General features: G+C 40.5%; 51 protein-coding genes, 1 tRNA gene and 1 other annotated feature (1 of these 53 running past the window's edge). Of the genes, 39 read left to right on the forward strand and 13 right to left on the reverse strand.

The window, feature by feature from the left end; translation table 11 throughout:
• Window positions 1-46 precede the first annotated feature (46 nt).
• The 3 genes from BLS24_RS11780 to BLS24_RS11790 all read right to left on the reverse strand — a co-directional run bounded on the left by BLS24_RS11780 (window position 47) and on the right by BLS24_RS11790 (window position 1,389).
• Complete coding sequence (locus tag BLS24_RS11780) at window positions 47-556, reverse strand: hypothetical protein (RefSeq protein ID WP_091759327.1); 510 nt, start codon at window positions 554-556, stop codon at window positions 47-49.
• A gap of 214 nt (window positions 557-770) precedes the next feature.
• Window positions 771-1,148: a type II toxin-antitoxin system HicB family antitoxin gene (locus tag BLS24_RS11785; RefSeq protein ID WP_071177351.1), complete on the reverse strand. Its 378-nt coding sequence runs from the start codon at window positions 1,146-1,148 to the stop codon at window positions 771-773.
• Window positions 1,132-1,389, reverse strand: coding sequence for a type II toxin-antitoxin system HicA family toxin (locus BLS24_RS11790; protein WP_091759330.1), 258 nt, complete (start codon window positions 1,387-1,389; stop codon window positions 1,132-1,134). Before BLS24_RS11790 ends, BLS24_RS11785 begins: the two co-directional genes overlap by 17 nt.
• A gap of 162 nt (window positions 1,390-1,551) precedes the next feature.
• Between BLS24_RS11790 and BLS24_RS11795 the strand changes: the two genes are divergently transcribed.
• On the forward strand, window positions 1,552-1,890 hold the full coding sequence (locus BLS24_RS11795) for a helix-turn-helix domain-containing protein (protein ID WP_091759332.1): 339 nt from the start codon (window positions 1,552-1,554) through the stop codon (window positions 1,888-1,890).
• 387 nt (window positions 1,891-2,277) lie between these two features.
• On the opposite strand, the gene BLS24_RS11805 is transcribed toward BLS24_RS11795, so the two are convergent.
• A tRNA-Arg gene (locus BLS24_RS11805) sits at window positions 2,278-2,351 on the reverse strand.
• Window positions 2,352-2,536: 185 nt separating this feature from the next.
• Between BLS24_RS11805 and BLS24_RS11810 the strand changes: the two genes are divergently transcribed.
• The 8 genes from BLS24_RS11810 (at window position 2,537) to BLS24_RS11845 (ending at window position 12,104) form a co-directional block, all read left to right on the forward strand.
• Window positions 2,537-2,962, forward strand: a complete 426-nt coding sequence (locus tag BLS24_RS11810; RefSeq protein ID WP_091759338.1) for a helix-turn-helix transcriptional regulator — start codon at window positions 2,537-2,539, stop codon at window positions 2,960-2,962.
• A gap of 154 nt (window positions 2,963-3,116) precedes the next feature.
• Window positions 3,117-3,461: a phenylpyruvate tautomerase MIF-related protein gene (locus tag BLS24_RS11815; RefSeq protein ID WP_071177347.1), complete on the forward strand. Its 345-nt coding sequence runs from the start codon at window positions 3,117-3,119 to the stop codon at window positions 3,459-3,461.
• A gap of 2 nt (window positions 3,462-3,463) precedes the next feature.
• Entirely contained in the window at window positions 3,464-4,507 is a 1,044-nt protein-coding gene (locus BLS24_RS11820) for an extracellular solute-binding protein (protein WP_091759478.1), read from the forward strand.
• Window positions 4,508-4,509: 2 nt separating this feature from the next.
• On the forward strand, window positions 4,510-6,237 hold the full coding sequence (locus BLS24_RS11825) for a sensor histidine kinase (protein ID WP_091759341.1): 1,728 nt from the start codon (window positions 4,510-4,512) through the stop codon (window positions 6,235-6,237).
• The gene (locus BLS24_RS11830; protein ID WP_091759344.1) at window positions 6,234-6,998 is read left to right on the forward strand and encodes a response regulator transcription factor; all 765 of its coding nucleotides are present in this window, start codon (window positions 6,234-6,236) and stop codon (window positions 6,996-6,998) included. Before BLS24_RS11825 ends, BLS24_RS11830 begins: the two co-directional genes overlap by 4 nt.
• A gap of 150 nt (window positions 6,999-7,148) precedes the next feature.
• On the forward strand, window positions 7,149-8,564 hold the full coding sequence (locus tag BLS24_RS11835) for a hypothetical protein (RefSeq protein WP_091759348.1): 1,416 nt from the start codon (window positions 7,149-7,151) through the stop codon (window positions 8,562-8,564).
• 61 nt (window positions 8,565-8,625) lie between these two features.
• Complete coding sequence (locus BLS24_RS11840) at window positions 8,626-10,452, forward strand: ABC transporter permease (protein WP_072704127.1); 1,827 nt, start codon at window positions 8,626-8,628, stop codon at window positions 10,450-10,452.
• A 2-nt stretch (window positions 10,453-10,454) separates the two neighbouring features.
• Window positions 10,455-12,104, forward strand: coding sequence for an ABC transporter ATP-binding protein (locus tag BLS24_RS11845; RefSeq protein ID WP_091759354.1), 1,650 nt, complete (start codon window positions 10,455-10,457; stop codon window positions 12,102-12,104).
• Here the strand turns inward: BLS24_RS11845 and BLS24_RS11850 are convergent, their stop codons facing one another.
• Entirely contained in the window at window positions 12,105-12,977 is an 873-nt protein-coding gene (locus BLS24_RS11850; RefSeq protein WP_176764431.1) for an AraC family transcriptional regulator, read from the reverse strand. It lies immediately after the preceding gene.
• A 282-nt stretch (window positions 12,978-13,259) separates the two neighbouring features.
• On the opposite strand from BLS24_RS11850, the gene BLS24_RS11855 reads away from it, so the two are divergent.
• The 6 genes from BLS24_RS11855 to BLS24_RS11880 all read left to right on the forward strand — a co-directional run bounded on the left by BLS24_RS11855 (window position 13,260) and on the right by BLS24_RS11880 (window position 20,290).
• Window positions 13,260-14,165, forward strand: coding sequence for an ABC transporter permease (locus tag BLS24_RS11855; RefSeq protein ID WP_091759359.1), 906 nt, complete (start codon window positions 13,260-13,262; stop codon window positions 14,163-14,165).
• A gap of 16 nt (window positions 14,166-14,181) precedes the next feature.
• The gene (locus BLS24_RS11860) at window positions 14,182-15,051 is read left to right on the forward strand and encodes a carbohydrate ABC transporter permease (RefSeq protein ID WP_091759362.1); all 870 of its coding nucleotides are present in this window, start codon (window positions 14,182-14,184) and stop codon (window positions 15,049-15,051) included.
• A 62-nt stretch (window positions 15,052-15,113) separates the two neighbouring features.
• On the forward strand, window positions 15,114-16,775 hold the full coding sequence (locus BLS24_RS11865) for an extracellular solute-binding protein (protein WP_091759365.1): 1,662 nt from the start codon (window positions 15,114-15,116) through the stop codon (window positions 16,773-16,775).
• A gap of 62 nt (window positions 16,776-16,837) precedes the next feature.
• Window positions 16,838-17,923 (forward strand): Gfo/Idh/MocA family protein, encoded by a 1,086-nt coding sequence (locus BLS24_RS11870; protein ID WP_091759368.1) that lies wholly within the window; start codon window positions 16,838-16,840, stop codon window positions 17,921-17,923.
• A 9-nt stretch (window positions 17,924-17,932) separates the two neighbouring features.
• Entirely contained in the window at window positions 17,933-19,099 is a 1,167-nt protein-coding gene (locus BLS24_RS11875; RefSeq protein WP_091759371.1) for a Gfo/Idh/MocA family protein, read from the forward strand.
• Window positions 19,100-19,108: 9 nt separating this feature from the next.
• The gene (locus BLS24_RS11880; RefSeq protein WP_091759374.1) at window positions 19,109-20,290 is read left to right on the forward strand and encodes a Gfo/Idh/MocA family protein; all 1,182 of its coding nucleotides are present in this window, start codon (window positions 19,109-19,111) and stop codon (window positions 20,288-20,290) included.
• On the opposite strand, the gene BLS24_RS11885 is transcribed toward BLS24_RS11880, so the two are convergent.
• A complete protein-coding gene (locus tag BLS24_RS11885) occupies window positions 20,281-21,150 on the reverse strand; it encodes a sensor domain-containing diguanylate cyclase (RefSeq protein WP_091759377.1) in 870 nt (289 codons plus the stop codon). The two genes, BLS24_RS11880 and BLS24_RS11885, sit on opposite strands and share 10 nt — an antisense overlap.
• 205 nt (window positions 21,151-21,355) lie before the next feature.
• Between BLS24_RS11885 and BLS24_RS11890 the strand changes: the two genes are divergently transcribed.
• From BLS24_RS11890 to BLS24_RS11905, 4 genes are all read left to right on the forward strand, one after another.
• The gene (locus BLS24_RS11890; RefSeq protein WP_091759379.1) at window positions 21,356-22,483 is read left to right on the forward strand and encodes an aldo/keto reductase; all 1,128 of its coding nucleotides are present in this window, start codon (window positions 21,356-21,358) and stop codon (window positions 22,481-22,483) included.
• Window positions 22,484-22,502: 19 nt separating this feature from the next.
• Entirely contained in the window at window positions 22,503-23,534 is a 1,032-nt protein-coding gene (locus tag BLS24_RS11895; RefSeq protein ID WP_091759381.1) for a glycoside hydrolase family 43 protein, read from the forward strand.
• A 7-nt stretch (window positions 23,535-23,541) separates the two neighbouring features.
• Window positions 23,542-25,299 (forward strand): glycoside hydrolase, encoded by a 1,758-nt coding sequence (locus BLS24_RS11900; protein WP_242872288.1) that lies wholly within the window; start codon window positions 23,542-23,544, stop codon window positions 25,297-25,299.
• Between the two features lie 171 nt (window positions 25,300-25,470).
• Window positions 25,471-27,093 (forward strand): HD-GYP domain-containing protein, encoded by a 1,623-nt coding sequence (locus tag BLS24_RS11905; protein ID WP_242872289.1) that lies wholly within the window; start codon window positions 25,471-25,473, stop codon window positions 27,091-27,093.
• A gap of 79 nt (window positions 27,094-27,172) precedes the next feature.
• On the opposite strand, the gene BLS24_RS11910 is transcribed toward BLS24_RS11905, so the two are convergent.
• Entirely contained in the window at window positions 27,173-27,421 is a 249-nt protein-coding gene (locus BLS24_RS11910; protein WP_242872290.1) for a GlsB/YeaQ/YmgE family stress response membrane protein, read from the reverse strand.
• 60 nt (window positions 27,422-27,481) lie between these two features.
• Complete coding sequence (locus BLS24_RS11915; protein WP_091759387.1) at window positions 27,482-29,923, reverse strand: clostripain-related cysteine peptidase; 2,442 nt, start codon at window positions 29,921-29,923, stop codon at window positions 27,482-27,484.
• 130 nt (window positions 29,924-30,053) lie between these two features.
• Here BLS24_RS11915 and BLS24_RS11920 point away from each other — a divergent pair, with 130 nt between their 5' ends.
• Both BLS24_RS11920 and BLS24_RS11925 read left to right on the forward strand, forming a co-directional pair.
• Window positions 30,054-30,569: an NUDIX hydrolase gene (locus tag BLS24_RS11920; RefSeq protein ID WP_091759389.1), complete on the forward strand. Its 516-nt coding sequence runs from the start codon at window positions 30,054-30,056 to the stop codon at window positions 30,567-30,569.
• A gap of 2 nt (window positions 30,570-30,571) precedes the next feature.
• Entirely contained in the window at window positions 30,572-31,381 is an 810-nt protein-coding gene (locus tag BLS24_RS11925; protein WP_091759392.1) for a YlmH/Sll1252 family protein, read from the forward strand.
• Window positions 31,382-31,387: 6 nt separating this feature from the next.
• Here BLS24_RS11925 and BLS24_RS11930 read toward each other — a convergent pair whose 3' ends face one another.
• The gene (locus tag BLS24_RS11930) at window positions 31,388-31,930 is read right to left on the reverse strand and encodes a glutathione peroxidase (RefSeq protein WP_091759395.1); all 543 of its coding nucleotides are present in this window, start codon (window positions 31,928-31,930) and stop codon (window positions 31,388-31,390) included.
• Window positions 31,931-32,085: 155 nt separating this feature from the next.
• Here BLS24_RS11930 and BLS24_RS11935 point away from each other — a divergent pair, with 155 nt between their 5' ends.
• Window positions 32,086-32,913, forward strand: a complete 828-nt coding sequence (locus BLS24_RS11935; RefSeq protein ID WP_091759397.1) for an alpha/beta hydrolase — start codon at window positions 32,086-32,088, stop codon at window positions 32,911-32,913.
• 15 nt (window positions 32,914-32,928) lie between these two features.
• Complete coding sequence (locus tag BLS24_RS11940; RefSeq protein WP_091759399.1) at window positions 32,929-33,867, forward strand: 3'-5' exonuclease; 939 nt, start codon at window positions 32,929-32,931, stop codon at window positions 33,865-33,867.
• A gap of 15 nt (window positions 33,868-33,882) precedes the next feature.
• Here the strand turns inward: BLS24_RS11940 and BLS24_RS11945 are convergent, their stop codons facing one another.
• Window positions 33,883-35,334 carry a D-alanyl-D-alanine carboxypeptidase family protein gene (locus tag BLS24_RS11945; RefSeq protein ID WP_091759401.1) on the reverse strand — a complete coding sequence of 484 codons (1,452 nt, stop codon included), beginning with the start codon at window positions 35,332-35,334 and terminating at the stop codon, window positions 33,883-33,885.
• Between the two features lie 92 nt (window positions 35,335-35,426).
• On the opposite strand from BLS24_RS11945, the gene trmB reads away from it, so the two are divergent.
• From trmB to BLS24_RS11960, 3 genes are read left to right on the forward strand one after another with little or no spacing between them, the layout of a single operon-like run.
• Window positions 35,427-36,080: a tRNA (guanosine(46)-N7)-methyltransferase TrmB gene (gene trmB / locus BLS24_RS11950; RefSeq protein WP_091759404.1), complete on the forward strand. Its 654-nt coding sequence runs from the start codon at window positions 35,427-35,429 to the stop codon at window positions 36,078-36,080.
• Window positions 36,080-36,400, forward strand: coding sequence for a thioredoxin (gene trxA / locus BLS24_RS11955; RefSeq protein ID WP_071177323.1), 321 nt, complete (start codon window positions 36,080-36,082; stop codon window positions 36,398-36,400). The genes trmB and trxA overlap by 1 nt, the downstream gene beginning before the upstream one ends.
• Before the next feature lie 43 nt (window positions 36,401-36,443).
• A complete protein-coding gene (locus tag BLS24_RS11960; RefSeq protein ID WP_091759407.1) occupies window positions 36,444-37,091 on the forward strand; it encodes an SH3 domain-containing protein in 648 nt (215 codons plus the stop codon).
• A 1-nt stretch (window position 37,092) separates the two neighbouring features.
• Here the strand turns inward: BLS24_RS11960 and BLS24_RS11965 are convergent, their stop codons facing one another.
• Window positions 37,093-37,542 carry a hypothetical protein gene (locus BLS24_RS11965; RefSeq protein ID WP_091759410.1) on the reverse strand — a complete coding sequence of 150 codons (450 nt, stop codon included), beginning with the start codon at window positions 37,540-37,542 and terminating at the stop codon, window positions 37,093-37,095.
• A 30-nt stretch (window positions 37,543-37,572) separates the two neighbouring features.
• Here BLS24_RS11965 and murI point away from each other — a divergent pair, with 30 nt between their 5' ends.
• The 4 genes from murI to proS all read left to right on the forward strand — a co-directional run bounded on the left by murI (window position 37,573) and on the right by proS (window position 43,378).
• Window positions 37,573-38,391 (forward strand): glutamate racemase, encoded by an 819-nt coding sequence (murI, locus tag BLS24_RS11970; protein WP_091759413.1) that lies wholly within the window; start codon window positions 37,573-37,575, stop codon window positions 38,389-38,391.
• Window positions 38,392-38,510: 119 nt separating this feature from the next.
• A complete protein-coding gene (gene nrdD, locus BLS24_RS11975) occupies window positions 38,511-40,742 on the forward strand; it encodes an anaerobic ribonucleoside-triphosphate reductase (RefSeq protein ID WP_091759416.1) in 2,232 nt (743 codons plus the stop codon).
• A gap of 89 nt (window positions 40,743-40,831) precedes the next feature.
• On the forward strand, window positions 40,832-41,383 hold the full coding sequence (gene nrdG, locus BLS24_RS11980; protein ID WP_091759419.1) for an anaerobic ribonucleoside-triphosphate reductase activating protein: 552 nt from the start codon (window positions 40,832-40,834) through the stop codon (window positions 41,381-41,383).
• Window positions 41,384-41,645: 262 nt separating this feature from the next.
• Window positions 41,646-41,871, forward strand: a binding site (T-box leader).
• 73 nt (window positions 41,872-41,944) lie between these two features.
• Window positions 41,945-43,378 carry a proline--tRNA ligase gene (gene proS / locus BLS24_RS11985; RefSeq protein ID WP_091759422.1) on the forward strand — a complete coding sequence of 478 codons (1,434 nt, stop codon included), beginning with the start codon at window positions 41,945-41,947 and terminating at the stop codon, window positions 43,376-43,378.
• Between the two features lie 6 nt (window positions 43,379-43,384).
• On the opposite strand, the gene BLS24_RS11990 is transcribed toward proS, so the two are convergent.
• Both BLS24_RS11990 and BLS24_RS11995 read right to left on the reverse strand, forming a co-directional pair.
• Complete coding sequence (locus BLS24_RS11990; protein ID WP_176764432.1) at window positions 43,385-45,070, reverse strand: GGDEF domain-containing protein; 1,686 nt, start codon at window positions 45,068-45,070, stop codon at window positions 43,385-43,387.
• Window positions 45,063-46,781 (reverse strand): GGDEF domain-containing protein, encoded by a 1,719-nt coding sequence (locus BLS24_RS11995; RefSeq protein WP_091759428.1) that lies wholly within the window; start codon window positions 46,779-46,781, stop codon window positions 45,063-45,065. Before BLS24_RS11995 ends, BLS24_RS11990 begins: the two co-directional genes overlap by 8 nt.
• A gap of 78 nt (window positions 46,782-46,859) precedes the next feature.
• On the opposite strand from BLS24_RS11995, the gene BLS24_RS12000 reads away from it, so the two are divergent.
• The 9 genes from BLS24_RS12000 to fba all read left to right on the forward strand — a co-directional run.
• On the forward strand, window positions 46,860-48,218 hold the full coding sequence (locus BLS24_RS12000) for a CCA tRNA nucleotidyltransferase (protein WP_091759488.1): 1,359 nt from the start codon (window positions 46,860-46,862) through the stop codon (window positions 48,216-48,218).
• 3 nt (window positions 48,219-48,221) lie between these two features.
• On the forward strand, window positions 48,222-49,925 hold the full coding sequence (locus tag BLS24_RS12005; protein WP_091759430.1) for a PEGA domain-containing protein: 1,704 nt from the start codon (window positions 48,222-48,224) through the stop codon (window positions 49,923-49,925).
• Complete coding sequence (locus BLS24_RS12010) at window positions 49,926-50,165, forward strand: RNA-binding S4 domain-containing protein (protein ID WP_071177312.1); 240 nt, start codon at window positions 49,926-49,928, stop codon at window positions 50,163-50,165.
• A 67-nt stretch (window positions 50,166-50,232) separates the two neighbouring features.
• On the forward strand, window positions 50,233-50,544 hold the full coding sequence (locus BLS24_RS12015) for an FtsB family cell division protein (RefSeq protein ID WP_091759433.1): 312 nt from the start codon (window positions 50,233-50,235) through the stop codon (window positions 50,542-50,544).
• Between the two features lie 62 nt (window positions 50,545-50,606).
• Entirely contained in the window at window positions 50,607-52,019 is a 1,413-nt protein-coding gene (gene tilS / locus BLS24_RS12020) for a tRNA lysidine(34) synthetase TilS (protein WP_091759436.1), read from the forward strand.
• Window positions 52,020-52,023: 4 nt separating this feature from the next.
• Window positions 52,024-52,548: a hypoxanthine phosphoribosyltransferase gene (gene hpt, locus BLS24_RS12025; protein ID WP_071177309.1), complete on the forward strand. Its 525-nt coding sequence runs from the start codon at window positions 52,024-52,026 to the stop codon at window positions 52,546-52,548.
• 24 nt (window positions 52,549-52,572) lie between these two features.
• Window positions 52,573-54,432: an ATP-dependent zinc metalloprotease FtsH gene (gene ftsH, locus BLS24_RS12030; protein ID WP_091759439.1), complete on the forward strand. Its 1,860-nt coding sequence runs from the start codon at window positions 52,573-52,575 to the stop codon at window positions 54,430-54,432.
• Window positions 54,433-54,633: 201 nt separating this feature from the next.
• Window positions 54,634-56,727 carry an alpha-glycosidase gene (locus BLS24_RS12035; RefSeq protein ID WP_091759442.1) on the forward strand — a complete coding sequence of 698 codons (2,094 nt, stop codon included), beginning with the start codon at window positions 54,634-54,636 and terminating at the stop codon, window positions 56,725-56,727.
• 87 nt (window positions 56,728-56,814) lie between these two features.
• Window positions 56,815-57,671, forward strand: the 5' portion of a protein-coding gene (gene fba / locus BLS24_RS12040; RefSeq protein WP_071177306.1) for a class II fructose-1,6-bisphosphate aldolase. It continues 7 nt past the right edge of the window; 857 of the gene's 864 nt are visible here — the first part of the coding sequence; the start codon lies at window positions 56,815-56,817; its stop codon lies off the right edge, out of view.

The raw sequence follows: 57,671 nt of genomic DNA on the forward strand, positions 1-57,671 counted from the left end.
TTGTGCTCGCAAAGCCAGTAATATCAAGGATTTGCGGTAGTAACTGTTAACGCTTTATACCAGAGCCTTGGTATAATTTCGCGGGAGCGCAGGTTTTAGTTAAGAAAAATGAATAGTATTCTGGATGGCTAAGCCACAAATCCTTTAATTTTTTATGACATTTTTCCTGATTGACAATACCAAATATTAAACAATAATCGATTTTTAATGAGTGGGAACTCTCCGAACTTAATAAAGGAGCAAGGTAAGCTGTATAAAAATGTCGATCGACGTTAGAAAGATTATTATTAGAAAGAAAGCCTTCTATTTTATTTGCTGTAGCTAAATCAAACAAATTTATGATAGTTTTCTCATCAAGAGATACACTGTGGAATTGGTTGTCAAAAGAACTGACTTTATTATACTTATCAAGTTCGTCCATTTTACCGGAATCGATAATCCAACTAATAAATGCATCTCTAGTTTCTGGTAAAGATAAAATCTTTCTAATGAATTCTTTCTTACCAGAGACGTTATAATCTAAACCTTTATATATTATTTTTTCTTTTAAATTCATATTAATTCCTCTAGTTTTATTATTCCTCTTAAAACGTAGTAATGTGGATAAAAAACGAAATGTTTAAGAAAACAAGAAACAACTCTAGAATTGTTTAGAACCACGAGACGTTATTATAGATAAATCATTTTGGAATGTCAACGATTTTTTTATTACAAAAAAAGGAGCCTGAATTTTCAGACTCCTTAGAAAAGTATCAAATTAGTAGTGATAATTATTGGTAAGAACTAGGAGTATTTAATGCATCCCAACGAGAGAGAAGATAAACACAGTACTGATTCATGCTGATACCTTCTCGTTTAGAATTTTCTGCAAGTGATCTATGAAGACTTTTGGGAAGTCTTAATTTAAATTGACCAGAATATTTTTCTGAAACTAAGGGCTCACTAATGTCGATGTTTTCTTCTAAAGCAGCTTCAAACCAGGTTCTTTTTGCGTCAGAAGCATTCTTTATGGCTTCTTCTATTGTGTCACCTATAGTGATGCATCCTGGTAGTTCTGGAAAAGAAACAACGAATCCCCCTTCATCAGGGTCTTCAACTATTTCCATTTTGTATGGAAGTTTCATATAATCATCAATTGTTTTTTTCATCGATATCACCTTCTTCCAATACGACTTTCTTGACCATTTCGACGTAGATCTTTTTAATTGGTTTATGAACAGGAATAGTAATAGGGTTTTTACCAGGTTTCCTGAAAGTACAGTGACTACTGCCTTTTCTAGGAATGCTCATTACATATCCGTAAAATTCTAATACCTTTTGTAATTCTTCAAATCTTAAATCGGAAGATAAAGAAAGAATTTGATTTATTAGTTTGTCCCATTTAGACATGTATCCATCTCCATTTTAATTGGTGTCATATTTGGTGTCAAATACTAAGATAAGCATCATCTTTTTTGTAGCTTGCGCGCAATGTAGAAATGTAGTATTGTATAACCAATGGTTATTAAAGGATAAACTAACCAACGGTTATTGTCAAGAAGGGATTATAAAATGAGTTTTGATCCGAAAAGACTGATAATGGTTCGAGAAAAACTTGGAATAAATAAGGCAGAAGCTGCAAAAAGATTGAATATGTCAGCAATGGGATATGGAAGATATGAGAACGGACAACGCAATCCTTCATATCAGACTATCTGTTATATTGCGCAGGTATTTCATACTACGCCAGAGTATCTTTGTGGAGAGAGCAAAGAAGCATTTTCAGATATAGTCACTTTTAGAAAAAGTGATAATTCAGAGATGTATGCAATGATTGAATCAATGAGTAAGAATGAGAATTTAGCTGAGAAAATCATAGCTTATTATAAAAAACTGATGGAAAAAGAATAGGAATTTAACTACTTAAATTCACGCCCTTTTCCATGCATAAGTCATCATATCGATACCGGGCTCATTATTACGAAGTTTTTTTACTTCATCTATGCAGAAGCTTATTGTTTCTTCTATGTATTCGTCGGCCATTTCTTTTGTAAAAAAGAAGATGGGTTCTTCTTCAACAGGTTGGAAAAATGAGAGCATATCCTGCATAAGTCTATCTGTATCAAAAGAACTTACTTGATTTAGGGCTTCGTCCTTAAAGCCATTAGGCACAGTATTTAAAAAGCATTTTTCACCTTCCCCATTTCCTATATTTCAACTATCAAAATGGACCACTAACCCCGTCCCCTAGGTCCATTAAAATAAAAGGAGCCTGAATTTCAGACTCCTCAAAATCAATGTTCCCGATGCGATTCGAACGCACGACCTTCCGCTTAGGAGGCGGACGCTCTATCCTGCTGAGCTACGGAAACATGCAATCAGTATATTAGCATAAAGTATATGGTAAATCAAGAAAGTGCAATATCTTATTCCCTGAGATAAAGGTATAATATAAAGAAAAACTAGGAAAATTCGGAAGTAAACCAAAAGTAGAGTGACTTTTTATGGGGAATTATATACGCTAATCGTAAGACAGAACTTTATAGGAGGGAAAGCTATGAACGAAAAAGTAGGGGAAGTAATAAAGCGAAGACGTATTGAGTTGGGAATGACACAAAAAGAATTAGCAAGTAGCTTGTACGTTACAGACAAGGCGGTATCAAAATGGGAAAGAGGGATTTGTTATCCTGATGTTGAATTATTGCAAAGTATAGCGGATGCGTTAAAAATTTCTATCGAAGAGCTAACGGCTGCTAGATATCCCATTTTTGATTCAAGGAAAAAAACTAAGATGATGTTTAGAAAAGCAGTTATGCTACTTGTCCTGTACATCGCTATTGTAGTATTTGGCTACATATTTTTCTTTAGTGATCCAAGAGTATTATTTAACGTAAAGCGTTCAATTATATACGCAGCTATTATTGCATTTAATGTATTGTTTGTTTTTCTTTTTAGACTTCTGATGAAAAGAGAAATGGAATAATTATATACTTCCTATCCTATAAAAGCGTAGCGCGGAGGACTTAATTAAAGTCGTCCGTGCTTTTTTATGTAATGAATTTACCATCGGCAGACCTCTGTGATACACTATATTAAATACTTTAAATAGTGAAAAAAGTTATGGTGGGAGGAGCATTATGCCATTTATTAATTCAAAGATAAGCGTAAAGATTACAGAAGATCAGGAGAGAAAGCTAAAAGAAAAGCTTGGAAAAGCAATTGAGATAATTCCTGGAAAGAGCGAAAGCTGGCTCATGACAGGCTTCGAAGATGGATATCATCTGTATTTTAGAGGAGATAATTCTCAGCCAACAGCTTTCGTAGAAGTTATGGTATTTGGCGGGGCTAATCCAAGTGCGTTTGATAAGCTTACAGGAGAGATCACAAATATCTTTGGTGATGTTCTAGGAATTGCACCAGATCATATTTATGTTAAGTACACTCCAGCTGATAATTGGGGCTGGAATGGAAGTAATTTTTGATCATGGCGGGGGTTATAAAAAAACTAGGTTCGATCTTTTTAGCAGGAGCATTAGTGCTCCTGCTTTCGTCATGCCAAAATAGTCCAAGACAGGAAGAAATAGAAAACATTTCTCAGAAATATGCGGTACCCGAGGAAAATCAGCTCATTGTCTATACATCTCACAAAGAGGAAGTTTATCTTCCAATAATCAGAGAGTTCGAGAATAGGACAGGAATCTGGGTAGACGTTCACGCAGGCGGAACCGCGGAGATGATGCAGAAGGCAAAAGAGGCATCGGAAAACAGCCAGTGCGACATTATGTTTGGCGGCGGAATCGAAAGCTATGAAGCTCACAGTGACATGTTCCTTAGATATGTCTCAAGTGAAAAAGAGTATCTTGATGAAAATTACGTTTCCAAGGAAGGCTCATGGACTGCGTTTACAGAGCTTCCAATAGTCTTCATCTATAACAAAAAGCTAGTTTCTTCTTCAGAAGTGCCACGAACCTGGAAAAGTCTTTTTGACAGCAAATGGAAAGGCGAGATAGCCTTTGCAGATATGAGAAATTCAGGAACCAGCTACACCATAGTATCTACAATGGAGCAGTTATTTGGCGAGTCATATGAGACTCTTTTACCAAGGCTGTATGATCAGCTTGGAGGCGAGATATTAGATTCTTCAGGAGATGTAATTCCGGCAGTATCAGATGGAACCTACCTCATTGGCATTACCCTTGAGGAAACAGCCAAGAAGTATATAGCTAAAGGCTACAACATTTCTCTCATATATCCAAACGACGGCACCAGCGCAGTTCCAGATGGCGTTGCCATGTTAAAAAATGCGCCACATTCCTACAACGCAGGTAAATTCATAGATTTTGTGGTGGGCTATGATACCCAGAAATACGCAATGGAGAACTTCTACAGAAGACCAGTAAGGACTGATGTGGATCTTTTGCCAGCATATGGAAGCACCAAGCTCATTGATTTCGATGTCAAAAAGTCAGCCAGAGAAGAGGAAAAGATGCTCCTTCTTTGGGACGAGCTTAGAAAGACGGAGGACTAACTATGGGAATCATCAGACAGTCCTTCAAAAGGCAGCTCTTTGCAATCTTTCTGACAGTAACACTGATCCTTGTCATCATAGGCGGTGTCTTTACCATTCAGGGATTCCAGGCAAGACTCAAATACGACTATGAGAAAAAAGATATCGAGCAGAACACAGCTATTAATTCTCTTTTGCAGCGTGATATAGAGCTATCAGAAGAGACGCTGGACCTCATATCAAAAAGCGATATCATAAAAAATGCCCTTACACAGAGTAAGAATAGCTCACTTACTATCTACTCAGAGCTTTACAACGTATCAAGAAGAATAAGAGACTTTGCAACAGTGGATATCTATCAGGGTGACAGATGCGTGTTTAGTACCAGCACTAAATCCTTGTCCAATAAATTGCCACTCTATTATTCAGTTCTTGAAGAAGCCAAGAACAGCAAAGGCGAAGTCATCTATGCTCTAGATCCTACAGAGTCAACCAAGACTGGTGCAGATCTTTTGATAGCAAAACAGATAGTAGATGGAAATGTTCCAGCCTTTGCCATCGTCAGGATAGAGCAGACTGAAATAGAAAACCGACTTCGAAGCAACATAAATGCCAAAGATGGATTCATGTTAACAGACCAGTTCCTTAGGCCATTCTGCCTAATCGGAACGGCTGAAAATGGCAGTGAACTTAAAAGCATCCGTAGAAATCTCTTTGACGGACAAGCCTATAATTACAACATAGAAAACAATGTCTACATGAATGAGATAGGAAAGACTGGGCTTTTGAGCATATACGTTACGCCGCCAGCTCTGGGAGAATCCGCAGTTAAGGTTGGCTATCAGATCCTTACATTAGAAGCTCTTTTTAGTGTTATTGTCTGTCTCATCGTAGCTTCAAGACTAAGCGCATATTTTTCAAAGCCCATAAATACCATGGCCAGCGGAATGAAGCGCTTCAGAAAAGGTGACTTTGATGCCAAGATAGAACTCTCAAGAGAAGACGAGTTCGAACAGCTGGCAGTTGGCTTTAACAAGATGACAAGCCAGCTCAAGCAGACCATGGAAGAGCGAGTTGAGGCAGAGCGAACCATCAATGAGACCAGAATTGAAATGATGCAGGCCCAGCTCAATCCACACTTCCTGTACAACACACTAGATACCATTAAGTGGGTAGCTAAGGCTAATCACGTGCCAGAAGTTGCCACCATGTCAGCGTCCCTTGCAGGAATTCTTAGGACCAGTATTTCCGAGAGGCAGTTTTGCCCTTTGTCAAAAGAGCTAGAGCTTGTCCAGAACTACTGCGAGATCCAGAAGATCAGATTTGATGACAAGTTCGACCTTACAATAGATGTGCCAACTGAAGTAATGGACGCAGTTATTCCAAAGCTCATACTTCAGCCAATAGTAGAAAACGCCATCATTCACGGGATGGATGAAACCGAAAACGGTCATATCTATATAGCCGCTTGTAGAGATAATTCCGGAGAAAAAGACCTTTTGAAGATATCCGTTCAGGATGACGGTAAAGGCATAAGCGATGAAATGATGTTGGCGTTAAATAATGATGACGTTGAGACCTTAAAGGGACACCTGGGCCTTAACAACGTCAACACTATCATCAGACTTTATTATGGAAAAGAGTATGGAGTCATGGCATTTAGACCATCTCAGGGCGGAACAGTCATGATCATTACACTTCCATATTCAGAAAAAGAGCCAAAAAAGAAAGAAGAACGAGGGGAACAATGACTACTGTAATGATAGTAGACGATGAAAAATATGTACGGCTAGGTATTAAGGGAGAGACCGACTGGTCCCTTATAGGATGCGAAGTCGTGGGGGAAGCTTCAAACGGAGAAGAGGCTTTGGAGCTTGCAGATAAAGTAAGACCAGACCTTGTGATCTCCGACATCAGAATGCCCAAGATGGACGGAATAGAGCTTGCAGAGCAGCTTCGAGACAAGTACCCAAATACAAAAGTCATATTCCTTACTGCCTACAATGAATTTGAATATGCCAGAAAAGCCATAAGACTTGGGGTTTCAGATTATATCTTAAAGCCTTTCCAGGATGGTGAGCTCGAAGGCGTAATCCAAAGGCTTTTGCACCTTCATCCCAATGGAACTGCCCAGGAAGCAGAGCTAGAAAATGAGCTGATTCCAATCAAGAAAAAAGATGAAGTTTCAAACCGCTACGTTCAGGCAGCAATTGAATATATTGAAAACCACTATTCGGATGTGGACTTCAGCGTAGGAAATTTAGCAGAGGCTCTGAGCGTAAGTGAAGGTCATATCAGCAGACTTTTTAAATCAGAGACAGATAGCAGTATCAACAACTACCTTACTAAGTACAGGATCAAAAAAGCCTTGGATTACCTCAAGGATATGAATGTAAAAGTGTATGAAGTAGCAGATAAAGTAGGCTATCAGGACATTGCCTATTTCTCAAATACTTTCAAAAAGCTTGTGGGAAGAACGCCATCAGAATATCAAAATAAGGGACTTGAGTAATAAATTGTCAAAAAATTACAAATAATATCAGATTTGTCTTCTCAAAAAAATTATAAAAGAAATCTAAAATGAAACCATAAAGCAAAGAACTGCTTGTGGTTTCTTTTTTATGGGAAAAGGGCACAAGCTAATGTAAAAGGAGGATAAAAGGTGAAAAAGAAAGTATTATCAACAATCTTAACATTCACAATGGTTGTATCCGCTCTTGCAGGTTGCGGAAGCGCAGCTTCTAACCAGGGTGCAGGAACAGATGCGCAGCCAGCTGGCACAGATAATGCAGCACAGACAACAGAGAAGGCTGAAACTGAAGAGGCTGCTCCAGCAGCTGAGCTTACAGGAATCGATGCTATCATTGCTGAAGCTGAGACAATGTCAATGGAAGAGCTTGCTAAGAAGGCTATCGAAGAGTCAAACGGCAAGACATTCTACGGCGTAGGTAATAGTAGCCGTGGTAAGTCAGCACTTCCATTATTCATCGAGTACTTACAGACAATCGATCCATCTTACACAATGGAATTTGAGTGGCAGCAGCCAAAGAACAACAAGATCTTTGAGCAGCTCACATCTGATTCACTTAAGAGCGAAGGCACATTTGCTATGACTCTTATCCAGGATGGTAACCAGATCCAGACAAAGATGGTAGATACAGACATCTTAAAGACATACGTACCTAAGGAATGGGCAGAAGCAAACGGAACAACACCTGATGCTTACACAGGATTCCTTCCACTTCAGACACTTAATAAAGTTTTCATGTACAACAATACAGGCAGCGCAGAGTTTAACAACTGCTGGGATTTCGTATATGAAGGATCACATCCTCTTTTCATGGGTGTTGACTCTGAGATCGTAGGAAAGAACTTCCTCATGATGCTCACAGAAGATAAGTATGCTACATGGCTCAAGGAAGCTTATGACAAGCTTGATGATACCAAGAAAGCATATTTTGAGCCTGTGATCAAAGAGATGCAGACAGATGCAAACGACCTTGGTCTTGGCGCAAACGGTGCTTACGCACTTGCATGGATCAAGCTTTGGGTTAACAACTACAACGAGCAGACAGACGATGGCCCTATCTGCAACACACTTGTAGATGCATCTGCAACAGATCAATCAGGTCTTTTAGTATACAGTAAGCTTCGTTCAGTAGAAGAGTCAGCTTCTGTATCAGTTAACAACATCAACGTAGCAGCATATCAGGATGGCTACACAGGAATCGGTGGATATGGATATTGCCATTACCTCTTCCTTACCAAGAACAGCCCACTTCCTTGGACAGCATGCGCATTCATCGCTTTCATGACATGCACAGAGCAGGGATTTGAAGCTTGGGGTAAAGACATGGGTGGCTACTCAGCAAATCCTAACGTTGCAAAAGAGATTGAGGACACATTCCATCACTCACAGGGTGGCGGAGATGAGTTCCCAGCAAAGAACGACAGAGGATATGACTGGTGGACAACAGATGGTGAGCTAGTACTTGAAGATCCTGCATACTGCTCAGAAGTATCATTCACAGTTGGTAGCTGGATCGACGTTCTTGATCACTATGCTCCAGGAGAATAATTAACAACACTTCGGATGCCGCCTGCGGGCGGCATCCTTTAAAAAAGGGGACGAAACTAAAATGAATGCAATCGCAAAACCAGACAAAAGTGCGATTTTCAAAAATAAGGTAAAGACATGGTTTTCCCAACCTCAGAATATAATACTTTTGCTGTTTGGGATTGTTTTAACCTTTAGTACAGTCGCACCTATCGTAGCTATAGTAAAAGATACTTTTGCTATACATCCAGGTACAATCGACCAGCACTTAACTGGAAGAGTAAATGGTTATTCAGTAGTAAACTACACAGATCTTTTCACAAGTAAGTTAGCAAAGACCAATCTTTGGACACCGCTTCTTAATACTGTGATCTTATCTGTGCTTACATGCTTTATATCAATTCTTTTTGGTGGTCTGTTCGCATTTCTTGTAACAAGAACAGACATGAAGTTTAAGAAATACTTAAGTTCTATCTTCATTTTTCCTTATATCATGCCACAGTGGACATTAGCCGTTGTTTGGCAGCATATGTTTTATTCAAACAAAGTGACAGGAACTTCAGATGGACTTCTTGCAGCAATATTTAACATCTATTTTCCTCACTGGTGGTGCCAGGGAGTATTCCCAAGTGCGGTAGTTCTGGGACTTCACTATGCACCATTTGCTTACATCCTCATTGGAGGAATCTTCAAGAATATGGACGCTAACCTCGAGGAGGCAGCCACAATTCTTGATACACCAAAGTGGAAGATAATGTTCAAGGTAACACTTCCTATGATCAAGCCAGCGATCCTTTCAACAATCCTTTTGGTATTTGGATCAGCTATGGGAAGCTACCCAGTACCACATTATCTGAATCTCACAACTCTTTCTACCAAGTACATTTCAATGAACAGTAAGTACACTGGTGAAGCTAGTATATTGGCGATCATCATGATGGTATTTGGCGTACTGATCCTTGGAATGAACCAGATGAGTTTAAAGAGCCGCAAGAACTATACAACGGTTACTGGTAAATCAGGACAGCTCACAAAGCTCTCAATTGGTAAGGTAGGCAAGTATCTTGTAGGAATCATCTTCATGATCATCACATTCTTTACAAGTATCTGGCCAATTCTCCTCTTTGCATTAGAGACATTCCTTCCAAACCCAGGAGATTACAGCTTCCTTTATTCAGGAAATCTTGCTCATCTCACAACAAAATGGTGGGTTACAAACGAAAACATTACAGAAAACGGAATGTATGGACAGGCCGGAATCCTGTACAACAAGACCATTTGGCATGCCTTCTTTGGAACATTGTTCCTGGCAGTTGTCTGTGCGCTGATAGCTGGAACCATTGGTACACTTATCGGATACGCAGTTGCTAAAAAGAGAAGGAATAAGTGGGCAAACTATGTAAACAACGTAGCATTCCTTCCTTACCTCATGCCATCAATCGCAGTTGGAGCAGCATTCTTTATCCTCTTCTCCAACGAGCATATCAATCTGTTTAATACATATACACTTCTGATAATCGCAGGTGTAGTAAAATACATACCTTTCGCTTCAAGAAGTTCACTAAATTCAATGCTTCAGATCAGTAACGAGCTTGAAGAAGCAGCAATTATCATGAATACATCATGGGTAAAGAGAATGACAAGGATCATTATTCCAATCCAGAAGTCATCAATCATAAGTGGATATCTTCTTCCATTTATGACCTGCCTTAGAGAATTATCATTGTTCCTTCTTCTCTGTACACAGGGCTTTATCCTTTCAACAACACTTGACTACTTCGATGAGATGGGACTTTACGCATTCTCAAGTGCTATCAACCTCATCCTCATCGTAACAATTCTTGTATTTAATACTTTGGTAAACAAGCTCACAGGCGCAAGCCTTGACAGCGGCATAGGAGGAAAGTAATCATGCCTGAAATTATTTTAGAGAACATAACTAAACGTTGGGGAAAGTTTTTTGGTGTAGATAATGTTAGCCTTAACATCCCAAATAACTCATTTATTACACTTCTTGGACCTTCAGGCTGTGGTAAGACAACAATCCTTAGAATGATCGCAGGCCTTGAGACTCCAACAGAAGGAAAGATCACAATTGGAGACAAAGTAGTATTTGATTCAAATGCAGGAATCAACGTTCCGGCCAACAAGCGTAAGGTTGGCTTCCTTTTCCAGAACTACGCACTTTGGCCAAACATGACAGTTTATGAGAACATCTCTTTTGGTCTTAAAAATATCCACGAAGAGATGCCAGTACTTGATCCAGAGGCAAAGCAGACAGGGGATATCGTAAGAGCCCTTGCCAATGGAACCAAGATAAAAGAGATAGTAGAAGAGTGCCGTGACAAGAATGGTAAGCTCGATGAGAATAAGGCTCACATCAAACTCATCGACAACTACAATCTTTCAATCTATTCAGCAAAAGAGCTGTTTAACTTAGGTATTCATTCTTCTTCTGATCCAGACAAGGTTGCAAAGGCAAAGCTTGCTGAGTACGAAGAAAAGCTTGCAGGAATCAAGGAAAAGTACGCGAGAGAAGGAAAAGAACTTAGCAGCAAGTACCATGTACTTAAAAATGGTAACGAAATACTTGAAACAAGAAAGCTCACAAAGGAAGAGATTGATTCAAGAGTCAGAGCATGTTCAAGAATAGTTAAGATCGGAATGTTCATGGATAGGTATCCAGCAGAGCTTTCTGGTGGACAGCAGCAGAGAGTAGCTATTGCCAGAACTCTTGCTCCAGAGCCACAGGTTCTTTTCATGGACGAACCATTGTCAAACCTTGATGCCAAGCTCAGACTTGAGATGAGATACGAGCTTCAGAGACTCCACGTTGAGACTGGAAGCACATTTGTATATGTAACACATGATCAGATGGAAGCTATGACACTGGCTACAAGAATCTGTCTTGTAAACAACGGTGTTCTTCAGCAGTACGCAGCTCCACTTGATGTTTATTCAAGACCAGCAAACCTTTTCGTTGCTGACTTTGTAGGTAATCCATCTATGAACTTTGTGGATGCTAAGGGAGCACAGGCAGCAGACGGCAGTGTTGAGCTTAATATCCTTGATGGCGTAAAGGCAAAGTTTGTGCCAAACGAGCCACTTAAGATCTCAGAGTGGAGAGCAGAAAGAGACAAGGAAGAAGCTGACAAGAAAGAATTTGAGCGCCAGAGACTTATGAAGAAAGGCGCAGTAGAAAAGAGTAACAAGGACGAAGTGTTCAAATACCACGTTCAGAAGGTTGAGGAACAGGATGAAAGCCTTATGGATGAGCCTGTTATCACAGATGCAGATTTCGTTCTTGGTATCAGACCAGAAGCTATCGACATCGAGCCAGCTGGCAAGATAAACACCAAGATCTACGGCGCAATGCCTACTGGTATGGAGTCAACACTTAAGCTTAAGGTTGGAGAATTCCTCCTTACCAGCGTAATCTTTGGTAATTCAATCTACCTCATTGGCCAGGACGCCAACATCGATATCAAGGGAAAAGATATTCTGCTCTTTGATAGACGTTCAGGTAAGCTGATCTCAGGTGGTACATTAGAGATTCAGTAATTACTTGATATCACGGGTTGCCATTTGAAGCTGCTTTGGAGACTTTCCGACCTGTTTGGAAAAAGTTCTCGAAAAATTGGAGTAGTTGTTGAACCCGGACATATAGCAAACATCACTAGGTGAATAGCCCTCCTGCAATAACCTGCAGGCTAGGGCTATTTTTTTTGCGATTATATACTGCTGAATAGAAAGACCAGAAAACTTTTTTACACATCTGGAAATGTAGGTTCCGTTGTGATGAATCGCCTTCTCTAAAACAGATAGGCTAAGATCCTCAGTTAAGTGGGCATCAATATATTCAAAGGTTCTGCTGACGATATCAGGAAGAACGTCAGGGGAGTCAACAAGTGGGGAGTCGGCATATTTTGAAGTGATCTTTACCATTATGAGCTTTAGGTAGGCATCAACTAGAATATCAGAGCCCACCACAGGATGTTCAATATTCTTTTGCAGTTCTACTGCGTATTTATGGATGGTCTCAATGTCGTCATCTTCAAGATGAATCGTGTGAAGGGACTTATCATCTTCGTCGTAGGGCTCAAAGCACTGACTAAGATCCATCTTCTTGGAGGAAGCCTTTTTAAGGATCTCATCAGATACATTTATGACTATACGGTCATACTTGTCAGCGGTAATGATGTCAGCTGTATGAAAAAGATATCGTGGAATAAAGCCCACATCACCTCTTTTTATGACCTTTCCAGAAAACTCTGTATAAAGACTAAGCTCACCGTCTAGCATGATCAGGATTTCATGGATAAAGTGGTTGTGCATATCATCAGTATAGTCAAAGGGTGCGTCTATAGATTTGACTTCACATTGAATCTCTCTGTTAATGGCCAAGTGTTTTTTACAAACCTGATGTCCGGTCATACGAATTCTCCTTATCACAATTATAGATATAGAATACGTCTTAATCCCATCAAACACAATATGTATACATTGCACAAAATGACCTCGCTTTTTTGTTGAAAATAGAGATTTACGCAATAAAAACCTAAAAAATAAGAAATATGGGCAATAACACATAAACGTTTAAGTCATTTGACGCAAAAAAATTATACGGACAAGTGTAAGAAACGTAATTTCGTCAGTGCTATAGTTTTTCCAACAGGGATCCTTACAGCAAGAAACAAAAATGGGGTGGCACAAAAAATGAGGAAAACACTTAAGAAGGTATGGAACTATAAGTGGATATACGTGATGTTAGTACCAGTAATTACGTACTACATACTGTTTAAGTATATCCCGATGTACGGAATCACTATTGCGTTCAAGGACTACAACGTGTTTAAGGGGATCACAGCAAGTCCATGGTGCGGATTTGAAGTCTTTCAAAAGATCTTCAAGAGCAAGAATTTCTGGAATGCTATCAGAAATACATTAGTCCTGAACTTTGCAACACTCTTTGTAAGCTTTCCGCTTACGATAATAGTTTCTCTGATGCTCAATGAAGTCAGGAACAAGCATTTTAAGAGAATCACGCAATCAGTTCTCTATCTGCCACACTTTATTTCATGGGTAGTAGTTGCTGGAATAGCAACAAATCTCTTTTCCATGACAAACGGAAGTATTAACAGAGCCATAGAGAACATGGGAGGAAGTCCAATACCATTTATGAGCGATCATATCTGGTGGATCTTCACATACGTGGTATGTAACGTATGGAAAGAGATTGGATGGGGAACGATCATCTATCTAGCAGCCCTTACAGGTGTTGATGAAACCCTTTATGAAGCTGCTTATCTGGATGGAGCTACTGAGTTCCAGCGTCTTATCTACATCACACTTCCTGCGATCAAATCAGTAATAGTTACAATGCTGATCCTTCAGATATCCAAGATGATGTCTATTGGACTTGATGCACCGCTTCTACTTGGAAACAAAAAGGTATTAGAGGTATCTGAAGTTGTAAGTACCTATACTTACAGGATAGGTATTGAGAAAGCTAAGTACAGCGATTCAACAGCTATTGGTCTATTCCAGTCTGTGATCAACATCATTATCCTTTTTGTCGCTGATAAGTTCGCCAAGGCGATAGGCGAAGACGGAATTATTTAACGGGAGGACAGATTAGATGAAGACAAAAAAGATAACAGCGGGACTTATAGTAAATGACATTCTGTTAGCGCTCCTAGCTTTCATATGTATTTACCCATTTCTTAATGTACTTGCATATTCAGTCAGTGGCTACAATGCAGTGCTTTCAGGAAGAGTAACTTTTTATCCAATTGATTTTAATATTGATGCCTACAAACAGATCCTTGGTAAGACTCAGATCTGGATGGCAATGAGAAATACAGTATTTATCACTGTTGCAGGAACAGCACTTAGCCTTGTTCTTACTATACTTGCAGCCTTTTCACTTTCAAGAAAAGACCTGCCTGGAAGAAGTTTTTTTACAGCCTTCATCCTTTTTACCATGTACTTTAGTGGTGGAATGATACCTACATTCCTTACAGTAAAGAGCCTCGGGCTTTTTGATACATCCTTTGCGCTGTTTGTACCACAGTCGATCAACGTATTTAACTTCATTGTAATGAGGACGTTTTTTAAGAATATCCCAGAAAGTTTGGAAGAGGCAGCAAGAATTGATGGTGCTTCTTACATGAAGGTACTAAATAAGATCATTCTTCCTTTGTCAGTACCTATCATTGCAACCATGGGACTCTTTTATGCAGTAGGTTACTGGAACACCTACTTCGATGCACTTATCTATATTCAGAAGCCAGAGCTATATACATTGCAGCTCAGATTACGAAGCCTTCTGTTTGGTGAAGAGCTTAATAACTCAAATGCCAATGCAGAGGGTATCGGAACTCAGGTAATGAGCCAGTCCCTCAAGATGGCAACAGTAGCAGTATCAACAATACCAATCCTTATCATCTACCCATGGCTTCAGAAGTACTTCGTCAAAGGTGTAATGGTGGGTTCGGTTAAAGGCTAAGAGCAGAACATCCTAATAAAGGGAGTTCATATAAAAAATTTTCTTATCTTAAGGAGGAAAATATGAAGAAGAGGGTTATTTCAATTCTTATGGCAGCAGCAACAACAGTTTCGCTGCTTGCAGGTTGTGGTAGTACGCAGCCAGCAGATTCTGGCGCAACACAGGATGCACAGAAAGAAGAAACACAGTCAGCTGACAGTGGGGATGCAGCTGAGGCCACATCTGATCAGCCAAGTAAGTATCAGACAACTTATGGATCAAAGCAGTTCGATAATGTAACGATCACAGTTGAACTCTTTGACAGAAGTAATGCACCAGATGGCTCAACAATTACAGACAACAAGTGGACCAAGTATGTAAATGAGCAGATGAACAAGGTTGGTATCAATGTTGAGTTTGTTCCAGTTCCAAGATGGGATGAAGTAACAAAGATGCAGGCTATGGTGGCTTCTCAGACAGCACCAGATCTCACACTTACTTATACATATGCTTACGCTGAAGATTACTTTAATCAGGGCGGAACATGGGATCTTTCAGAGTTTGTAGATGGAGCAGATCAGGCTCTTAATATGAAGAAATATCTTGGCACAGATGTAATTGATATTGGAAGAAAAGAAAGTGGTGAGCTCTACGGTATCGTAGCAAAGAGAGCTACAACAGCAAAGAGTAACTACTTCATCAGAAAAGACTGGCTTGATAAGCTTGGTCTTGGTATTCCTACAAACCCAGATGAGCTCTACACAGCTCTTGATAAGATGGTTCATGAGAATCCAGACGGAATGAAAGGTGTTTCAGGCGCTATTATCTGGAACGGTTGGAATTTAAAGCAGGTATTTTCAAAGATCGCAAATGATCCTGTAAAGGTTAATATCTGTGGCGGTGGAGAAGATGTTATTCAGGATTACTATGATCCAGGTATGTATGACTACTATCAGTACCTCAACAAGCTCTATAACGCAGGAATCCTTCATCAGGAGTACTACAACCTTGCTGAGGATGATTTCAAGAGTGAGATCGTAACAGGTAACCTTGGATTCTGCGAATACAGTGTAAATGGTAACGTTGATGTACTTCGTGGATCTCTTTTAAAAACCCTTAAAGAGAATGTGAGTGATGCAGATTTCGTTTCTATTCCTCAGTTCAAGAATGTGAACGATGGAAATGTTTATTCAGCAGCATATGGAGCAGGTGGACTTATCGCATTCTGCCCTAAGACAGCAAGCGAAGAAGTAGTAGAAGCATGCATGACATACCTTGACTGGATGTGTACAGAAGAGGGCGGATTTGTCCTCTATCACGGATTTGAAGGCGAGCATTACAGCATGACTGACGGTGTTCCTGTAGTTAAGGATGCTGAGTACAACTCACAGGATAAAGACTGGATCAGAACTGATATCTTCATCGTAGGTAATCAGGGATACTTCGAGACAGTTGAGGACTTCAATAAGTGCACATCTAAGGAAGCTCCTGGCTTTGAGGACTACGTAATTCAGAACTATGAATATGCTCTTGAAGGAACACTTAATCATGACGCTTCTTACACATCTCCTTCAACAGCAGACCTCATTACAGATTTAAACATTGCAAAGGATGACTATCAGGTTAAGATGATCACTTGCGCACCAGAAGAGTTCGATGACATGTACAACGAATACATGGATGAGCTTAAGGATATTGGAATCGACACAATCATTCAGGAGAGAGAAGAGTACTACAACAAATAACATATTCTTTGGGGAAACAGAGTTTTCTGTTTCCCCATATTCAAAAGAAAAGGTAAATAGCTATGGATAAAAAAGATGGAATGAATTATGCACCAAAGGGAAAGCCAGCTCCGGTTGTAAATAAGGGAGAGTTTGTAATTGCAGCGATAGCACTTGATCATGGACATATTTATGGAATGTGTAATGGACTTGTAGAAGCTGGTGCGACACTTAAGTGGGTATATGACAAAGACATTAGGAAAGCAGAGGCGTTCCAGAAAGCATATCCTGAAGTAAAGATAGCTTCTTCAGAAGAAGAGATACTAAATGATCCAGAAGTTAAGCTCGTTTGCGGAGCAGCTGAAACTTGGAAGAGATGTGAGCTTGGAATAAGAGTAATGGAGCATGGCAAGGACTATTTCACCGATAAAGCGCCACTTACTACTTTAGAACAGCTTGAGAAGGCAAAAGAGACTGTGGCAAAGACTGGTAAAAAATACATGGTCTACTACAGTGAGAGAATACACGTTGAGTCTGCAGTTTTTGCAGGTCAGCTCATTGAGGAAGGAGCCATTGGAACTCCTATTCATGTAGATGGATTTGGACCACACAGAGTAGGTGATCCTAAAGGAAGACCAGATTGGTTTTTTGAAAAAGAAAAATATGGAGGAATCCTATGTGATATAGGTTCCCATCAGATAGAGCAGTTTTTATTCTACTGCGGAGCAAAGGATGGACATGTTGAATATAGTGAAGTAGGAAATTATGGTCATCCAGATTATCCTGAGCTTGAGGATTTTGGTGATGCAATGATCGTTGGTGACAATGGAACAAGCCAGCATTTCAGGGTTGACTGGTTTACACCAGATGGACTTTCAACCTGGGGAGATGGCAGAACCTTCATCCTTGGAACAGAAGGCTATATTGAACTTAGAAAGTACGTAAATGTTGGCACAGGTGATGGAACAACTGACCACGTATTTCTTGTTAACAAAGATGGTGAGCAGCACTTTGAAGTAAATGGCAAAGTTGGATTCCCATTCTTTGGACAGCTCATTTTGGACTGTATCAACAGAACTGAAAATGCCATGACACAGGATCACGCATTTAAGGCAGCAGAGCTGTGCGTAAAAGCAGAGCTTCAGGCAAAGAGATTAACTGATAATTAAGGAGAGACCATGATAAATATAGCGATAGTTGGAACCGGTAGTATTTCAAATCTGCATATACAGGGCATATTAGAGTTTCCAGATAGATGTAAGATCGTAGCTCTCTGTGATATATACCCAGAAAAAGCAGAGGCAATGATCGAAAAATATAATCTTGGAAGTGACGTAGCTGTCTTTGCTGATCACAAGAGCATGCTTGAGTCTGATGTAAAGATTGATATGGTTCATGTCTGCACACCACCATATGTACATTCATCGATCAGTATTGACTGCATGGATGCAGGTTTAAATGTACTTGTAGAAAAGCCAATGGCAGCAAGTCTTGAAGAGTGCGACGAAATGCTTGAAGCAGAAAAGAGGAATGGCGTCACTCTTGGAGTTATTGCTCAGAACAGATTTAGAAATGGAGTGTACAAGTTAAAGAAGCTTGCAGCATCTGGCCTTGCCGGAAAAGTATGCCTTGCAAGAGTAGACTCTAATTGGTGGAGAGCTCATTGTTATTATGACCTTTGGTGGAGAGGAACCTGGGAAAAAGAAGGAGGCGGACCAACTCTTAATCATGCTGTTCATCACATTGATATGCTGAACTGGATCGAGGAGCGCTCTCCAATTGAAGCGACAGCAGTGCTTACAAATGTTATGCATGATAACGCAGAGGTTGAGGACCTTTCTCTTGCTTGTCTTAAATATGAAGATGGTTCTGTAGCAGAGGTGCTTGCCTCTGTCATAAGCCATGGCGAAGAGCAGGGAATCACTCTTCAGTGTGCTGACGCCAAGATTTCTATGCCTTGGGATCTCAAAGCAGAAATTGGTATGGAAAACGGATTCTATAAAGATGGCGGTAATAAGGAACTTATTGAGAAGATAAATAAGTTTTATGATGAGATTCCAGATCTTAAATATGAGGGACATACAGGAGAAATCGATAACTATCTCACTGCTCTTGAAACTGGAACAAGGCCTCTCATAACAGGAGAAGATGGCAAAAGAACTATCGAAGTGATCACAGCTATTTATGTAGCTGGCTTTGAGAAAAAGACCATTAGTCTTCCTATCGGTAAGGATTCAAAGTATTACAAAAAAGGCGGAATCAAGGATAACGCCATCCACTTCTATGAAAAGAAAGCTTCAGTAGAGAATTTCACTGAACAGAAGATATCAGTAGGAAAATATTAAGGAAAAGATATGATTAGATTTGGCATTGTTGGAATTGGAAATATGGGTAGCGCTCATGCTATGGCTCTTTTCAGAAAAAAGGTTAAACACGCCATGCTCACATGTGTGGCTGATACAGATGAAGAAAAGAGAAATTGGGCTGATCAAAAATTCAAAGGCAAAGTGAAAGTGTTTGAAGACTACAAAGAAATGTATTCTTCAGGTTTGATAGACGCTGTGATAATCGCAACGCCCCATTATTTTCATCCAGAGATGGCAAGCGAAGCCTTTAAAAGTGGACTTCATGTTTTAGTAGAAAAGCCAGCAGGAGTTGATGCCAAGTCAGTAGAGATAATGAATGCAGATGCACATAATAGTGGCAAGGCTTTTGGCATAATGTTCAATCAAAGGACAAGCAAGCTTTTTAGCACACTTAAATATTATCTGGACATTGGGGTGCTGGGAGATATCAAAAGATTTAGCTGGATCATCAGCAATTGGTATAGGACCCAGGCTTATTACGAGTCTTCTGGATGGCGAGCTACCTGGAATGGAGAAGGAGGCGGCGTACTGCTCAATCAGGCGCCTCACAATCTGGATATCTGGCAATGGATGATGGGAATGCCTGATATGCTGGTGGCTTTTTGCCATGAAGGCTTATTCCATGATGTGGATGTAGAGGACGACGCTACAATTTATGCTGAGTACAAAAATGGGGCAACAGCAACATTTATCACGTCTACAGGTGAATATCCCGGAACCAACAGATTAGAGATAAGTGGAACCAAGGGTAAAGCAGTTGCAGAGTATGGAAAGCTAAAGCTCTTTTTACTTAAAGAGGATGAAAGAGAGCTATGCTATAACTCTCAGGAAGCAATGCCCACAGAAGAGGCGACCGAGATAGAGCTTGATCTTAAGGATGAAGAAGATGGTCACATCCTGATAATGAGGAATTTTACTGAGCATATTGAGAAGGGAATACCTCTTATAGCACCTGGTGAAGAGGGTATAAACAGCCTAAGAATCAGTAATGCAGCATATCTTTCATCTTGGAAAAATGTGCCAGTTAATCTTCCGGTGGGAGAAGAAGAGTATGCAGAAGCTCTCTGCAAAAAAAGAGTATTAGAAAGAAAAAGAAAGCCCGAAAAACCCAGGCTTTCTGCAAAAATCGACAATGGAAAATATAGTAAGAGATGGACTGTTCAGTGGTGATCTTTACGTAGTTTTTTCATTTCATACATTCGTTTATCGGCTAGTTCGATAAGCAGCGTAACTGAAGTAGTCTCTGAATATTGTGCATGTCCTATGGAGCCATGGATAGTAACCTTGGCTCCTTCTATATTTCTAGGAGCTTCTAAAGCTCTGATGAGTCTTTTTTCTATGAGCTGAACCTCCTTTTCATCCTGAAGCTGATGGAGGATAACAAATTCATCTCCGCCGTAACGGAAGAGAACGCAGTTGTCTGCTGATGCAAAGACCAGGCTCTTGGTTACAGATTTAAGGACAAGGTTACCATACTCGTGTCCATATTCATCATTAACAGCTTTGAATCCATCAAGGTCTATCATATATAAAACAAAATCTGTGTGATTTTGTTTGTACTGTTCTTCGTACTGAACGATTATGTCAGAATAGGCCCTTCTGTTAAAGATTCCCGTAAGTTCATCAGTTCTTGAAAGACTTGCAAGCCAGTCTTTTTCTGCAAGCTCATCTGTGACATCCATAAAATAGCCTATAAGGCCGACAATCTTGCCGTCTGAATATAAAGGCTTTTTGGAAGCCCTGATATTACGGACCATGCCCTTAACAATGCACTGTCCAGGAACGTTACTAATGGTTTCGCCATTGTTGATTACTTTAAGCTCGATATTTTTAAATGGCGTTGGATCGATGTGCCATCCCATGTCTTCATCAGTTTTTCCGATGATCTCATTAACTGATGAAAGACCGTAGTAATCAAGAAACATTTGATTGGCACCGAGAAATCGCCGGTCTTTGTCTTTCCAGAAAACACCAGCGGGAATAAGAGTTAATAGGTTGTCAAAAAGATCTGCGTTAGAAATTTTTGCCATAGAAAACCCTGCCACAAATTAATTAAATTTAGTATATATATATTCTATCATTCATAAAACTCTTGTGCCATAGATTGAGAACAATAGATGACAAAAATGTGGCTTTTTATGACAAGAAATGAGCTATATCCAAGTTTCCTAATATGCTAGAATAATATTGTATATGTAGGAGTATGCGTATTTTACAGTGTTCGGAGGGCAAGCGATGGACAATTCTTTTCCACAGATCAAAACATTTTTTGGTTTTGGATGTATGAGACTTCCAATGATCGGAAGCGAAGTAGATATTGAGCAGTTCAAGGAAATGACTGACTACTTTATCGAGAACGGATTTAACTATTTTGACACAGCACACGGCTATATTGATGGCAAGTCAGAGCTTGCAATAAAAGAGGCTCTTACAAAGAGATACTCAAGAGATAAGTATCTTTTAACAGATAAGCTCACAGAGTCTTTCTTTAACAGCGAAGAGGACATCAGGCCATTCTTCCAGAGTCAGCTTGATGCCTGTGGTGTTGAGTATTTTGATTTTTATCTGATGCATGCGCAGAACGCAGTGAACTTTGAAAAGTTTAAAAAGTGCAATGCCTATGAGACCGCCTTTAAGTTAAAAGAAGAAGGTAAGATCAAGCATGTAGGTCTTTCATTCCATGATAAGGCAGAGGTTTTAGATAATATCCTTACAACATATCCTCAGATTGAGATCGTTCAGATCCAGTTCAACTATGTTGATTACGACGATCCATCTGTTCAGAGCAAGAAGGTTTATGATGTCTGCAGAAAGCATAATAAGCCAATAATCGTAATGGAGCCTGTTAAGGGTGGAAGCCTTGTTAATCTTCCAGAAAAGGCACAGCAGATCTTTAATGAGTTAAACGCAGGTCTTTCAAACGCAAGCTATGCGATTCGTTTTGCAGCAAGCCAGGAAGGAATCAGACTTGTTCTTTCTGGTATGAGCGATATGGCTCAGATGAAGGATAATGTTTCTTACATGAAGGATTTCAAGCCTCTTTCAGAGACTGAGATGGGAGCAGTAGCAAGAGTAACAGCTATATTCAAGGGTCTTGATATGATCCCATGTACAGCTTGTCACTACTGTGTAGAAGAGAACCACTGCCCAATGGCTATCAAGATTCCTGAGATCTTTGCTTGCTACAACAGAAAGAAGATCTTTAATGATTGGAATCAGAATATGTATTACGGCAGGATCACGTCTGAAGGCTCTGGTAAAGCCAGTGATTGTATCCAGTGCGGCGGCTGTGAAAATGTATGTCCTCAGCATCTAGAGATCAGAGAGCTTTTAAAGACTGCGGTAGCAGAATTTGAAAAATAAGACAGGATGATATTTACTAATGGCATTTATAGTTAATGAAGGTTCTAAAGAATACCCATATAGCATAAGGGATGTGCATATAAGTGATCCCTTCATTTTGGCAGATGACAAAACTGGTCTGTATTACACATACGTCCAGTTTGTTGATGCCAATCTTTTTCCTGAGCTCAAGAAGGACGAAGCCTGCTTTTATGTGCTTAAGTCAAAGGATCTGATCAATTGGTCCGTTCCAAAGGTGTGTTTTGAGAAAAAGACCTTTTGGGCTGATAAAGACTATTGGGCTCCAGAGGTTCATATGTGGAAGGGAAGATATTATCTGATATCTTCCTTTAGAGCAGAGGGTAAGTTAAGGGGCTGCCAGGCCCTTGTTTCCGATTCACCGGAAGGCCCCTTTACTCCAGTAGGGAATAAGCCAATCACACCTGAAGGATGGCAGTGCCTTGACGGAACTTTATTTGTTGATGATGAAGGCCAGCCATGGCTTGTATTTTGTCATGAGTGGATGCAGGTTTACGACGGACAGATATGTGCAGTTAAGCTAAGTGATGATCTAAGTGAAATGATCTCAGAGCCGGAAATCTTGTTCAGGGCTTCAGATGCACCATGGAGAGGAAATGCTACAGCAGACGGCGGACTGGTAACAGACGGGCCATTCTTGTATAGGCTCCCGGGAGGAATGCTTATCATGCTATGGTCAAGCTTTTCCGAAAGAGGTGGATACACAGTAGGATACTGCCGCTCAGCAAGTGGTACTATTCATGGTCCATGGCTTCAGGAAGAGATACCTCTTTTTGCTCTTGATGGCGGACATGCCATGCTCTTTAGGAGCTTTGGCGGGGAACTTATGATGTCCCTTCATTGTCCCAATATCCATGAGAAAAAAAGGATCTTGATATTCGAAATGGATGATTCAAATAATAAGCTGTCTATAAAGAACGAAATAACCGGAAACTGGTATAATGGGGCGGGTGGAAGCGCTCAAAATTGGAGATATAATGTTCCTTACGGGGATGAACATGTCTTTTCCAAAAATCCAGTAAAGGAAGAGTGAGATAGGGATGAAGAAAAAAACAGGTAAGATCATATCAGTGGGCGTAGCAGCGGCTATGCTCACTTATATTGTTTCGGGGTGCGGAAATAGCACAGAGGAAAATGGCGCTGGTACTGAAAGTATAAGCGAAGTAAGTGAAGAAAATAATGTATCGGAGAGTTATGAAAACATGGAAATTTCTAAGACAGTAAAGCTGTCATTATCTGACGCGCAAAAGTTTAATGACACAAACGGTGATGGCTACGGAGAGTTTCAGGGATGGGGAACATCCCTTTGCTGGTGGGCTAATAGAGTAGGCTACAGTGAAGAACTTACAGCTCAGACAGCAGAAGCTTTTTTTGATCTGGAAAAAGGTCTTGGCATGAACATTGGCCGCTATAATGTAGGCGGCGGCGATAACGTAACTGATGAGAGTGCTCCTTTTTATCATGAGCCACATATTAAGAGATCAGATTCTGTAGTTCCTGGCTACTGCGTAGATGTAACAAAGATCGATCTTAGTAACAATTCAAAGGATTACTATGTGGATAACTTTGCCAGAGTTGACTTTGATTGTGGATATGCATGGAACTATGATTGGGACGCAGATACAAATCAGATGAATGTCTTAAAGGCAGCAGCTGATGCGGCAAAAGATGAATTCATTGCCGAGGCATTTTCCAATTCACCACCATACTTCATGACTGTCAGCGGCTGTAGTTCAGGAGGAGAGGATCCTTCTGTTGATAACTTAAGAGAGGATTCATACACGGCTTTTGCCTGCTACATGGCGGATGTGATCGAGCACTGGATGCAGGAAGGTGTTATCACATTCCAGAGTGTTGATCCAATGAATGAGCCTGCAACCAGCTACTGGGGAGCTCACAGTGAGAAGCAGGAAGGGTGCCATTTCTCACAGGGTGAGTCTCAGAGTAGGATCCTTACAGCACTTAATGCAGAGCTTCAGAACAAGGGAATCGACATGATCATCTGCGGAACTGATGAGACAAGCATTGAAGCTGCTATCATGTCTTACAAGTCTCTTTCTGAGGAGGCAAAAGAGGTTGTAGATAGAATTGATACACATGCCTATGAAGGAACTCAGCGTGACATGCTCAAAAAGACAGCAGAAGATGCTGGCAAGAATCTCTGGATGAGTGAAGTTGACGGAACATATTCTATTGGCAAAAAAGATACAGGAATGCAGGCAGCTCTTGGCTATTCAGAGCAGATCATAAAGGATCTCAACGGCCTCATGCCTACAGCCTGGATCATGTGGGATGCAGTAGATGTTCATGTAGATTCAAAAAATGAGTTTGATACCTGCACAAGGCAGCAGGCTGATGAGATAGTATCTACAGGAACACCTTTCTGGGGAATTGCCATTGCAGATCACGATTCAAAAGAGCTGCTCCTTACCAAGAAGTACTATGCCTTTGGACAGTTCACTAAGTTCATCAGACCAGGCTACACTTTAGTTGGAGTTGATGATAAAGCCAATACAGTGGTAGCTGCTTACGATCCAGAAAACGAGAAGGTTGTAATTGTAGCAATGAATACCAACGTAGATGACGTTAAGTGGGAATTCGACCTCTCAGACTTCTACGAAGCAGGAGAAGATATTGGCATCGTAGCAACCAGAACTAGCGGCACTATGGCTGATGGCGAGAACTGGGCAGACGTAACCGACAAAGTTGCAATGAGTTTTGGCGAAGACAAGGCAACATTTTCTGCTGTTCTTAAGGGAAGTTCCATTACTACATTTGAGATTGATAAGTGGTATTAAGTTCGAAATAAAAAAGACATCATAACAAAAAAATGTTAATATAAAAGCATGAAAATAAGAAAAGAATCAATTCGCTCGAGCTTAGAGCAGATTGCTTGCATTTTTGTTTTTATGCTTTTTGTATTTCTCTCTATTGCAACAGGCAATCATGAAAAACATAGGGATGCCAATATGATTGGTAATATCAATGAAGGTTGGACTGATGAAAGTGGACAGGCAGTCGACCTTTATGATATTGCTTTGGGAGAGCATGCGGTTACATTGGATGTAAGTCAGATGAACGTTGATGGAATGGCCATCTGTTTTAAATCAATCGACACCAATTTCAAAGTATATGCATCGGATGATTTGATCTATGATTATACCCCTGAGCTATCAAGATTTTTAGGTATCTCTTATGGTATGCAATATCATACCATTGCAATTCCTGCGGGCAGTACAGATTTAAGGCTGGACCTTGAACCTGTTTTTTCAAATGAACCGGCAGGTATAAGAGAGATAGCTATTAGTGATGCTGGACAGTACATGACGAATGTCTTTAGAAGAAATCTCTTTTCATTTTGCCAATGTATGACAACTATACTAATTGGGTTCCTTTTCGTTATAGCAGGAGTAACGGGCAAAATTGTTATGAAATCAACAGGTATTGACTTCATATCCTTTGGAATAACCTGCGTATTAGTTGGATTTATAGGACTTAATGATACGCTTCTACTTCAGGTGCTGACAGGTCATCCTGAAATTATCAGAGTTGCGGAATATGCATGTCTCATTTTTGTTCCCTTCCAATTGCTTTCATTTTTTTCCAGCACAACAGGAGAATCACATTCAAAGCTTTTGTTTGGAATGTTAATAGTATGTTTTTTGAATTTCTTCCTTCAAGTTGGACTAACACAAAGCAGATTATCAGACTATTACCATCTTGTATATGTTTCTCAATTCATTATAGTAGTTGCCTTTATGATAGCTGCAGTGATCGTCTTTAGGGCTATACGTCAGAAAATGATCAAGCCTACACTTCTGCGTACTATGATGTGGGGCCTTTGCGTCAGTATTTTAGGCGCAGGAATAGATCTGACACGTTATTACTTTTTCCAGAGCTACGGAAGTCTGACTTTTTCTCGTATTGGAGTAGTGCTGTTTACTGCATTTATGGGAATCTATCTGTATCAGGACCATATTGAATCTCTCAAAAAGAAACAGAAGGAAAGTGCGGCCCTTGCATCCGAGATATCAGAAGCTTTTGCCAAAGTCATAGATATGAAGGATAAGTATACCAACGGCCATTCAGAGAGAGTAGCCAAGTACACAGCCATGATTGCCAAAGAGATGGGATATGACGATGAAACTGTAGAAAAGTACTATCGCATTGGTTTACTTCATGATGTAGGAAAAGTCGGAATCCCAGAAGCTGTGCTCAATAAACCAGGTAAACTTACAGATGAAGAATATGATGTTATCAAATCCCATACCGTAAAAGGAAATGATGTTCTTAAGGATATAAGCGTTGTACCAGAACTAGCAATAGGCGCGAGAGCCCACCATGAAAGATATGACGGCAAAGGCTATCCTAACGGACTTGCAGGAGATGAAATTCCAGATGTGGCCCGCATCATCGCAGTCGCAGACAGCTTTGATGCAATGTATTCTGACAGACCATACCGCAAGAGAATGGATTTCGACAAGGTACTATCAACAATTAGAGAGGTCTCCGGAACCCAGCTTAATCCTGAGGTTGTGGATGCCTTCTTTAGATTAGTTGATAAAGGTGAGATAAGACCTATAGATAAGTGATTAAAAGTTCATAGAAATATTTTAGGGAACTTTTTGAGTGGATTACATTCAAAAAGTTCCCTAATTATTTTGGATCATTTTATTTAAGTAACTTCTTACCACCAAAGATTACGATGCAAGATCCGATAACACCTACAACGATGTTGCCGAGGATGCCGCTTCCGTGGATATTAACAAGGCCAAGAACCAGGTTACCCACGAAACCACCTACAATACCAAGAATTATGTTTCTAAGAAGGCTTCCTTCACTGTTCATAAGCTTGCCTGCAAGCCATCCTGCGATAGCACCTACAATAAGACCTGTGATAAGACTCATTCCGTTAATCATGTTGTAAATCCCCTTTCAAGCTTTTCTCATGGGACTAGTATAGCATATATTAAACGAAAATTAGTACTTAATTGTTGGAGTCCAGTAGTTCTGTGCAAACTGGTCTGTAAAGCGATAAGTTACGAGAACATCGCCATCGCCTACAGGAAGGTTGTTGATGACCATTTCTGACATTGGATGTGAAACTGTCATCTGCTCTCCAAGATAGTAGCTATCCTGGAACTGCTTGTCATAACTATAGTAATCGCAGAGGAAATCGATAGTGTCGCCTTCGTTTATCTCTGTAAGGTTCTTAGCTACAGTATCTGTCTCGCCTTCAACGTAATCGTAATAAGCTCCTGCAACATATCCATCTTCATTTTCTGAATCAAACACAAGGATGAGGTTAGTTCTTTCGCCATTTAAGAGGCAAGGGACACGACCTGTGATAGCATAGCTATTCTCATCGCCTTGAACATCGATCACGTAGTAAGCAACGATCTGACCGTCGATTGCAAGCCATGTCTTATCTGATGGAGCAACGAGGTTTCCTTCTGAATCAAATTCAAGTGTATTATCAAGTCCAAGATCAATGTAGCCTTCTCCGTCATCGTAGAACATGTTAAGAGAAAGGTCTTTTACCTGGGACCACTGATCTTCTGAGAGGCTTATAACATCCTGACCATCAGAGTTCTGAGTCCAGATGAGGTTTGAGGTGTCAAACTGGTTAGCTGCGATGTAGTTTGCTGCCTTTTCAACATCAAGAGACTTACCAAGGAAAGAGGTATTGGAGGATGAAAGGCCTGAAATACTGCTAAAGTCACTTGAAAGGAAGGTTGTAAGGAGCTGAGATATCACTTCAGCTGTAGCATCACCGCTACCACTTCCCTGAGAAAGCTCACCAAAGAGTGATGGCATAGGAGTTGAAGTTCCGCCTGATGCAACCTGTCCGGCAACGCCCATTGTGGCAAAGCTCTGGATACACTTGGCATAATCTTCATCCATACCGATGTTTTCATAGGTATTGACCATGGAATCTACTTTGCTGCTCTGCTTGTAAGGAAAGTAGATTGAAAGGCCGTACGCATTTGTCATGTTTGAGCTTGTTCTGTTGTATTTGATAGAGCTCTTAAGGGCATTTGCGAGCTCTTTTGCCTCAGTAGTTCCCATTCTGTTAGCGAAATCTACAAGGTCAATCTGATCGATCCTTGAGGATGAAGCAAACTCACGGCTACTGCTACGAGCTGTAGATACTGCTGAATATTCGTCGCTGTTGATCATGTTTGCAGTATCTTTGGAGAAGTCTGTAAGCTCCTGAGGAACTGTCTGTGAGAGTTCAGCTAGGTCAATAAGAGAAAGAGTTGTCTTCTGACCAGGACAAGTCTGAGCACAGGCATTTGTGAAGGAGTCGATGATGTTCTTACCAATCTCCAGGGTGTCCATGGAAGTGTTCTTACCAAAGGCTGTGAGCCAGTCTGTGTAGTACCAGCCAACACCAGGCTCTGTCTCTTCAGATGCAACAAGGTAATCAGCGTAGTTTGAAACTACAAGGGCGTTCTCTACAGTTGCCATGAGGCATGTGTCAAAGCCTACAAAATCAAAGGTTACGCCGCCATCCTTGAGGGCTGTATTGATGCCTGCAAGGGACATGGAGCCAGCTGATGCGAACTTCTCGTCATAACCGTATCCACCTGTTGATCCGCCGCCGTGGTTCCAGAAGATGAGCTCAAATCTGTCAGCAGGGTAGTTACTAGCTGCCCATTTAATATAGCTTGAAAGTGTATCTGGCTTGGTCATTGGAAGATTTCCAACGTTATCAACAAGGAGATTGAGCTTTCCGTTCTTTATCTGATAGATCTGGTTTGTGGAGCTTGAAACAACGTTGTTCTGCCACTGCCTAGCGCCACCTGTATAGATGAGGAGATTTATGTTATTTCCAAGGTCAGCCTTTAGCATTTCCTGAATATCTTTGGAAGCCATGCCGCTTCTGGATTCAAGATCAGCACCGCACATGTAGACCATGATAGTAACTGTGTCTTCACCGTTACCTTTTATGACAGTTCTTTTGGCGCGGGCGTTTGAAGCTACGGATGTGTCCAGCTTACCTGTGTTAGGAGTTTCGCTCCAGGCTGCTGATGCTGAGCTTCCGCCGGAATATGAACCATATCCGCCAAAGAGCTGGCTAAGAGTTGAAAGTGATGAAGTGCCGCTTCCAGTTGAAGTCTGGCTGTTTGTATTTGAGTACTGCTGCGTGGTTGATGAGTCTGAATAACCAGATCCGCCGCCTCCAAGGAGTGAAGTAAGGCCTCCGCCACCTCCAAGAATCAGTATCGCAAGGACGATGATCATAAAGAGTGGGCTTCTTCCACCAGATCTCTGAGGACCTCCGCCAGATGAGGATGGTCCGGATGAGTATCCTGAACTATTTCCAACAGGGCCGCTTCCAAGGCCTTCACCACGTTTGTGGACGCCGGAGCCGCCTGTTCCTACGTTTTTCTTTCTACCAACAGGTCTATTTTCCATAAATGCCTCCTAAATGAAACGTAATAAAGCAAATTGTCTAGCAATAATTATATAATAATTCAGAAAAACTGTGCAATTATCCGGAAATGTATATTATGATGTAAAGACAGTAGATTATTGGAGGGTTATCATGGCAAAAAGAGAAGGACTTACAACTCTTTGTTACATAGAAAGAGATGATGAATACTTGATGCTTCATAGAATTTCCAAGAAGAACGATCTTAGTAAGGATAAGTGGCTTGGTGTGGGCGGACATTTTGAGGACAATGAGAGTCCAGAGGAGTGCATCAAAAGAGAAATATTTGAAGAGTCAGGATATGACATACCACTAGATGAGATCGACTACCGTGCGATCATCACATTCATTTCTGACAGAGGCGACTATGAGCTTATGTCTCTTTTTACAGCTAAGTGCCCAGGGGGCGAGCCAAAAGAGTGTGATGAGGGCAAACTTGAGTGGGTAAAAAAGAAGGATGTGTATGGTCTTAATCTGTGGGAGGGAGACAAAATCTTCTTTAAACTTATGGAGGAAAGCCACAAGTTCTTTTCTCTTAAGATGGCTTACGATGTTAATGACAAGCTAAGAGAGGCGATTCTAAACGGAAAAGAGCTGGACTACAAAAAGATGCTTGAAGAGATTGGATAAAAATGGAAGAAAAATCAAGGGATTTTCTGGCTGGCAGGGTAAAAGATCTTGCTACCAGAGCATATATGAACAACTTTATAACGCATACAGACTTTTTGTCTGTTTCAGAAATCGCTATGTTTCATCAGATCCTTGCTAGCGAAGGAGTATCCTCAAACGTGCATGAATACTGCGGCGCAAGGTATGTGATCTATGGCGGATTTGATGACGCTGAAAGAGCGATGGTCTGTTTTTTACCAGAATACATGGATGAAGAGACATTTCTTTTATCTGAAAAAAGTGAGCAGACGGTTCTAAGTTGTGTCAGCATAAAGCCAGTAAACAGCAAATTTTCAGATGATCTAAATCACAGAGATTATCTTGGAAGCCTTATGAATCTTGGGATAGAAAGAGATCAGATAGGAGATATCTTATCTGGAGACAAGCAGGCCTACGTGTTTGCAACACCTGAGATTGCTCAGATGATATGTAAAGAGCTCATAAGGATCAGGCACACTTCTGTTAAGTGCGAAATTGTAAACGCCAGTGAGTGTGACATCAGACCTGAGTTTGAGGAGATACAAGGAAGCGTTGCTTCTGAGAGAATAGATGCGATTCTAGCATTTGTATATCACTTATCGAGGTCAGAAGCACAAAAACTGATTGAATCTGAATCTGTTTTTATTGATGGAAGAACTGCCTACAGCGGCGGCTATGATCTAAAAGAAGGCGCCCGGGTGTCAGTTCGTGGCCATGGCAAATTCATTTACCTGGGACAACAAAACGTAACACGTAAAGGACGCCTTTTCGTATCAGTTAAGAAGTTTATTTAAGAAGGATCAGATGAGGGATGCTACGCAAGCAGCAACCTTTTCCATTTTCTCAGTTGGCTCGAAGCGGGCAACAACATTGCCTTCGCGGTCAACTACGAACTTTGTGAAGTTCCACTTGATGTCAGGATTTTTCTTGTAATCCTTGTCAATCTTCTTGAGCATAACATTCATTGCAAGGGCAGCAGGACCGATTCCAAAGCCTTCAAAGCCCTTCTGCTCTTTAAGGAACTTAAATACAGGAAGCTGATTCTCGCCGTTTACATCAGCCTTTTTCATCTGAGGGAACTTGGTGTTGTAGTGAAGCTGGCAGAACTCGTGAATCTCTTCATCAGAACCAGGAGTCTGTCCTGCAAACTGATTACAAGGAACATCAAGAACTTCAAAGCCGTGCTCATGGAACTGCTCATACATTTCCTCAATGTCTTTGTAATGAGGAGTGAATCCGCAACCTGTGGCAGTATTAACAACAAGAACAACTTTACCTTTGTAGTTCTCAAGAGAGAACTCGTTGCCCTGAGCATCAGTTACTGAATAATCATAAAAACCCATTATTTTGACCTCCATTTTCATAATAGTAAGCGCAATCAATCATTTAATTTAGTGTAATTATATTGCACACAATTTAAAATGTCAATATGTGTTGCAAATATTTTTTTATCATTTTATAGTTTATAGGACAGACTAGATATTACGGGGGTTACAAGATGATCTACAAGGAATTTTCTATAGCAGAAGAGGGCTCATTAGACTATGCAAAGCTCACAGTCTATATTCAGCAGCCTTCAAATGATCTAAAGATTACAAAGAGGCCACTGGTTCTTTTGTGTCCAGGGGGCGGATATGAATACACTTCAGATAGAGAAGCTGAGCCAATGGCTCTTAGCTTTATGGCAAAGGGATTTAACGCAGCAGTGCTTAGGTACTCATGTGCTCCAGCAGTTTTCCCAACAGCTCTTTTGGAGCTAGGAAGATCTATTCTCACTATCAGAGAACATGCGGATGAATGGGAAGTCGACAAAGATGCTATAATTGTAGAAGGATGTTCTGCAGGAGGACATCTTGCAGCAAACTATGCCTGTATGTGGAAGAGAGATTTTGTTTCCAAGGCTCTTTTGGGAGATACATCAGATGAGGTAAAAGAAAAGCTTCGTCCTAATGGACTTCTTTTGTGCTATCCTGTTATCACTTCAGGAGAGTTTGCTCATCAGGGTTCATTTGAGCATCTCCTTGGTGATAAATATGAAGAAAAGAAAGAAGAGCTTTCTTTGGAAAAATGTGTAAACAAGGATGTTCCAAAGACTTTTATCTGGCATACATTCACTGATGGATGCGTTCCTGTTGAGAATTCTCTTTTATTTGCAACAGCTCTTAAAAGAGAAAATATAAATACTGAGCTTCATATTTTCCCAGAGGGTGAGCATGGATTGTCACTTGCCAATGACCTTACTCTTAGTAACTGGGGTAATGAGGTGGTGCCAGAAGTAGAAGTGTGGATCGACCTTGCTACTAACTGGCTTAAAAAGTTCTTTTAAAGAAAGAATCGTTATATGAGTAATTTTATTGTTTTTGACCTTGAGTGGAATCAGGGTGAGACGCCGGCACTTCTTGATGGTAAGACACTTACCTTCGAGATTGTTGAGATCGGCGCAGTAAAACTTAATGAAAATAGGGAAAAGATCGGTGAGTTTTCAAGGCTTATCAAACCTCAGGTCTTTAAGGAAATGCACAAGATAACAGGTAAGCTCATTCATCTTTCCATGGAAGATCTCGAAGAAGGCGGTAGTTTTCAAGACGTTGCTAGAGATTTCCTTGAGTGGTGCGGACCAGAGCCTAAGTTTTGTAGCTGGGGACCGCTTGATCTTAGAGAATTTCAGAGTAATCTGGATTTCTTTGGACTTCCTCTTTTGTCTGACAGGCCTATAGCATTTTATGATGTTCAGAAGTTATATAGCCTTGCTTATGATGATGGCCGTACCAGAAAGGCTCTTTCTACAGCGGTTGAAGAGCTTAAGCTAGACAGTGATATACCATTTCATAGAGCTCTTGCCGATGCTGCATACACAGCAGAGATCTTTAAGACCTTTGATGAGAGGGTATTAAAAAGAATCTCTTTTGATACTTATGTTACTCCAAAGTCCAAAAAACAAGAGATCAGGATCGTATTTGATAACTACGAGAAGTACATTTCTCGTGAGTTTGATACTAAGGAAGATATCTTAGAGAACATGGAGATCATGAGCACCAAGTGCTATATCTGCCACAAGAATCTAAGGCGCAAGATAAAATGGTTTTCTCCTAATGGCAAGCACTATTATGCGGTGGCCTTTTGCGACAAGCATGGATTTATGAAGGCTAAGGTCAGGATCAAAAAAGCTGAGAATGGAAGATTGTTTGTAGTTAAGACTTGTAAGTTTATTTCTCCAGAAGATATGGAGGATATGAAGAATAAGCAAAGGAAAGTGAAAAAGAGGCAGAATCCTCAGTGATTCTACCTCTTTTTTTTATTTAAATCTGTTTTTGAAACGACCGCGTTTGAATTCTCTTTTTCTACGTCTGTATCTGATCTTGTCACTCTTACTACTGAAGGTTCGGTGGTGGAATGCTCTAGATCCAACGGAACCAAAGATAGTAAGCAGTATGACTAGGGCTACAGCAATTATAAGAAGGATCCTGACATCAATGTAAATGGTGTGCTTGCCGCCAAGAGTAGCATCGCTTGGAGCCTTTGATAATGAGTAGCACAGCATTGCGTAGCCGATAGGAACTTTGTTGTAGGTGTAGCTTATCTTGGCAAGAGCTGTAGGATATGTCTCTTTTTCCTGAGCAGTAAGGTCATAGGACACTTCGTAGCTGGTATCGTTAATTGATGAAGTCTTTGGCAAAATGATGGAGCTTGTAGCGTCAAGGCTAAGTATGTTACCTGACTTACCAAAGACATCGTTTTCTGATTCAAAGAACAAGGAATCATTTGGCATATATCTGGACTCGTTGTCTGCAACGTTCACAAGATGGAAGTTGTTGAAGGCGTAGTCGAAAAGAGTAACTGTATCAGTGAACTGTGTTGGTGACTCTTCCATGAATACTACGCATACAAGCTTCATGCCATCGCGCTCAGCGCAGGTAACAAGAGTTTCTCTAGCGAGGTCTGTGTAACCAGTCTTACCGCCAACTATTCCGTCATATTTGATCTCTCCAGTAATGAGCTTGTGCTTGTTGTTTAGATAGAACTCGTCGGGCTGAGTGGCTGTTGGCTCGAAATGATATCTAGGAGTGTTGGCCACGTTACAAAGTAGTTCATTACTAAAAAACTCTGAGGAGATCAGTGCAAGGTCGTAGACACTTGTGTAGTGGTTATCTTCTTGAAGACCGTTTGTATTGGCAAAATGCGTATTAGTACAGCCTAGGGACTTGGCTTTGTCGTTCATGAGCCTTATGAAAGCATCTATACTGCCGCTAACATGCTCTGCAACAGCATTTGCAACCTCATTGGCACTTCCAACCATGATTCCGTAGAGGGCTTGCTCAAGAGTTATTGATTCGCCTACGTCCATACCTATGCTGGAACCATCGTGAGGAACGCTAAATACTGCATCATGGGAAAAGGTCACCATATCACTAAGAGCGGAGTTTTCTGCAGCGAGAAGGCAAGTCATGATCTTGGTAGTACTTGCCGGATAGAGCTCTTCGTGGATGTTCTTGGCATAAAGGATCGTTCCAGTGTTAACTTCCATGACAATAGCAGACTCTGCAGATACTTCCGGACCTTCAGGCCAGTTAGGAGTGCTGTTACTCTGGATGGGAAGGCTCTTTCTCTCAGCTGCGGCCTCTTCGTAATTGGGCGTATCAGCATGAACATCAAGTGAAAAGGTGCATGCGCAGATCGTGATCGTCAAAAGCACTGAAATTATCTTAAATATGCAGTTCTTTTTGTTAGTAAATAAAGATAAATTCATAATATGTAAATCATACAATATTTGAACAGAACTTTTCAACTTGAAGCAAATGTTGTAAAATTCTTTTATAAGAATTACAGGTAGGAAATGGAATGCGTTTACGAAATATCGCGGGATCCAGAGAGGTAATTGCTGATAGTGAATTTACTATCAAGGATCCAGAGAAGAAAAAAGGACTTTGGAAAAAAGAAGTCTTTGGAAATGATAATGAAATACATATTGAGATTGGTATGGGAAAGGGCAGATTCCTGATGGATATGGCAGCTCTCAATCCTAATATCAATTACGTAGGAATTGAAAAGTATTCTAGTGTACTTCTCAGAGCAATCCAGAAGCAGGAACAGCTTCTTTTACCTAATGTTAAATTTATCAGAATGGAAGCAGAGAATATCACTGATGTATTTGCTCCTTCTGAGGTTGGCAAGATTTATCTTAACTTCTCAGATCCTTGGCCAAAGGACAGACACGCCAAGAGAAGACTTCCTTCAAGGGAGTTCCTTGGAAGATATGACAAGATCCTTAAAAAGGACGGAGTCGTAGAGTTCAAGACTGACAACAAGGATCTTTTCCAGTTCGCGCTTGATGAGGTGGAGCCAGCAGGCTGGGACTTAGATGCGGTAACATACGATCTTCATCACGACAAGACCATGAATGAGGGTAATGTGATGACAGAGTATGAGGAGAAGTTCTCATCAATTGGCAATCCAATATATAAATATATTGTAAGCAGAAAGGGGACAACATAATGGATTACACATTAAACAGCCAGAATTTCGAAGAAGAAGTTTTAAAGAGCAAATTACCAGTTTTGGTGGATTTTTCAGCTGATTGGTGCGGCCCTTGCAAGATGATGGCCCCAATGATCGATGAATTTGCTGAAGAGTATGAGGGGGAACTTAAGGTCGGTAAGATAAATGTTGACCAATCACCTGATGTGGCCCAGAAGTACAATGTAATGTCTATTCCAATGTTTGCTTTCTTCAAGAATGGAGAAGTTGTTGAGACAGCAGTTGGAGCACTTAATAAATCAAAATTACAAGGAATTATAGACAAGGTGCTGGCCTAATAGGTCAGCACTTTAGTTTAATCAGAATTGATAGGAGTAAGTTTTGGCTGATAAGATTACTAATTTTTCAGATTACAAAAAAAGAGAGCCTGAAAAAAAAGAAGAAGTAAAAAAAGACCTTTCAGAAACTACAGAGATCAATAATATCGAGATTGTGGATCCGTATAATTTCTTTAACGCTGAGGAAAGAGAAGAGTACTTCAAAGAGAGACAAAAGGAGTCTTTGGAAGATCCTGAAGATGATTATGTCGAAGAGGATTATGAGGAAGAGTACGACGAAGAGGACTACGAGGATGCTGAAGAGGACGAAGAAGACGAGGAGCGCGGCGGAATTACGCCTGAACTCCTTGTAAGGATCGCATCCATTATTACTGGTGTTTTCATTTTGGTTATGATAGCTTTTGCTGTTAAGGTGAAAGTGTTTGATAAATATCTCAATGATCCAGACGAGCAGCAGACTGAAGTAACTGCGCTTCCAACTGGTTTTGTAGAAAAGAATGATACGGTAACTGTGTCAGGTGCATCATCTCTTAACCTGCGTTCTGGCCCAAGTACAGACAGTGCCAAGATCGGAACTGTTGACGAGGGAACACAGCTTAAGAGAATAGCTGTAGCAGAGGATGGTTCCTGGGCTCTTGTAGAATATGAGGGACAGCAGGTTTACGCATCCATGAAATACCTTAAAGAATAGATCATCTACTTCTTGAGTGGAGCCAGGAATAGAATCTGTCCTGGGCTTCTGAAAGAGTATTACTAGAACGTGAGAAGGTATCAGCGTGAGAAAGGACTTCTTCCACACTGGTATCCTTGGCGTGATCAGCAATTTTTTGAGCACAATTTTTTTCAAGCGACTGGTAATCCATGTTTACCAGAAGAGTTCCGTGCAGTGATTTTATAGATGTGTATAGTGTAGGATATTTCTTTTGCACCAGAGAGAATTCATCAAGGATCTGTTCTCTGGACTGCAGGCAAAATAGAATGTAGATAGATTCCACTATTTCAGGAGGCTCAATCTCATCCTGATATGAATTTTCCTCATAACCATCCTTAGTTGCATAGTACTCACAGATCTCCTGTACAAGAGATCCTATTTTTGTGTTGTCATATAATTTTTGTAGTTCGTCAAATTTTTTCTCGCTCATATCATTAGTATAGCAAAAGAGGAAACAATTATGAAGATTGGCATTTTCGATTCTGGTATAGGCGGAATGTCCGTTTTACACGAAGCTTATCACAGATTGCCAAATGAAAAATACATATTTTACGCAGATACAGAGCATGTGCCCTATGGTCTCAAGACTCCTGAACAGATAACAGGTTATGCAATTAATATTGCAGAATTTTTGATCGATCAGGGAGCAGAGGCAATCGTTGTAGCTTGCAATACAGCTACCAGCGTGGCGATCAAGGAACTTCGAAGACGATTTGATATACCGATTCTTGGTATGGAACCTGCCGTAAAACCGGCTGTTGAAGTGACAGATAAAAAGCGTATAATGGTCATTGCGACTCCGGTCACAATAAGAGAAGATAAGCTCAAAGATCTTCTTCACAGAGTTGATGAAGAGCACAGAGTAGACCTTCTTGCCATGCCTAGACTAGTTGAATTTGCTGAGCGTGAAGAATTTGATTCGGAGGATGTTCGTGGGTATATCGAGGAGCAGTTCTCTGCCTTCGATAAAGATAAATATTGCGCACTGGTTCTTGGGTGCACACATTTCAACTATTTCAAGCCAGAGTACAGGAGATACTTTGGGGATGATACGCTTCTGATTGATGGAAATTATGGTACGATCCACCATTTAGCAGACGTTCTTGGGCTTAAAATGTCATCAGATCAAGATAAAGCGATTTATTTTGAGGACTACCACAATATGTTGTGTCAGTGCAATACGGATTTTTATTTTTCAGGAAAAAAAGTTGAAGACCCGAAAACGCTAGAACACATATGCAGACTGCATAATAGACTGGAATTAGTTAGAAAAAATTAATAATTTAGTCACTTGAATTAATCAATATAGTGTACTATCATTAAATCGTGACCACAAGATATTGTGATTCAAAACCTTGGGTCAAAAATTTAGTTTAAATTTTTTATTAGGGGGCTTTTATGAAGATCATTAAGAGAAGCGGTAAAGAAGTTACATTTGACGGAAATAAGATTCTTGCTGCTATCGAAAAGGCTAACAATGAGGTGACTGACGAGAAGAAGTTAACAGCAGGTCAGATCAGCGACATTGAGAGAAGCGTTGAGAGTAAGTGTGCGTCTCTTACTCGTGCTGCCAGCGTAGAGGAAATCCAGGATATGGTTGAGGATGACCTTATGAAATCTGGCAAATTTGAAGTTGCAAGAAAGTACATAACATACCGCTATAAGCATGCTCTTGTGAGAAAGTCTAACACAACTGACGAGCAGATCATGTCTCTTATTGAGTGTAACAATGAGGAAGTTAAGCAGGAGAATTCTAACAAGAATCCTACTGTTAACAGCGTTCAGAGAGATTACATGGCGGGAGAAGTTTCTAAGGATATCACTAAGAGATTTCTTTTACCAGAAGATGTAGTTAAGGCTCATGAAGAAGGACTTATCCACTTCCATGATTCAGACTACTTCGCACAGCATATGCACAACTGCTGTCTTGTAAACCTCGAGGATATGCTCCAGAATGGTACAGTTATTTCTGAAACCATGATCGAGCGTCCAAAGAGCTTTTCAACAGCTTGTAATATTGCAACACAGGCAATTGCTCAGATCGCCAGCTCACAGTACGGCGGACAGAGTATTACATTGTCTCACCTGGTTCCATTTGTTGATGTCAGCAGACAGAAGTTCCGTAAGGAAGTTGCTCTCGAGTTTGAGACTGCAGGCATGAAGATCAACAAGAAGCAGGTAAATGAGATCGCAGAGATGCGTGTTAGAAAAGAGATTGAGAGAGGATGCCAGGTTATCCAGTATCAGGTCATCACTCTTATGACTACAAATGGTCAGGCTCCTTTCATCACAGTATATATGTATCTTGATGAGGTACCAGAAGGTCAGACCAGAGAAGACCTTGCTATGGTGATCGAGGAGATGCTCAAGCAGCGTATCCTTGGTGTTAAGAATGAAAAAGGACAGCTCATTACACCAGCATTCCCTAAGCTCATCTATGTACTTGATGAAGATAACATCCATGAGGATTCTAAGTACTGGTACTTAACAGAGCTTGCAGCTAAGTGTACAGCTAAGCGTCTTGTTCCTGATTACATTTCTGCCAAGAAGATGAAGGAACTTAAGGGCGGCGATGTATATCCATGTATGGGATGCAGATCTTTCCTTACACCTGACAATGAGAATGCTCCTGAAGGATTCTGCAACACAGGCAACAAGGCTCATGCTCAGAACTACAAAGAGGGAGATCACAAGTATTACGGACGTTTCAACCAGGGTGTTGTAACACTTAACCTTGTTGATGTTGCTTGTTCTTCAAACAGAGATGAAGAGAAGTTCTGGCAGCTTATGGAAGAGAGAACAGAGCTCTGTAAGAGAGCACTTATGTGCAGACACAACAGACTTCTTGGCACTCCTTCAGACGTAGCTCCTATTCTTTGGCAGAATGGTGCACTTGCAAGACTTGCTAAGGGCGAAGTTATCGATCCACTGTTATTTGGTAACTACTCAACTATTTCTCTTGGTTATGCAGGACTTTGCGAATGTACAAAGTACATGAAGGGCGTTTCTCATACAGATCCTAAGGGTAAGGATTTTGCTCTTAAGGTTATGCAGTTCCTTAATGATAAGTGTGCTAAGTGGAGAGCTGAGACAAATGTTTCATTTAGTTTGTATGGAACACCACTTGAGTCTACAACATATAAGTTTGCAAAGGCACTTCAGAAGAGATTTGGCATAATTCCTGAAGTAACAGACAAGAACTACATTACAAACAGCTATCACGTTCATGTAACTGAACAGATCGATGCATTTACAAAGCTTAAGTTTGAATCTGAGTTCCAGGCTCTTTCACCTGGAGGAGCTATCAGCTATGTTGAGGTTCCTGATATGAACAGCAACATTGAGGCAGTTCTTTCAGTAATGAAGTACATTTATGACAACATTATGTACGCTGAGCTCAATACAAAGTCTGACTACTGCCAGTGCTGTGGCTATGATGGAGAAATCAAGATCGTTACTGATACAGACGGCAAGCTTATCTGGGAATGCCCTAACTGCGGCAACCGCAATCAGGACAAGATGAACGTAGCTAGACGTACATGTGGTTATATCGGAACACAGTTCTGGAATCAGGGTAGAACACAGGAGATCAAAGAGAGAGTTCTCCATATGTCTAATTCCAAGAACTAAATTATGAGGGTATGAAAAAGTATAAATAGATTAAGCTTAAGCCAGGATTATTTCCTGGCTTAAACTTTCCTGTAAATAGAGAGGTCACTATGAATTACGGAGAGATTCTTTATACAGATGTAGCAAATGGAATAGGATGCAGGACTTCGCTTTTTGTTTCTGGCTGTACCCACCATTGTAAAGGGTGTTTTAATGAAATGACCTGGGATTTTAACTATGGTAAGCCTTTTACAAAAGAGGTTGAGGATGAGATCATTGAGACTTTGAAGCCTGATTACATTGATGGTTTGACGATCCTTGGCGGCGAACCAATGGAAGTAGTTAATCAAAAGGTCTTAAGGCCTTTTATCGAGCGCATCAAAAAAGAGGTTCCTAAAGCTACTATCTGGATATATTCAGGCTATACTTGGGAAGAACTTACAGATGCAAACAATAAGCGCTGTCACAGTGATGATACAGACAAGATTCTCTCAATGATCGATGTTCTTGTAGATGGCGAGTTTATGCTGGATAAAAAAGACCTGATGCTCAGATTTAGAGGATCGTCCAATCAGAGAGTTATAAACGTACCTGAAACTTTGGCAAAAGGGGAAGTTGTGCTGTCAAAATATAATGACAGAGATACTTCGAGATCTGTATAAAGAAAAAGAAGACTGTTGGGGACAGTCTTCTTTTGGGGTAGGAACCTGAAATTCCCACCAAATTGTTAGAGGTTTTATAAAGGAAATACGTTATGGCGAACGTAAATCGACTATATAAATTGTCAGATCCGCATCTGATATATTGATTGTAACCCAACAGTATAGCCACTGAAAGTGCTTACATGGTACAAAATGTTGAAAATATTGACTTGGGCAGGCTTGACAATAAAAGGTAATCTGAATAAAATTTTTTTAAATAAAAAAATAGACGTTGAAGAGGAATAGTAGCTTAGAATAAACGTCCCAGAGAGAGAGCAGTTGGTGTGAAGCTCTTACGATAAAAAAGCGAACCTGCCTTGGAGTCCTGTATGAAAGCGTTTGCATAAATACAGCGTGTCCCGCGTTAAGGGTGATAATGAAGTGAAATCTGTTTTTTGAATAGAAACGGATTTAAATAGGGTGGTACCGCCGAGTCTTCGGTCCCTGTTGTTAGGGATGCGAAGGCTTTTTTATTTGTTATTAGCCTCGTGTCCACTTCATAAGAAAAAGAGGAGAAAAGAAATGGCAGACAACAAGAAACTTGTAGCCGAGATCACATCTATGGATGAGGATTTCACACAATGGTACACAGACGTTTGTATTAAAGCTGATCTTGTCAGCTACTCAAACATCAAGGGATGCATGGTTATCAAACCTGCAGGATATGCAATCTGGGAGCTCATTCAGAAGCACCTTGACGCTAGATTCAAGGAAACTGGCGTACAGAATGCATACCTTCCAATGTTCATTCCTGAGTCACTTCTTCAGAAGGAGAAGGATCATGTAGAGGGCTTTGCTCCAGAAGTTGCATGGGTAACACATGGTGGACTTGAGCCACTTACAGAGAGATATTGCGTAAGACCTACATCAGAGACTCTTTTCTGTGATTACTACAAGGGCGAGATCCACTCATACAAGGATCTTCCACAGGTTCTTAACCAGTGGTGTAGCGTAGTTCGTTGGGAAAAAGAGACAAGACCATTCCTTAGAAGCCGTGAATTCCTCTGGCAGGAAGGCCACACAGCTCACGCAACTATGGAAGAGGCTGAAGCTCGTACACAGCAGATGCTCAATGTATATGCTGATTTCCTTGAAAACGATATGGCTATCCCAGTGATCAAGGGACAGAAGACAGATAAAGAAAAGTTTGCAGGAGCAGAGGCTACATATACAGTAGAAGCTCTTATGCATGATGGTAGAGCACTTCAGAGTGCTACCAGCCATAACTTTGGTGATGGATTTGCTAAGGCCTTTGGCATTCAGTATGCAGGTAAGGACAACCAGCTCCACTATGTATGCCAGACATCATGGGGACTTACAACACGTACGATCGGTGCTATGATCATGGTTCACGGCGACAATTCAGGACTTGTTGTACCTCCTAAGATCGCTCCAATTCAGGTTGTTGTTATTCCTATTCAGCAGAAGAAGGAAGGCGTTCTGGATGCAGCTTATGATATTGCTAAGAGTCTTTCTGATTTCAGAGTTAAGACTGATGATACAGACAGAACTCCAGGATTCAAGTTCTCTGAGCAGGAGATGAGAGGTATCCCAGTTCGTATTGAGATCGGACCAAAGGATCTTGAGGCTGGAAAGTGCGTTCTCGTAAGACGTGATACTAGAGAAAAGATTGAATGTGCAATCAGCGATGTTCATACAAAGGTTGGAGAACTTCTTGACCAGATCCAGAAGGATATGTATGACAGAGCCAAGAAGCATCTTGAAGCACATACATTTGCAGCTCACAACAAGGATGAGTTTGCAGAGAGCTTTAAGGAGACAAAGGGCTTCGTAAAGGCTATGTGGTGTGGATGCCGTGAATGTGAAGATAAGATCAAAGAGGAGTTCAACGTAACAAGCCGTTGTATTCCATTTGAGCAAGAAAATCTCTCCGATACATGTGTAGTATGCGGAAAACCTGCTAAGAAGATGGTATATTGGGGCAGAGCTTATTAATTAAGCTCATGCCTTATCTGAAATAGCTGCATAGTGCTTGCGCTTATAGTCGTACATTCTCTTGTCGGCTAGCATGAGCACTGTGTGGCTATTTTTTTCTTCAGTTTCTGTATTATTAGCGTAACCAAAGGAGACACTGTGATTGATCTCTGGATCAGTGTCATCAAGGTCTGCTAATTTATTTGTAAGATTCTTTAGAAGTTCATCTAACTTGTTATTGTCTGTAAGATCTGTAGTGACGATAAATTCGTCTCCACCAATACGGTAGCATTCTCCAACATCTTTGAAAGTAGTAGAAAGAGCATCGGCAAAGGATCTAAGGAGTCTGTCGCCTGCTGGATGACCGGAGTTATCGTTTACGTCTTTTAATCCGTTAAGGTCCAAGCTGATTATGCTGTAATCCTTGGCTGAGTTACTAAGTTCTACAAGCTTTTTATCACTGCTTGCTCTGTTAGGAAGGCCAGTTAAGTTGTCTACATAAGCAATCTGAGCGAGAGAAGCATACTCTTTTCTCTGGGCATAAGATCTGGTCATGAAGATGAAGTAGTTAAGGAGCTGTGTAAATACAAAGAATAAGGAACCAAAAGGTATAAGCATCTTTGTAATAGGAAGCTGTCTATAATCAACAACTTTATTAGTGATGTCTATGATCGGATAGAGTATGAGAGAAAAGCATAAAATGGTCAATCCAAACATAGTGAGTTTTATTGAATAATTTTTGGTCTTACTTCTAAAATCAAAAAAGTCATAGCATAGCATAACTATCATGCTGATAAGAGCAAAAATATAATAAGCTTTTGCAAAATGAATAAGATGAACAAAGTCTAAAGCGTGTAGCAAGAGGAAAAAAATACTAAAGGCAAAAGTTGAAGCTCCAAGTAATAAGATAGGGAAGCTGTCTAACCGTTTATGTAACTGCTGAACAAGCAGATATATTGAAGGAACAAGAAGATACATTGCAGTATATTCAACGGTTGTGCTTATGGTCTTATTCATGAAAAAGATTGATACGTCAAAAGCAGTGATCATCCATAATCCTAGCAAAATGCAGATGATGGAACTGATAAGCTGCGGAAATACGCCTGATGTTCGAAGGTAGAACAAAAGGGAGATAACAAAAAATACGATTCCAAATACGATAAGGAAAATGCTAGTGAGATAAGGGAACATCACTGAGTGAGCTAGGTATCGTAAAAGGTCATCGAAGTTTCCGAGTTTAGGGCTTACAAGATCAGTTCTTGTTCCATTTTCAGTAACGTAGAGTTTTATAGAAAGCTTTTTTCCTACATAATCAGAGCCAAGTGGTATCAAGTTATAGCCTATACCAACAAAAGAGTTATCGGTTCGGGCATTCGTATCAGCAGAAGCAATACGGTCGCCGTCGAGGAAAACTTCGTAGGCGCAGTGCTGAGTTTTGAACATCAGATATGGGAAAGGCTCGTTTATCTTTTCTATTGGTCTGTTGTAATTAAGTGTTACTACATCACCTTTTGTGAAAGTGTAGCCTATCTGTGAGCTTAGGGTTTCAAGATTGGTATTTAAATATTTTTCATTGCGATAAGTAACGATCCAGCCGCGATCTAATGTCATAAAAGCAAATTGCGGATTGAAAAAGAAAATGTGCACTAGAGACACAAGGACTATCGTGATCATGACTAGGGCAAGGCTGAGGAATGATGTGATCTTATGCATGTCTGCTATCCTCCTTTTCATTGCCATGGTGTTCTCTCTTCATTTCATACATTCTAGAATCTGCAAGCATATAAACTTCTTTTGCTGAACCACTAGGAACTTCATAACTGTAGGCATAACCATAAGAAACACTATACTTGAAGGCCTGCTCTTTACGATTCCATTCATCGAGAATTGAATAAAGCTCGTGGATTCGCTTTGTGCAGTTAAGAGAGTGTTCTTCAATGAGGATTACTATGAATTCGTCGCCACCCATTCTGCCGATAAGATTAGCATCCCAGAAGCATTCAGAAAGAATAGTTGAAAAGCCAGTCAAAAGGCGATCTCCCTCGTGATGACCAAGGGTGTCGTTTACGTGTTTTAACCTGTTAAGGTCAAAACTGATCAAGGTATAGATGTTTCTTTCTTCTGAAAGCATGTTCATAACCTGCTCGCAGCGGGCTCTGTTGGCCAGACCTGTGAGAGCATCGGTATATGCAAGACTCTTGATGTGACTTTGCATAGATGCAAAATTATTGCTATATACGTTGTAATAAAGATAGCTTACTAAGAGACAGCAAACGAAAACAAATGAACCGATAGTAAATCCGATCAGGTCTGTATTGGCTTCTCCGGCTGATTTAAAGTACTTGTTATAGTTAAATAGAAAGATATCGGATATAGCAAGTACGATGAATACAATAAGACCAATAAGGAAGATGGAATCTGATGGAGACACTCGTCTTTCCTTTGAATGTCTATGGCTTAACTGTTCATGGATTATAAGAGCAAAGGCAATAACGGCTTCTGAATTGGCTGCAACATGTAGGATCATAGAAAACATTGAGAATGGGAACAGCCCAGTAAAGTGGAGTATGATCGAAGAAACAAACAAAACCACATCCAGAACAAATAAGCTTAAGAATACTTTTTTCTTCTTGCCGGAAAAAAGTGAAGCAAGATATCCAAGGATAGCTGTTGGAATGTTGTATAATGCGGCATATTCAGCGATGGAATTGATATATGAATCACCGACTATAAGGCCTAAAATACCATAATAAGCAAGGATGTAGGTTCCAAGTAGCATGGAGATAAGACCACTGAAAAAGAGTCTTAAGTCATTGTCGTGATAAATGATCAGATAAGGAGAGAGAATCATTAAAAGAAAACCAAGGAAAGAAAAGAATACTCCGGCTAAGAAGTAAACTCCCATGGTGTATAAGTTATGGAAAAATAGGTCTTGACGTTCTCCAATATAAACATTTGAAAGTCCGGAAGAAGGGAGCTCTTTACTTCCGGAAATTGTGATCGTAAGTTTTTTGCCTGCGTATGAGCGGCTTAATGGAGCATTATTAAAAAATTTAGGAATAGAAAATTTGCTTTTCTCTGAATCGTCGTCGCGAGTTGTGTAGATGAGGTCATCGTCGATGAAGATTTCTGTAATTGCATGAACTGAGCGGAAGTAAATAGAAGGTTCGATATAATTTAACTCTGGGACAGTAGTAGAGAGCATAACAACATCAGAGTCATCGATGATACCGGTATTGGCATCCTTTAGGCTCCGTGCAGGAAGAACAGTTCCATTTAATGAAATTTCCCAATCATCTAAGTTGATGATCGGGGCGCTTGGGGTAGGGGCTATGTGAAAAAATGTAGTTAGAAAGATTACCCCAGCTACAAGTAGCAGTGAAATTAGCGCCACTACGATTTTACGATTGATTTTGTACTCCATGCTACTAGTATATATCGAAAAAAAGAAAAATCCCAGCGAATTGTTCACAATAATATGTGTTTAGGATATGATGATGATATGAAGATTAAATTACCAGAGAATGTAAAAACTATACTGGATACCATGCATAGTGCAGGTTTTGAGGCATATGTTGTTGGCGGATGCGTCAGGGACTGTGTTCTGGGAAGGGAGCCTCAGGACTGGGACATCACAACAAATGCACTTCCAGAAGAGACCAAAAAGCTCTTTAAAAGAACTATTGATACTGGAATAGAGCATGGTACCGTTACTATAATGATAGGCAAAGAAGGCTATGAAGTAACAACCTACCGAATTGATGGCAAGTACGAGGATAGTAGGCATCCAAGCGAAGTAACTTTTACAAAAAATCTCACAGAAGACATGAAACGCAGAGATTTTACAATAAATGCTATGGCCTACAATGAAGAGGAAGGTCTCATAGATAGATTTGGCGGCCTTGATGATATTGAGAGCAAAGTGATCAGATGCGTAGGTAATCCAAAGGAGAGATTCTCTGAGGATGCTCTTAGGATCATGAGAGCAGTTAGATTCTCAGCTCAGCTTGATTATGAAATAGAAGAAAGCACTAAAGAGGCGGTAAAAGAGCTGGCGCAAAATCTTAGTAAGATAAGTGCTGAGAGAATACAGACTGAGCTTGTTAAGCTTGTTACCTCTGATCATCCAGAAAAGCTAAAGACAGCCTATGAACTTGGTGTGACTAAAGTGATCCTTCCTGAATTTGATAAATGTATGGAAACAGCACAAAATAATCCACATCACATGTACAATGTGGGTGATCACATCATTAGTTCAATGGAGAATATCAGAGCAGATAAGGTTTTGAGACTTACGATGCTGATGCATGATATCGCAAAACCTGCTACAATTACTGTAGATGACGACGGAGTGTGCCATTTTAAAGGTCATAGTGAACTTGGCGTTCAGATGGCTCATTCTATATTTAGAAGACTCAAATTCGACAGAGACACCATGGACAGAGCATGCAATCTTATCAGATATCATGATGACCGTTTCCCTGCAACTCCAAAGGCTGTTCGCAGAGCAATGAACAGGGTAGGTGTCGATGAATTTCCATATCTTATGGAAGTCAGATATGCCGATACTATGGCACAGAGTATGTACTATCGTGAGGAAAAACTTCAGCTGATAGAGGATACTAAAAAGCTGTATGAAGAGATCCTTGCCAAAAAGGATTGTGTAACTTTAAAGGATCTTGCTGTTAATGGTAAAGATCTCATCAGTCTTGGTGTAACGCCAGGCAAAAAGATAGGTGAGATACTAAGCGCCATGCTTGATGATGTTCTAGATAATCCTGAACATAACAGCAAGGAATATTTGTTAGAGCCGGAGCGCCTAAAGAAGACATTCTTGATGGATCAGATAAATGAGGGGTGAATCATGAAAAGCTTTGGTAAATGCTTGAAAAAATCTATATCTGTGATCATGGCAGCAGCTATGGTAATGGCTACTTCCAACACTACTGTTTATGCAAGTAGTGACAGCGACAACAAGATATCAATATCAATGATCGATAAATATGATTCAGCTGATACAGCCGCCATCAGAGCTATCGACACAGAGCAGAAGCTGATACGTTTTAGGAATCATGCGACAGGCAAGACTTATACTCTTAGCTATGACAATACCAGCATGATGTACGATGTGAGAGGAACAGTTCTTTCTCCTAGCTTATTAGAAGTAGGTGAGATAGTAGATGTTAAGTTCCTAAAGAGTACCAAGCATATCACATCGCTCAATGTTTCAGCACAAGCTTGGACAATAGACAGCACAAGAGACCATGACCTAGTTCGCGGAGACGGAACAGCAAGAGTTAAGGGCGAATCTTACAAGATGGACGCCAGAACTCTTATCATAGCAGATGGAGAGCTTGCCCTTGCTGACAATATCCTTGCAACAGACAAGATCAAGGTCTGTGGTATAGACAAAGAAATCTATAGTGTTGTAGTTACAAGTGGACATGGATATGTAAGTCTTTCATCCGATATAGTAGAAGATCAGAGCCTAGTAGGGGCTTGGATAGAGCTTGATAATGAAGTGATCTACAAGATCTCTCCAAACATGCTACTTAGTGCTCCAGAAGGAGACTATAATCTTCAGATCCTTGGAAATGGTGCAAATTACAAATCAGAAGTCAGCATTTCAAGAAATCAGGAAACTGTTGTAGATACAAGCGAGATCACGATCAACAAGCCAAAAGAGGGCCTTGTTACATTTCAGATCGTACCTGAATCTGCAGAAGTTTTTGTGGATGGAGAAAAGGTTCTTACAGGAATCCCTCAGTCTGTTAAGTATGGTTATCATAACCTCAAGATCATGGCTGACGGATACATTACTCAGAACAGATATTTAAAGGTTGGAACAGCAAAGTCTGTAGTAAATATAGAACTGGAAAAAGAGGATGATGGAAGCGAAGCGTCGACAAATTCTCTTTCTACAAGTTCTGGTTCAGTAGACAATAGCACCAGCAAGACCAGCATGGGCACAAGTCATGGAGATGTTGCCAGCAGCAAAAAAAGTGCTGCATCTGTTGCATCAACAGTTAGTAGCAACAGTTCCGATTCCTCAAGTGTTAGTAAAGTAATAAAGGGCTATTACATATACTTTGATGAGCCATACGGCGCAGAAGTTTATTTTGATGGAAGTTACATAGGAGTAGTTCCTACCAGCGTTCCAAAGATCTCAGGTAACCACGAGATAATCCTCAAGCAGGACGGTTATCAGACCAAGAGTTATAGGGTCAAGATTGACAAAGAAGAAGATAACGTTAAGTATGAGTTCCCAGATCTTGTTAAGATCGAAGAACAGTCAAGTTCTTCTGGAAATATCTCATCAAGTAATAATGGCAATACCTCTAGCGGAAATGCTAGTACAGAGGCTTCATCAGAAGCTTCAACTGGAGCTTCAAAAGAGGCATCGACAGAAGCTTCATCAGAAAGTTCTACGGCAGAAGCATCTGATAAAGCCAGCAGCAAGGAACATAGTGCTGGAACAGAAGGAAGTACTGCTGCAGGAACAGGCAAGACAACAAAAGAATCAGAAAAGGCAGGAGATGCCGCAAGTACGGCGTCAGGAGAAGATTAAATGAGACTAGATAAATATTTAAAGGTAACAAGGCTTATCAAGCGTCGCACAGTGGCCAATGAAGCTTGCGATGCTGGAAGAGTTCAGATCAACGGTAAACCAGCCAAGGCATCTACTGATGTTAAGGTAGGTGACAAGATCACAATAGGCTTCGGCAATAAGGATGTAAATGTTGAAGTGCTAGATGTTCAGGAAACAGTTCACAAAGAAGATGTGACTAACCTGTATCGCTATATTTGACAGCTTTTTATTGCATGTATTAAAATGTAATTAAACAAACATTCTATGAAAATGAGTGGGGTACATAATGGCAACAAGAGCACGCTATAAGAGGCGTCGTTCTCAGAACAGAGCAGGCATTATCTGGGCTAGCTTTGTAGTACTCATTCTTGTAACAGTAGTTTCTATCAAGAGTGTAGGACTTATGAAGAAAGCCAAGGATTATGAGACTAAAGAGGCAGCTCTTCAGCAGCAGATCGAGCAGGAGATGGCTAGAACAGAAGAGATCGCTGAGTTCGAGAGATACACACAGACGCGTAAGTATATAGAGGATACAGCAAGAGAGAAACTTGGACTTGTTTATCCAGGAGAGATTATCTTTAAAAACGAGGATAAGTAGTTAATAGCGCAGACATCAAGATTTGAGTCTGCGCTTTAATTTGTTTTTGATGGAATACGCACATGAACGCATTTGAGAGTAAGGTCTTAAACTTCATAAGGGATAACCACATGATAAAAGAGGGAGAGTCTGTCCTTGTGGGATTATCAGGTGGGGCAGATTCCATGGCTCTTGTGACAGCTTTGTATGAACTAAGAGATATCCTTGGGATCAGCATTTTTGCGGCTCATGTCAATCACATGATCAGACCGGAAGCTGGAGAAGATGCAGCTTTTTCCAAAGAGTATTGTGAAAAAAGGAATATTCCATTTTATCTTTTTGAAGAGGATGTTCCTGAATATAGTAAAAAGATGCACCTTACTGAGGAAGAGGCTGGAAGAGTAGTAAGATATAACGTTTTTTCAGAGCTTGTTAAGGACAAAAAGATAGATAAGATCGCAGTTGCTCATCATCAGAACGATGCGGCAGAGACGTTTCTTTTGAATCTGTTCAGAGGAACAGGTATCAGGGGCGGAAGTGGTATAAGACCTGTCAGAGATAACATCATCAGACCCCTTTTGTGCGTGTCAAGAGCAGAGATAGAGGCTTATCTTGAGGAAAAAGGCCTTGGCTACTGCACTGATGCAACAAATCAGGAAAATGATCACACCAGAAATAAGCTTAGAAATGTAGTCCTTCCTTTTGTTCAAGGCGAGGTAAACAGTGCGGCAGTAGATCACATAGTAAGAGCCAGCAGAGAAATCGGTCAGGCTTATGACTATATCAAAGAGCAGGCAGGCAGAGTTTTTGATAAGTGCTGCATAGACACTGCAAAAGAGATCAGGATCGATCAGGATATATTGAGTAAAGAGCCGGAGATCATCAGGCGATACGTGATCCTTAAGTGTTTTGAGCTCATAGTTCCAGGAAGAAAAGATATTACATCAACTCATGTGGATATGATCATGAATCTCATGGAGAGCACTGATGGCAGTGCTAGTCTCAACCTTCCTTATGGAATCAAGATTGAAAGGGCCTATGATAAGCTCTTTTTCAAAAAAGAAGTATCTGCAGAGCCTTCAAAAGAGCAGAAAATTTATAAGATGAGCAATCTAGAACCAGGCAGTGAATATGTATTTGACCTTGGGGAGCTTGGCATGGCAAATGTAAAAGTGATTTCATATAATGAAAAGATGCTTATTCCAAGTGATACATATACTAAATGGTTTGATTGTGATAGAATACAAGAAGTCATTTTTAGATATAGGGAGCCGGAAGACTTTATCTATATTGAACAGGGCGAATCAAGTCACAAGAAAAAACTGTCCAAATTCATGACAGATGAGAAGATTCCTGCATCTTGCAGGGATAATATCTATGTTCTTGCAGAAGGGAACCATGTATTATGGATTCCCGGATATAGAATGAGCAGTTCTTTTAAAATTTGCAAAAAAACCCAGAAAATATTGGCTATAACAATTAGTAAAGGAGATTAAGAAATTGGCTGAATCAGTTCGTGTACTTCTCACAGAAGAGGAAGTTGACAAGCGTATTAAGGAGCTTGGAGAAGCTATTAGTAGAGATTATCAGGGAGAGACAGTTCACCTGGTATGCGTATTGAAGGGTGGAGTATTCTTTATGTGCGAACTCGCAAAGAGAATCACAATCCCTGTAACAATGGATTTCATGTCAGCTTCTAGTTATGGAAGCTCAACAAAATCAAGCGGTGTAGTTAAGATCGTTAAAGACCTTGATGAACCTCTTAAAGACAGACATGTTATTGTAGTTGAGGATATCGTAGATTCAGGAAGAACACTTTCATATCTTCTTAAGATGCTTGGCGATAGAGGACCAGCAAGCATTAAGCTTTGCACACTTCTTGACAAGCCTGAGCGCAGAGTAACAGACGTTAAGGTTGATTACACAGGATTTGAGATTCCTGATGAGTTCGTAGTTGGATATGGACTTGACTATGATCAGAGATACCGTAATCTTCCATATATCGGAGTTGTTGAGTTTAATTAACTACTCATAAAGGGGGAAAACTAATTGAATCGTTCAAAAGGCTATAACTCGATTTTTGCATTTGTAGTAGTTTTACTTCTCTTAGTAGTATTTATTGAATATGGTAAGGGATTTATCTCTAATAATTCAGGAGCCTATTCTACAACTTCTTTTGCAGAAGATATAAAGGCTGGCAAAGTTGCATATGCAACTATCATGCCAAATGCCGAGACTCCAACAGGAGCAGTTAAAGTCAATTTCAATGACGGAACCGAAGAAGTAACATTCTATACGACAGATGTTACAGTCATTGAGCAGCTTTTGACTGACAATGGGATCAAACATGAAGTTGAGGATGTTCCATCAGACAATATTCTCATCACAGGTATTATTCCTGTAATCGTAGGTCTTGTAGTAATGGTATTCATATTCACTATGTTTACCAATATGCAGGCCTCAGGTTCGGGCAATAACCGTATGATGAATTTTGGTAAGAGTAGAGCAAGGATGTCTACAAGTGAGGACAACAAGCTCAGACTTGAAGATGTAGCAGGACTCAAAGAAGAAAAAGAGCAGCTTTCAGAGATCATCGAGTTTTTGAAAGATCCAGTGAAGTTCACCAAAGTTGGGGCAAGAATTCCTAAGGGCGTACTCTTAGAGGGTGCACCTGGTACAGGTAAGACACTTCTTGCAAGAGCAGTCGCTGGTGAGGCTGGCGTTCCATTCTTTATCATTTCAGGTTCAGATTTCGTGGAGATGTTCGTTGGTGTTGGTGCATCAAGAGTAAGAGACCTCTTTGCAGAAGCCAAAAAGAACGCTCCTTGTATCATATTTATCGATGAGATCGATGCAGTAGCAAGACGCCGTGGCACAGGTATGGGCGGTGGACACGATGAGAGAGAGCAGACTCTTAACCAGATGCTTGTAGAGATGGATGGCTTTGGTGTAAATGAAGGCATCATCGTTATGGCAGCTACTAACAGAGTAGATATTCTTGATCCAGCTATCCTGCGTCCAGGACGTTTCGATAGAAAGATAACCGTAACAAAACCTGATATTGGTGAGAGAGAAGCAATCCTCAAGGTTCATGCTCGTAATAAGCCTCTTGCAGATGATGTTGATCTCAAGACGGTTGCTCAGACTACGGCAGGATTTACAGGTGCTGATCTTGAGAATCTCTTAAATGAATCGGCAATCCTTGCGGCCACAAGCAATAGAGCATTCATTACTCAGAGTGATATAAACAGTTCTTTTACCAAGATTGGTATCGGTACTGAAAAACATAGTAAGATCGTTTCTGATAAGGAAAAGAAGATCACAGCTTACCACGAGACGGGACATGCTATTCTTATGCATGTGCTTCCAGATGTGGGACCTGTTCACACTATTTCTGTTATTCCTACAGGACTTGGGGCAGCAGGCTACACTATGCCACTTCCTGACAAGGATGATATGTTCCTTTCAAGAAATCGTATGCTTGAGGAGATCATGGTATCTCTCGGCGGTAGAATAGCTGAGGAGATCATCTTTGGCGATATCACAACAGGAGCATCAAGTGATATCAGAAAAGCTACTCAGGAAGCCAGAAGCATGGTTACCAAGTATGGTATGTCTTCAAATATCGGAGTTATCAATTATGATGACAATGAAGAGGACGTATTTATCGGATACGATATTTCTCACAAGAAGAATCATAGTGAGCTCATAGCTGGCGAGATCGATAAGGAAGTTAAGGCCATCATCGATAAGTGCTATGCTAAGGCAAAAGAGATCATCCTCCAGTATGAAGATGTTCTCCATAGTAGCTCAAAGCTCTTAGTAGAAAAAGAAAAGATTGGCAGAAAAGAATTCGAAGAATTATTCGAAGGAAAAACTATTTCTGAAGAATTTCAATTAGAAATATAATTGTGCAACGTGCACAAAAATGAGAAGCTGTTTTTGACATATTTGTGAAGTATTAGTCTTTACGCGGGTTTGGGTGGATGTTAGTATAATATGCGTAACCCCCCCAATACATTATATAGTTTTTTGCTATACCCCATAAGAAAGAAATACCTTCTCTAAAAAAGACAGCTTCCGCTGTCTTTTTTGCATTATAGGGGATTTATGGACACAAGATATCTTTTCCATGACATGACCATGGATTACTTAAGGCCAACAGAGCCTGATAAAAACAGAATCACAGACTTTCGTTTCAGATGTAAAAGTGGCGATGCAAGTGAAGTAACACTTGTATTCGGCGGCGAGAGACATTCAATGAATCTTTCTGAGCAGGAAGGATTGTTTGATTATTATGATGCGTCCTTTAGTGTTGGAGCAGTGCCACAGAGCTACTACTTTGAAGTAAAAGGGACAGATGGTTCTGTGTATTTCTACGACAAAAGAGGTGCTGTCAAGGATATAAGCGACAGCATGTGCTTTAAGATCTTTCCAGGTTTTTCCACTCCTAACTGGGCTAAAGGTGCTGTAATGTATCAGATCTTTGTTGAGAGATTCAACAACGGAGATACTAGCAACGATGTCCTTTCAGGAGAGTATTTCTATAACGGAAGCTTAGCCAAGCAGATAACAGAGTGGAGTCAGTATCCTGATCCAAAGAGGGATTTCAATGAATTCTATGGCGGTGATCTGCAAGGAGTTATTGATAAGCTGGATTATCTCAAGGATTTAGGAATAGAAGTTATTTACTTTAATCCAATCTTTGTTTCTCCTTCATGTCACAAATATGATACTCAGGACTATGATCACATAGATCCACACTTTGGAGTAATCATTGAAGATGGTGGAAACCTTCTCAAAAATGGAGACAGCGACAACACACATGCTACAAGGCATATCAAAAGGGTTACCAGTGCTAAGAATTTAGAAGCTAGTGACAAGCTCTTTGCAAAGCTTGTAAGCGAAGCACATAAACGTGGTATTAAGGTTATTCTTGATGGTGTATTTAACCACTGCGGATCATTTAATAAGTGGCTTGATAAAGAGAGAATATATGAAAACAGCAAGGACTTTAAAAAAGGTGCGTACATAGCCCAGGATAGTCCTTATCACGATTATTTCTCATTTAAGGATGATTCATGGCCATATAACAATAGTTATGACGGATGGTGGGGATATGATACTCTTCCTAAGCTTAACTATGAAGGTTCAAAAGACCTTGAAGAGTATATTTTCGGAGTTGCCAGAAAATGGGTTTCTGAGCCATATAACGCCGACGGCTGGCGCCTTGATGTGGCAGCAGATATTGGACACTCTCCAGAGTATAACCACAAATTCTTTAAGAGATTTAGAGAAGAAGTCAAAAAAGCTAATCCAAATGCGATCATCTTAGCTGAGCACTATGGACCAGCCAAGGAATGGCTTCAGGGCGATGAATGGGATACAGTCATGAACTATGACGCATTCATGGAGCCTGTAACCTGGTTCCTTACCGGTATGGAGAAGCACAGCGATGAGTTTAAGCCTATAAAAGTTGGTAACGCCAGAGAGTTTTTTGATACCATGTTATACGCAGGCGGAGAGAACTTCAGCATGCCATCTTTGTATACAGCAATGAATGAGCTCTCTAACCATGATCATTCCAGATTCCTCACAAGGACAAGCCAGAAGGTTGGACGATGCGATACACTTATGCCAGCATCTGCAGAAACAGGTATCAAGAAGCCTGTAATGAGAGAAGCAGTCATGATACAGATGACATGGCCTGGAGCACCAACGATATACTATGGTGACGAAGCGGGCGTTTGTGGATTTACAGATCCTGATAACAGACGTACATATCCTTGGGGCAACGAGGATAAGGAGATGCTCTCTTACCACAAAGAGCTCATTAAGATACACAAAAAATACAGGGAGTTCAAGACAGGCTCCATCAGAGAACTAGCCGCAGACAATAACTTTATTGCCTACGGAAGGTTCAATAGAACAGCAGCATCTGTAGTAGTTATCAATAACAATGAATTTGAGATAACAAAAGAGATAGACGTTTCATCAATTGGAATTCCTAAAGATGCAGTGTTAAAAGAGGTTATTCTAACCGATGGAAAGGGCTACACTACTGAACTTTCAAATAGCAGAGTTAAAGATGGCATACTGACCGTGACTCTTTCAAGATTGTCGGGAATGATTTTCAGATATGACAGTCATGTTCCGATAACATCAGAAGAATTTTGGTCTGATAACTTCCTAAACTTTGGCTGATTGTTAACACTTTAACTTTATTTTTTTGAGCAACAAGTATATAATGTTCTTAACTGTTAATAAAACATAAACAAGGGAGATAAACAAATGTTAGTATCCGCAAAAGACATGCTTGTAAAAGCAAAAGAAGGCCACTATGCAGTAGGCCAGTTCAACATCAACAACCTGGAGTGGACAAAATCAGTTCTTTTAACAGCAGAAGAGCTTAAGTCTCCTGTTATTCTCGGTGTTTCTGAGGGTGCTGGTAAATACATGACAGGCTTCACAACTGTTGCAGCTATGGTTAAGGCTATGGACGAGAGCCTTGGAATCACAGTTCCTGTTGCTCTTCACCTTGATCATGGTACATACGAAGGATGCTATAAGTGCATCAAGGCTGGATTCACATCAATCATGTTTGATGGATCACACTACGATATCGAAGAGAACGTTGCTAAGACTCAGGAGCTTGTACACGTTGCTCACCAGCTTGGTCTTTCAATCGAGGCTGAAGTTGGTTCAATCGGTGGTGAAGAAGACGGCGTAGTAGGAATGGGCGAGTGTGCTGATCCAGACGAGTGCAAGAGAATCGCTGATCTTGGCGTAGATATGCTTGCAGCTGGTATCGGTAACATCCATGGTAAGTATCCAGAAGGATGGCCAGGACTTAGATTCGACGTTCTTGATGCTATCCAGCAGAAGACAGGTGTTATGCCTCTCGTTCTTCACGGCGGTACAGGTATCCCAGCAGATATGATCAAGAAGGCTATCACACTTGGCGTTTCTAAGATCAACGTTAATACAGAGTGCCAGCTTTCATTCGCTGATGCAACACGTAAGTATGTTGAGGCTGGTAAGGATCTTGAAGGTAAGGGATTTGATCCTCGTAAACTTCTTGCTCCTGGTGCTGAAGCTATCAAGGCTACAGTTAAGGAAAAGATGGAACTCTTCGGATCAGTTGGAAA

Source organism: Butyrivibrio sp. INlla18 (assembly GCF_900103635.1).
Taxonomy (GTDB): domain Bacteria; phylum Bacillota; class Clostridia; order Lachnospirales; family Lachnospiraceae; genus Butyrivibrio.

Coding starts and splice junctions, on each gene's coding strand:
- murI (WP_091759413.1), top strand. CDS start 37,573: ATGAAGATTGGCATTTTCGATTCTGGTATAGGCGGAATGTCCGTTTTA.
- BLS24_RS11930 (WP_091759395.1), bottom strand. CDS start 31,930: ATGGGTTTTTATGATTATTCAGTAACTGATGCTCAGGGCAACGAGTTC.
- BLS24_RS12015 (WP_091759433.1), top strand. CDS start 50,233: ATGGCAACAAGAGCACGCTATAAGAGGCGTCGTTCTCAGAACAGAGCA.
- BLS24_RS11825 (WP_091759341.1), top strand. CDS start 4,510: ATGGGAATCATCAGACAGTCCTTCAAAAGGCAGCTCTTTGCAATCTTT.
- BLS24_RS11885 (WP_091759377.1), bottom strand. CDS start 21,150: ATGGCAAAAATTTCTAACGCAGATCTTTTTGACAACCTATTAACTCTT.
- BLS24_RS11910 (WP_242872290.1), bottom strand. CDS start 27,421: ATGATTAACGGAATGAGTCTTATCACAGGTCTTATTGTAGGTGCTATC.
- trxA (WP_071177323.1), top strand. CDS start 36,080: ATGGATTACACATTAAACAGCCAGAATTTCGAAGAAGAAGTTTTAAAG.
- tilS (WP_091759436.1), top strand. CDS start 50,607: ATGAACGCATTTGAGAGTAAGGTCTTAAACTTCATAAGGGATAACCAC.
- BLS24_RS12005 (WP_091759430.1), top strand. CDS start 48,222: ATGAAAAGCTTTGGTAAATGCTTGAAAAAATCTATATCTGTGATCATG.
- BLS24_RS11945 (WP_091759401.1), bottom strand. CDS start 35,334: ATGAATTTATCTTTATTTACTAACAAAAAGAACTGCATATTTAAGATA.
- BLS24_RS11990 (WP_176764432.1), bottom strand. CDS start 45,070: ATGCATAAGATCACATCATTCCTCAGCCTTGCCCTAGTCATGATCACG.
- BLS24_RS11920 (WP_091759389.1), top strand. CDS start 30,054: ATGGCAAAAAGAGAAGGACTTACAACTCTTTGTTACATAGAAAGAGAT.
- trmB (WP_091759404.1), top strand. CDS start 35,427: ATGCGTTTACGAAATATCGCGGGATCCAGAGAGGTAATTGCTGATAGT.
- BLS24_RS11905 (WP_242872289.1), top strand. CDS start 25,471: ATGATTGGTAATATCAATGAAGGTTGGACTGATGAAAGTGGACAGGCA.
- BLS24_RS11815 (WP_071177347.1), top strand. CDS start 3,117: ATGCCATTTATTAATTCAAAGATAAGCGTAAAGATTACAGAAGATCAG.
- BLS24_RS11935 (WP_091759397.1), top strand. CDS start 32,086: ATGATCTACAAGGAATTTTCTATAGCAGAAGAGGGCTCATTAGACTAT.
- nrdG (WP_091759419.1), top strand. CDS start 40,832: ATGAATTACGGAGAGATTCTTTATACAGATGTAGCAAATGGAATAGGA.
- BLS24_RS11965 (WP_091759410.1), bottom strand. CDS start 37,542: ATGAGCGAGAAAAAATTTGACGAACTACAAAAATTATATGACAACACA.
- BLS24_RS11865 (WP_091759365.1), top strand. CDS start 15,114: ATGAAGAAGAGGGTTATTTCAATTCTTATGGCAGCAGCAACAACAGTT.
- BLS24_RS11840 (WP_072704127.1), top strand. CDS start 8,626: ATGAATGCAATCGCAAAACCAGACAAAAGTGCGATTTTCAAAAATAAG.
- BLS24_RS11790 (WP_091759330.1), bottom strand. CDS start 1,389: ATGTCTAAATGGGACAAACTAATAAATCAAATTCTTTCTTTATCTTCC.
- BLS24_RS11900 (WP_242872288.1), top strand. CDS start 23,542: ATGAAGAAAAAAACAGGTAAGATCATATCAGTGGGCGTAGCAGCGGCT.
- BLS24_RS11785 (WP_071177351.1), bottom strand. CDS start 1,148: ATGAAAAAAACAATTGATGATTATATGAAACTTCCATACAAAATGGAA.
- BLS24_RS11850 (WP_176764431.1), bottom strand. CDS start 12,977: ATGACCGGACATCAGGTTTGTAAAAAACACTTGGCCATTAACAGAGAG.
- BLS24_RS11915 (WP_091759387.1), bottom strand. CDS start 29,923: ATGGAAAATAGACCTGTTGGTAGAAAGAAAAACGTAGGAACAGGCGGC.
- BLS24_RS11795 (WP_091759332.1), top strand. CDS start 1,552: ATGAGTTTTGATCCGAAAAGACTGATAATGGTTCGAGAAAAACTTGGA.
- BLS24_RS11830 (WP_091759344.1), top strand. CDS start 6,234: ATGACTACTGTAATGATAGTAGACGATGAAAAATATGTACGGCTAGGT.
- BLS24_RS12000 (WP_091759488.1), top strand. CDS start 46,860: ATGAAGATTAAATTACCAGAGAATGTAAAAACTATACTGGATACCATG.
- BLS24_RS11895 (WP_091759381.1), top strand. CDS start 22,503: ATGGCATTTATAGTTAATGAAGGTTCTAAAGAATACCCATATAGCATA.
- BLS24_RS11880 (WP_091759374.1), top strand. CDS start 19,109: ATGATTAGATTTGGCATTGTTGGAATTGGAAATATGGGTAGCGCTCAT.
- BLS24_RS12035 (WP_091759442.1), top strand. CDS start 54,634: ATGGACACAAGATATCTTTTCCATGACATGACCATGGATTACTTAAGG.
- BLS24_RS12010 (WP_071177312.1), top strand. CDS start 49,926: ATGAGACTAGATAAATATTTAAAGGTAACAAGGCTTATCAAGCGTCGC.
- BLS24_RS11890 (WP_091759379.1), top strand. CDS start 21,356: ATGGACAATTCTTTTCCACAGATCAAAACATTTTTTGGTTTTGGATGT.
- BLS24_RS11860 (WP_091759362.1), top strand. CDS start 14,182: ATGAAGACAAAAAAGATAACAGCGGGACTTATAGTAAATGACATTCTG.
- BLS24_RS11810 (WP_091759338.1), top strand. CDS start 2,537: ATGAACGAAAAAGTAGGGGAAGTAATAAAGCGAAGACGTATTGAGTTG.
- BLS24_RS11820 (WP_091759478.1), top strand. CDS start 3,464: ATGGCGGGGGTTATAAAAAAACTAGGTTCGATCTTTTTAGCAGGAGCA.
- BLS24_RS11875 (WP_091759371.1), top strand. CDS start 17,933: ATGATAAATATAGCGATAGTTGGAACCGGTAGTATTTCAAATCTGCAT.
- BLS24_RS11870 (WP_091759368.1), top strand. CDS start 16,838: ATGGATAAAAAAGATGGAATGAATTATGCACCAAAGGGAAAGCCAGCT.
- BLS24_RS11940 (WP_091759399.1), top strand. CDS start 32,929: ATGAGTAATTTTATTGTTTTTGACCTTGAGTGGAATCAGGGTGAGACG.
- proS (WP_091759422.1), top strand. CDS start 41,945: ATGGCAGACAACAAGAAACTTGTAGCCGAGATCACATCTATGGATGAG.
- nrdD (WP_091759416.1), top strand. CDS start 38,511: ATGAAGATCATTAAGAGAAGCGGTAAAGAAGTTACATTTGACGGAAAT.
- BLS24_RS11855 (WP_091759359.1), top strand. CDS start 13,260: ATGAGGAAAACACTTAAGAAGGTATGGAACTATAAGTGGATATACGTG.
- BLS24_RS11995 (WP_091759428.1), bottom strand. CDS start 46,781: ATGGAGTACAAAATCAATCGTAAAATCGTAGTGGCGCTAATTTCACTG.
- BLS24_RS11845 (WP_091759354.1), top strand. CDS start 10,455: ATGCCTGAAATTATTTTAGAGAACATAACTAAACGTTGGGGAAAGTTT.
- BLS24_RS11925 (WP_091759392.1), top strand. CDS start 30,572: ATGGAAGAAAAATCAAGGGATTTTCTGGCTGGCAGGGTAAAAGATCTT.
- BLS24_RS11780 (WP_091759327.1), bottom strand. CDS start 556: ATGAATTTAAAAGAAAAAATAATATATAAAGGTTTAGATTATAACGTC.